The sequence below is a fragment of the Dokdonella sp. genome (assembly GCF_035511235.1).
In the GTDB taxonomy this organism is placed as follows: Bacteria; Pseudomonadota; Gammaproteobacteria; order Xanthomonadales; family Rhodanobacteraceae; genus Dokdonella.
In genome coordinates, this window is the sequence record NZ_DATKFQ010000044.1 from 1 (window position 1) to 57671 (window position 57671).

Below are 57671 nucleotides of genomic sequence, written 5' to 3' on the forward strand. Positions count from 1 at the left end.
GCGCATCGCGGCGCGGCGGCCTGCTCACGCCGTCACGCTCGAGGAAGCCGCCATGTCCCAGCCCCGCCTGCTGCTGTGTCCGCCGACCCATTTCGGGGTCGAGTACATCATCAATCCGTGGATGGCCGGCCAGGTCGGCCGGGCCGATGTCGCGCGCGCACACGCGCAATGGGCGGCGCTGCGCGAGCGTCTGGCATCGTGCGCGGTGGTCGAGACGGTCGCGCCCGGCGCGGGCCTGCCGGACATGCCGTTCACGGCCAATGCCGGCCTGGTCCACGGCGACCGCTTCGTGCCGAGCCGCTTCCGTCATGCCGAGCGCCGCGGCGAGGAAGCGCTGTTCTCGGCCTGGTTCGCCGCGCGCGGCTACGCGGTGCGGCCGCTGCCGGACGGACTCGCGTTCGAAGGCGCCGGCGATGCCTTGTTCGATCGCGCCGCCGAGCGGCTCTGGTTCGGCCACGGCCATCGCTCGGATCTCGCGGCCGCAGCGGCGCTGGAGGCGCTGACCGGCGTCGAGACGGTGCCGCTGCGGCTGACCGATCCGCGCTACTACCACCTCGACACCTGCCTGTGTCCGCTGCGCGACGGCTGGCTGCTCTACTACCCAGATGCGTTCGACGCGGCCGGGCGGGCGACGATCGAGGCGCGCGTCGATGCCGACCGCCGCATCGCGGTCAGCGCCGAACAGGCCGCCGCGTTCGCGTGCAACGCGGTCGATCTCGGCGATCGCCTCGTCGTCCATCGCGCCGACGCCGATCTCGCCGGCCGGCTCGCGGTGGCCGGCTACGCGGTGGTCGAGACGCCGCTCGATGAGTTCATCAAGGCCGGCGGCTCGGCCAAGTGCCTGACGCTGCGGCTCGACGAGCCACCTGCGGCGCAGCGCAGGGCCGCCGTCCCGAGCGAGCGCGCGGCCTGAGCCCACGCACATCGCCGAGGTGCCGCGCCGCCGCCCCGGTATCGAGGCCGATTCGGGCGCTCAGTCGCCGCCGCCCGGCGTCGCACTCGGCGGGCCGGCCGGCGCGGGGCAGACCACGGCCTTGCGCGCGCTGTCCTCGGCCGGCGGCCGGTAGGCCTCGCCGACCCGCGGCAGACGCGCGCTGAGCGGAATCACCCGTCCGTTGAGCCGCCAGTCGTAGATCACGGCGAACGCCATGACGCGCGCGACGTATTCGCGTGTCTCCTTGTACGGAATCGTCTCGATGAAGAAGTCCGGCTCCAGCGCGCCGCGCGCGCCGATCCAGCGCCCGACCGGTGCGCCGCCGGCGTTGTAGGCCGCGCTTGCGAGCCATGGACTGCCCGAGTACTGGCGCGCCATCTGCGCGAGGAAGCGCGTGCCGAGCTGGATGTTGAGGCCCGGATCGAACAGGTCGCCGGCACCGCCGTACGGCAGCTTGTGGGTCTGCGCGACCTGCTTGGCGACGCCCGGCAGCAGCTGCATCAGGCCGTAGGCGTCCGCGTGCGAGCGTGCATCGGGCATCCAGGCGCTCTCGGCGCGGATGATCGCGTAGGCCCAGGCCGGCTCGACTCCGGCGCCGCGCGCCTCGCGCAGCACGCGCGATTCCTGCGCCAGAGGAAAGCGCTGCTCGTAGTGCCGCAGCGTATCGGGCGACGCCGACAGCGCGAACACCGCACGGTCGTACCAGCCCTCGCGATACGCGCGCTCGGCGGCGATCGCACGGTCGGCCGGCTCGATCCGCGTCAGGGCATAGTCCCATTCGCGCCGCGCCTCGGTCAGCTTGCCGAGCGCGTGGAATTCGAACGCGCGCTCCAGGTCGGGCTGCTCGGCGATCGCCTGCCGCTGCGCCGGCGTCGCCGCCGTGCTCAGCGGGCAGATCGCGTACGGCGCACCGAGCCAGTCGGCGGCCAGGAAGCCGTGGAAATTGGCCTCGGTCGCGAGCTGCGCGAACAGCGGCTGCGCATCGCGCTCGCGGCCGAGCTTGATCAGGGTGCGCGCGCGCAGATAGCGCCAGCGTGCGTCGGCCTGCTGCGTGTCCGACAGCCGGTCGAGCGCGGCGAGCGTCTCGGCCCAGTCCTCGCCCGCGAGGGCGACGCGCACGTGCCATTCGCGCGAGGCATCGTCGCCGGCCTCGACCGGCAGCGCCTTCAGACGCGCCAGCGCGTCGGGCGAGTAGCTGGTCGAGCGAAACACCGCCAGTGCGTTGAGCACGCGGTTCTTCTGGTCGGCGTCCCAGCGGAAGCGGTCGGCGAGGCCGGCCCACAGCGTCTCGGCAGCGGCGCTGTTGCGGCGAGCGTGTCGCGCCAGGCCGTAGGCGATCGCATCGCGGTTGCGCGGCTGGTCGGGCCAGGTATTGGCCTTGGCCAGCACGGTGGCCGTATCGCGCACCGCCGAGGCGATGCGCTGGCCTTCGCTGCGCTGCGCCGGCGGCAGATACGCGGCGATCGCCGCGGCCGTCTCGGGATTACCGGCCTCGGCCGCGGCGAGCAGGCGCTGCCAGACCGCGGCGTCGTCGATCACGCCGTTGCGGCGCGCCCATTCGAACAGCGGATCGCAGGTGCCCGGCGTCGCGCGCGGCTGCATCCACAGCGGTTCGATCTCGCCGGCATAGACCGGCTTCTCGCCGGCCGCGATGCGCGCACGCTGCCAGGCGCAGCGCAGGTCGCGATCGGGCGTGTCCTGCCAGTGGCCGCGGAAGCCGGCCCAGTCGCCGTCCGCCGCGAGCTGGCGCAGATAGGCATTGCGCAGGTCGCGCGCCGGCAGCGTGTCCGGAAAACGCGCCAGATAGGCGTCGACCGCTTCACGCTGCAACGGGCCCTTGCCGCGCCGCAATGCGGTGTATTCCAGATACGGAAACAGCGGATAGTCCTCGAGCCCGGCAGCCAGACGCTTCCAGCTGTCGGCCGGTCCGCGTTCGGCCAGTGCCAGCACGGCAGGAAACTGCGCGCGCTGCGCGGCCAGGTCGGCCGGCGCGGCAGCGGCCGTCGCGGCCGGGAGACACAGGGCGAGAACGCCCAGACGGCGTAGAAAGAAGCGGAATCTGCGCATGATGGTCGGTGCGGACGAGGCAGCCAGTGTAGCGCGGCCTCCGCTGCCGGGACGGCGCACCGGCGCGCCGCGCGCCGGCGGGCGCGGTTCAGGCACCGCCTTCCGCCGCCAGCACGTCGAGGCGTGGCGGCGATCCGAGCGCGCTCAAGGGTTCGGGCAGGCGGATCGTCGCGGCGATCGGCAGATGGTCGGACACCGGATGGGGCACCGCCCAGAGGTCGTCGACGATCAGGCCGTGCGAGACCAGGATGTGGTCGATCGCGCGGTTCGGCCGCCAGCTCGGGAACGTCAGCGGCGGATCGCCGGGCAGGGCGAGCAGGGTCCGCTCGCAGAAGCGGCGCAGCTCGGGGCTCTGCGCGGTGGTGTTCAGATCGCCCATCAGCACCGCGTGCGGATGCGTGCTGATCAGCTCGGCGAGGAAATCGAGCTGGCGCATGCGCGCCTGCTGACCGAGCGACAGGTGGGCGATCACGACGACCAGTTCCTGGTCGCCATGGCCGAAGCGCACCCAGAGCGCGCCGCGGCCGGGGATGCGCCCCGGCAGCGGGTAGGACAGCACCTCGTCGGGCTGGCGGCGCGCGAGCAGACCGTTGCTCGAAGACGCGATGCGCGAGACGCGCCGGTTCGGCTGATGGCTCCAGAACGGAAAGCCGGCCGCCTCGGCCAGGTACTGGGTCTGGTTCAGGAAGCCCGAGCGCAGGCTGCCCGGATCGGCCTCCTGCAGCGCGACCACGTCGAACTCGGCGCATACGCGCGCCAGGCCGTCGAGGTTGGCGCGCTTGCCGGCGGCCGGCAGCACATGGTGCAGGCCGCGCGTCACGTAGTCGCGGTAGCGGCGCATGCTGCCGCCGGCGAGGATGTTGCAGCTCAGCAGGCGCAGCTGCGTCGGGGCGGGCGGTGCGGCGGCCGTGGGCGGATTCACGGACGTCAACGTAGGGTTCCGCGTCGCCGAGCGCAAGCCGGGCCGTTCACACGATCGCGTGTGCGCGGCCCGGTTGCGGCATGCCGTTCAGCGCTTGCTCTTGGCCGCGTGCTCGCGCTCGACCAGGTAGCGGGTCAGTTCGACCACCTGCGGGAAGCCGCCGGCCGACTGGCCGGTGATGCGGTACTTGCCGGCGACGATGATCGTCGGCGTGCCGTCGACGCCGTACTGCGGCACGGCCTGGCGCGAGCGCGCCAGCTTCGACTCGACCTCGAACGAGCTGGCCGCCGACAGGAACTTGTTGGCCTCCACGCCGTGACGCGCGTAGAACTGGGCCAGGTCGTTGATGTCGCGGATCGGCTCGTGGTCGCGGTGCAGCGCGTCGAACAGCGCCTGATGGGTCTTGTCGAGCACGCCGAGCGACTGCGCCGAGTAGTACGCGCGCGCGAACGGCTCCCAGGACGGGTTGAAGATCGCCGGCATCGCCGAGAATGCGGCGTAGCCCGGCAGCTCCTTCTTGAGCTGCTGCGCATACGGCTCGAAGTGCGCGCAGTGCACGCAGGCGTAGCTGAACACCTCGAGCACTTCGACCTTGTCGCCGCTGCTGGTCGGCTGCGGCGGGTCGATCGGGAAGTAGTGCGTGCCCTCGACCCACTGGGTCGCCGCGGCGGCGGTCTTGGCGGGTGCATTCTCGTCGGCGTGGCAGGCGGTCACGGCCAGCAGGCCGGTCAGCAGCAGGGTGATCGAACGCAGCATGCGGGGGTGTCCTCGTTGGCGGGAGATGGGAGGGTGCGCAGCGGCCGCTCAGCCGCCGGTCGTTTCCTTCTGCACCAGGTATTGCACGACCGGGATGATGTTCTCCCAGCTGCCGGCCGACAGGCCGGTGACGCGGTACTTGCCGTTGACGACGATGGTCGGCGTCGAGTCCACGCCGGTCGCCTTGATCCAGGCGTCGGCCCGCTTCATGCTGGTGTTGATCGCGAACGAGTTGGCGGTCGCGACGAAGTCCTCGGCGCTGACGCCGTACTGGGCGTAGAACTTGGCGGCGTCCTCGATCGTCGGCTTGATCATGCGGCCGGTCGCGGCGTCGCGGATCGACAGCGGACCGTTGCCCCAGACCGCGGGGAAGGTCGCGTTGTGCGACTTGTCGATGATGCCGAGCGCCTGCGCTGTGAAGAACGCGCGCTGGAACAGCGGCCAGGATTCGGCGGTGTTGAACGAGGCCGGCACGTAGCGCATCTGCGCATTCGGCGGCAGCGCGGCCTTCAGGCGGTCGGCGATCGGCGCGAAGCTGTTGCAGGCCGGGCAGCCGTACGAGAACACCTCGACGACGTCGATCTTGTCGCCGCCCGGCGTCGACTGCGGCGGTTCGATCACGAAATAGTGCTTGCCGGCCTGCCACTGGCCGGGCGCGGGCGTCTGCGCCGATGCGGATGCCGCGGCGACGCCGGCCAGCAGGAAAACGAGCGACTTCAGCATGGAGACTCCGTAAGAGGACTGCGCGTGGAACGGTGCGGGCCGGGCCGCCGCTCCGGGACGGGTCCGTAGAGAGCCCCGATCGCGGCGAAGGTTCCCGCCGGGATTACTTCGCGGCGGTCTCGGTCCGCGCCGCCGCGGTGTGCAGGCCCTCGACATACGAGGAGACCGCGGCGATGTCCTGCTCGGTCAGGCGCTCGGCGATCGTCTGCATGATCTGGGCGTGCGGGTCGTCGATCGCGCCGCTGCCGTCCTTCCAGCCCTTCAGGCGCGTGCTGACGTAGTCGGCCCACTGGCCGCCGAGCTGCGGATAGCCGGTGCCGGCCATGCCGCGGCCGCTCGGGCCGTGACAGGCCATGCAGGCCGGCACGCCGGTCTTGGCGTCGCCGGCGCGGTAGAGCGTGCTGCCGCGCGCCAGCAGCGCATCGTCGGCGACGCCCGGCAGCGAGGTCTTGGTCGCGAAGAACGCGCCGAGGTCGTGCATGTCCTGGGTCGACAGCGGTGCCGCGAACGGCATCATGATCGGGTTGTTGCGCTTGCCGCTCTTGAACAGCTCGAGCTGGTGCGCGATGTAGGCCTCGTTCTGGCCGGCCAGCTTCGGGTACATCTTGTCGGCGGCATTGCCGTCCATGCCGTGGCAGGCGCCGCAGACCGCGGCCTTGGCCTCGCCGGCCTTGGCGTCGCCAAGAATGGGCTTGGGCGCATCGCCGGCGGCGTGCGCGGCGCCGGCACCGACCAGCAGCGCGAGGGACAGGATTCGCCGAACACTCATACGGGCACTCCGAAAAACGGGTTGGATATCCACGACGGCTGCCGACAGGTGGCGTCTGGTGACCTAGGCTCTCGGCGAAACCGAAGGATTATCCCAGTGCGCCCAAAGACGGTCAAACCGCGCCGGCGGCGCGCAGTGTCGCAGCGGCCGGCGGTCAGACCGGTTCGAAGCCGCTGCGGAAGATCGCGTCCTCTCCGCCGCCGTAGTCGGGCGGCAGATCGGTGCCCTGGAAGATGCCGAGCGGCGCATAGCCGCCGTAGCCCGGAAAGATGCGGCCCAGGCGCGGATTGGCCAGGCGCCGGATCAGCGCCTCGGACAGCACGCGGCGGAAGTCGGTCGTGACCATGACGTCCTCGCCCTCGAACAGGGCCTGATCGGCCAGGCCCGCGAACACGTCCAGGCCGTAGACGCGGCCGCCGTTCACCGAGCCGCCGAGCGCCATCATCATGTTGCCGTAGCCGTGGTCGGTGCCGTCGCTGCCGTTCTGGCGCATGCGCCGGCCGAACTCGCTCATGACGATGATGCTGGTGCGGCTGGTGTAGTTGGCGGCGCCGGCGCCGTCCAGGTCGGTATAGAACGCGGCCAGTCCGCGCGACAGCGACTCCACCGTGTTGCCGAACGGGTCGTAGCCGGAGGTCGGCACGCCCTGGCCGTTGTGGGTGTCCCAGCCGCCGAGATCGATCGCCGCCACGCGCAGGCCGAGGTCGGCCTTGAGGATCTGCGCGATCATCTTGAGCTGGTTGCCGAAGCCGTCGGTCGGATAGCTGGCGCCGTTGCCGGGCGCGTACGCGCCGAAGTTCATCGGGCGGATGATCGACAGCGCGTCGAAGGTCTGGCGCGCGGCGGCCTCCAGCGCCGAATCGCCGGCCCACAGGTCCGGCAGCACCTCGACCAGGCCGCGGAAGCCGGCCGGCGCGTTGATGTTGCCGTCGTCGTCGCGGTAGCGGTCGCGCGCGTTCCACGGCCAGGCCGAGCTGTCGATGCGGAAATCGTTGCCGTTGCCCATCGTGATCGCCTCGGTGCTGGCGATCAGGCTCGAGGCGGTGATGCTGCCGGCCGACAGCGCCGGGATCGTGATGTTGGCCGGCAGGTTCGCGCTGGTCAGGTAGCGCGTCAGCCAGCCGGTCGCCGAGCCGGTGCTGCCGGGCGTGCCGTACTCCATCGTCTGCTGCGCGTCGAAATGGCTGCGCGTGACCGGTGCCGGCATGCCGGCGCCGAGCACCACGGCGAGCTTGTTGGCCTGATACAGGCCGTGCAGCGCCGAGGCGCGCGGATGCAGGCCCCAGCCGCTGCCGGAGTTGGCCAGGCCCAGCGCAGCGCCATTGCCGCTGATCGGCACGGTCAGGTCGGGCCGCGCGATCTCGTAGTAGGCGCGGTCGTTGCCGCCGGTCGGCGGCACCAGGCTGAGCCCGTCGCAGCCGCCGCGCAGGAACACGACGATCAGCGTGTCGTAGGCATTGGCCTCCGGCGCGGCGAACGCCAGGCGCGCGCCCGGCACCAGGCCGGCGGTCAGCGCGCCGGCGCCGCACAGTTTGAGGAAGTCGCGACGATCGAACGAACCCATGGCGGTCACCGGCGGAAGTAGTCGGGGCTCATCAGCAGCATGCCGACGGCGGTGCGCAGCCGCTGCTGCGTGTAGTGGCGCGCGAGATTGCCGGTGTTCCAGACGTCCTCGTCGATGTTGATCGGCGCGGTCGCCGCGGCGTTCTGCTGCAGGAACGCGGTGACCACCGAGACGGTCGGCTCGGGCTGGTAGCCGAGCAGGCGCGTCGCCCAGTAGCCGATGATCGCCGCGGCGGTGCGCGCGGCCGCGTCGGGAAGCGCCGCGCGCGTCTGCGCGAGGATGTCGGCGATGAACGCCGAGCTGCCGTCGTTGTCGACGCGCATCTCCGGCACCCAGGCCAGCAGCTTGAGCGTCATCGCCAGCGAGCCGGTGCTGGCCCATGCGGTCTGCCGGTCCGGATAGCCGTTCGGCGGACTCCACGCGAACGAGCGGTGGCCGGCCTGCTGCAGATGCGAGACCAGGCGCTCGGTCGTGGTCCAGGCGCTGCTGTTGTCGGGCCGCGGCGTGAAGTTGGCGCCGAGGCCGCGCAGCGCGCTCATCGTGACCTCGAACGGGCGGCGCATGCCGGTGCCCCAGCTGGTCTTGAACTCGGCGCTGAGCAGGATCGTGCGCAGCATCCGCGCGATCTGGTCCGGCGCGGCGATGTGCGTGTTGAACTGCACCGCGACCGCATCGACCAGCGCCTGCGACGGCGTGTCGCCGACGAAGCGCCGGCACAGCTTGCGCGCGACGAAGCGCGCCGTGCCCGGGTGCGCGACCAGGCGGTCGAACACCATGCGCCCGTCCTGCATCGCCGGCTGGTTGGCCGGCAGGTACTCGCCGAGGAAGATCTTGTTGCGGCGGTCGTGCCAGTCGGAGCGGTAGACGAAGGTGCCGTCGTTGTCGGCCGGGTACTGCCAGTGACCGTTCCTGATCGTCCAGCCGGTCAGCGCGCCGGCGGCCTCGTAGACGTCGTTGTCGACGTAGCCGGCCGGCATCGAGTCCGGGCAGTGGATCAGCGAGTCGAGGCACTCGACCGAGAACGGATCGCCCGGGCCGAAATAGTTGCCGACGCCGAGCGTGTGCAGCTCGATCAGCTCGCGCGCGTAGTTCTCGTTGAAGTCCGCGCCGCGGCTGGCGTAGTTGTCGAGGTAGAACTGCATCGCCGTGGACGTGGCGACCTGTTCGAGCAGGCTGCGGAAGTTGCCGAACGCGTTGGGCCGGATCACGTCGCGGTCGTAGTGCGTGAAGATCGGGCCGATGTCGTATTCCCAGCCGAACACGCTGAAGTGGTCGTGCCAGAAGTTGACGACGCGCTCGAACAGCTGGCGCTTGCTGTAGATCGCGCGGATCATCGTCGCGCACTCGGTCTCGGCGACCGGCAGCATGCGGTTGTAGTAGTTGGCGCCGTCGCCGTAGTGCTGCGCCCACAGCTGCTGCAGCGTCTTGCCGAGCGTCGCGAAGCCGGCCGCGCCGAGGCGGGCGTCGCAGTCGGCATCGGCGATCGAGGCCGGTGCCAGCTGGCGCTCGACCCAGGCCTCCCACTTCGCGTCGGCGGTCGCGCCGGGCAGCTGCAGCAGGTCGTAGTCCTCCGGCGTGCTGAAGCCGAACGTCGCCTTCTGCAGCCAGCCGACGCGGTCCGGTGCGATCGGGAACGCCGCCGGCGCGTCGGCGGCGGACGCGGCCTGGGTGGCTTCGGCGGCGGCGAGCGGCGCCTTGCCGGGCCGGCGCATCGAGACGGCGGGGGCGGCGCCGACCGCGCCGGCCAGTCCGGCGAACAGGCGGCGGCGGAGAGCGGCGGCGGACAGGCCAGCGCTGGCGGGTTCCATGAAGCGTGTCCTTGCGGCGGCGGGGCAGGGGCGTCGCAGCGGGCTGGGGCGACGACCGCGAGCATACCCAAGTGCTGAGCCGCGAACGTGACCGCGCCCGCGCTTTGGCCGACGCATGACGCGCCGCCGCATCGGGCCGGTGCCTGGGCCGCGTGCGATTTTGTGTACGATGCCGCCGTGCAGGGGGGCGTCATGCAGGGGCCGGTCGACGACAGCGAGCTGGAGACGGTGGGCCTGCCCGGCGCGCGCCCGGGTGAGGACGGCGCGGACTTCCTGCAGCCGGGCATGCGCGTGGGCCGCTACCGGATCGAGGCGCTGCTCGGCCACGGCGGCATGGGCGCGGTCTACCGCGCCGGACAGATCGAGCCGGTCCGCCGCACCGTCGCGCTGAAGCTGCTGCGCGGCACGCGCCTGGACACGCTGCAGCGCGCCTATTTCGAGGTCGAGCGGCAGATGCTGGCGCAGATGCAGCATCCGGCGATCGCGCAGATCTTCGACGCCGGCACCACCGACACCGGTGCGCCGTACTTCGCGATGGAATACATCGAGGGCCTGCCGATCGCGCGCTACTGCGAACGGCGCGGCCTGGCGCTGGACGCGCGCATCGCGCTGTTCGCGCAGGTCTGCGACGGCGTCCAGCACGCGCATTCGCGCGGCATCGTCCATCGCGACCTTAAGCCCGACAACATCCTGGTCACCGAGGTCGACGGCCGCGCGATGCCGAAGATCATCGACTTCGGCATCGCCACCGCGGCGACGCGGCTGTTCGCCGACGGCGCCGGCGGCGTCGAGATCGCCGGCACGCCGACCTACATGAGTCCGGAGCAGTCGGGGTTCTCGCAGTTCCTGGTCGACGCGCGCAGCGACGTCTACTCGCTCGGCGTGATCCTGTTCGAGCTGCTGACCGGCGCGCGCCCGGCTGCCGACAGCCGGTTGCGCAGCGTCGCCGCGGACGGCACCGAACGCACCACGCTGCGCGCGCCCTCGCAGGCGCTGGACGCGGCCGGCGGCCGGCGCCTGGCCGAGGTCGCGCGTGCCTGCGGTCTGCGGCCCGGCCGTCTGCGCGCCTTGCTGCGTGCCGAGCTCGACTTCGTCGTCGCCAAGGCGGTGCGCCACGACCCGGCCGAGCGCTACGCCTCGGCCGGCGAGCTGGCCGAGGAGCTGCGCCGCTACCTCGCGCAGCGTCCGTTGATCGCGGTCGGCGACCGGCCCGGGTATGCGGCCGGCAAGTTCCTGCGCCGCCATCGCGTGGCGTTCGCCGCGGCCAGTGCGGTACTGGCCGCAATCGTGCTCGGCCTGGTGTTCTCGCTGTACGGCCTGATGCAGGCGCGCACCCAGCGCATGGTCGCCGAGGCGCGCCAGCGCGAGCTCGAGCAGGTGGCCGCGTTCCAGCAGTCGATGCTGGCCGGCATCGACGTCGAGGCGATGGGCAAGGCGATGCTCGATCGCCAGCGCGCCCAGGTCGCCCAGTCCGGCGACGCCGCGCTGGCCGGCGCATTCGAGCGCGTATCGGGCGTGCTCAACGGTGCCGACGTGGCGCGCGACGTGCTCGACCGTCAGCTGCTGGCGCGTGCCCGCGCCGCGGTCGCGCGCGATTTCGCCGACCAGCCGGCGCTGGCGGCCGATCTGGACAGCGCGGTGGCCGATGTCTACGAGGCGATCGGCCTGTTCGCGCAGTCCGAAGACGCGGCGCGCAGCGCATGGACGCTGCGCCGCGCGCAGTTCGGCGAGGCCGACCGGCGCACCTGGGCCGCCGCGGCGGAGCTCGGCCGCGCGCTCAATCGCCAGGGCAAGCAGGACGAGGCCCTGTCGTTGCTGCAGGCGGTCTGGGACGTCGCCGCAGCGACGCCGCCCGGACCGAACGAACGGCTCGGAGTCGGCATCGAGCTGGCGCAGGTCCATTCCGATCGCGGCGAGCTCGCGGCGGCGCGCGCGCTGCAGCAGAAACTGCTCGACGAGAGCGCGCACATGGACGGCGTCGATCCCGACCGCGTACTGACGTTGCGCAACAATCTCGGCATCACGCTGGCACGGCTCGGCGACGGTGCCGCAGCGCTGGCCGAGTTCGAGCAGGTCTACGAGGCGCGCCGGCGCGTGAATCCGGAAAGCGAGGGCACGCTCTCGACGATGACCAATCTGTCGGCCGCGCGCGCGATGAACGGCGATTTCGAGGGCGCCCTGGCGCTGCAGCGCGCGTCCTACGCGATCCGCCTGCGCACTGCCGGCGCCGAGCATCCGGCCACGCTGAACGACATCGGCAACATCGCGTCCTCGCTGGTCGATCTGGGACGCTTCGACGAGGCGCGGCCGCTGCTCGAGCAGGTCATCGACGCGCGCCGCCGCGTGCTCGGGCCGGAACACTTCCAGACGCTGCGCTCGATGCAGAACCTCGCCGCGCTGCTCGACCGCAGCGGCCACGGCGCCGACGCGGTCGATCTGCAGCGTCAGGTGCTCGAAGCGCGGCGCCGCACGCTCGGCGCCGAGCATCCGGACACGCTCAAGTCCGAGGACGTGTACTGCTCGATCCTCAAGAACATCGGGCGGCTCGACGAGGCGCGCACCTGCGCCGCCGGCGTCTACGCGGCGCGGCAGCGCCTGCTCGGCACCGGTCATCCCGATACGCTGCGCAGCGCGGCACTGCTCGCCGACATCGAGCGGCTGGACGGCGATGCCGCGGCGGCGATCGGCGTGCTCGATCCGCTGCTGACCGAGCTGCGCGCTGCGCGTGGCGATGCCGACCCGGAGGTCGTGTTTCTCGCCGCGCGGCTGTACGGCCTGCGCCGGTCCGAAGGCGACCTCGCCGCCGCCGGCCCGCTGCGCCAGGCTGTGCTCGATCCGCTGCTGGCGCGCGATGCGGCCGGCCTGCCGACGTCGTTGCGGCGCGCGCGCAGGGCGGCCGAGGAGGCGGTTCAGGACGCGCCGACGATCCGCGGCTCGGGCTCGAGCACGACGCCGAAGCGCTGAGCGACGCCCTCGACGATGCGCCGCGCCAGTGCCAGCAGTTCGGCGCCGCCGGCGCGGCCGTGGTTGACCAGGACCAGCGCATGCTCGGCCGAGACGCCGGCATCGCCTTCGCGCAGTCCCTTGAAGCCGCAGCGCTCGATCAGCCAGGCCGCCGCCAGCTTCATCGTGCCGTCGCCGGCCGGCCAGGCCGGCAGATCCGGGTGCTCGCGACGCAGGGTCTCGGCGGCGGCCGTCGTGACGATCGGATTCTTGAAGAAGCTGCCGGCATTGCCGACCAGGGCCGGATTCGGCAGCTTGCGCGTGCGGATCCGCGCGATCGCCTCGGCCAGGTGCGCCGGCGTCGGCGTGTCGACACCGAGCGCGGCCAGTTCCTCGGCGATGCCGGCATAGCCGGTACGCAATGGGCGCTCGTGCGGCAGGGCCAGCTCGATCGCGGTGATCACGTAGCGATCCGGCGCGCGCTTGAACGCCGAGTCGCGGTAGCCGAACGCGCACTGCGCCTTGTCCAGCCGCACGATCCGGCCTGCGAGCCGGTCGTAGGCCTCGACGGTCTCGACGAACTCGCCGATCTCGGTGCCGTAGGCGCCGATGTTCTGGATCGGCGAGGCGCCGGCCAGACCGGGAATCAGCACCAGGTTCTCGAGGCCGGCCAGCCCTTTGGCCAGCGACCAGGACACCACGTCGTTCCAGGCTTCGCCGGCCTCGGCGCGGACCAGGGCGCCGTCGCCGCGCTCCTCGAGGATCGTGATGCCGCGCGTCGCCATCGACAGCACGATGCCGGGCCAGTCGCCGGCGAACAGGATGTTGCTGCCGGCGCCGAGCACCAGCAGCGGCAGGCGGCCGAGCGCCGGCAGCGCGAACAGCTCGGCGAGCGCGCCGGGCTTGCGCACGTCGATCAGCAGCTCGGCGCGCGCGGCGACCTGCAGCGTGTTGCGACCGAGCAGCGAGGCGTGCTCGACGATCGTGTAGCCGGGATGCTCGACGATCGCGACCGGGCGATCGCTCACGGCGAGCCGCCCGCCGCCGCGGAGGCCGCCGCGGCCGGAGCGCGCCGCGCCGCGCGCAGCGCGTCGACGCATTCGCCGATCAGGCCCGGGCCGCGATAGACCAGGCCGGTGTAGCACTGCACCAGCGTCGCGCCGGCCGCGCGCTTGGCGGCCGCGTCGGCGCCGCTCAGGATGCCGCCGACGCCGACCAGCGGCATGCGGCCGCCGAGGCGCTCGGCCATGCCGGCCAGGACCGCGGTCGAGCGTGCGAACACCGGCCGCCCGGACAGGCCGCCGGCTTCGCCGGCCAGCGGATGGCCGGCGATCGCGCTGCGGTCGATCGTCGTATTGGTGCAGATCAGGCCGTCGATCGCGCTGGCCGACAGCACTTCGGCGATCGCGTCGAGCTCGGTCTCGGACAGGTCCGGCGCGATCTTCAGCAGCATCGGCGTGCGCCGGCCGTGGCGGCCGGCCAGGCGTTCGCGTGCCTCGCACAGCGTGCCGATGAAGCGTTTGAGCGTGTCTTCTTCCTGCAGGTCGCGCAGACCCTGCGTATTCGGCGAGGAGATGTTGACGGTCACGTAGCTCGCCCGGGTGTAGACGCGTTCGAGGCAGTACAGATAGTCCTCGACCGCACGCTCGTTCGGCGTGTCCTTGTTCTTGCCGATGTTGATGCCGAGCACGCCGTCGAAGCGCGCGCGCTCGACGTTGGCGAGCAGCGCGTCGACGCCGGCATTGTTGAAGCCGAGCCGGTTGATCACCGCCGCATGCTCGGGCAGCCGGAACATGCGCGGCTTGGGATTGCCGGCCTGCGGGCGCGGCGTGGTCGTGCCGACCTCGACGAAGCCGAAGCCGAGCGCGGCCAGCGCGTCGAGGTGGGCGGCATCCTTGTCGAGGCCGGCCGCCAGGCCGACCGGATTCGGGAACGTGATGCCGAACGCCTTGACCGGCAGCGGCGCCGGCCGCACCGCGAGCAGCGGCTCGAAGCCGCAGCGGTAGGCGGTCTCGACCGCCTTCAGCGACAGCTGATGCGCGCGTTCGGCGTCGAGGCGGAACAGCAGCGGGCGGGCCAGCGCGTACATGTCAGCGCGCGGTGCCGTGGCGGCGCGGGCGGGCGGCCGGCGGTGGTGCCGCCTGGGCGGCCGAGATGGCGGGGTCTGGGGTCATCGCGCTCTCCCGAAGGGCGCGCAGTGTACCCGCAGACCCGGGTACGCGCAGGCCGGGCGGCCGTCACGGCGCCGCGGCGGCCGGCAGCACCAGGCGGAACACCGGCAGCGGCGCCTCGGCGCCCGGCGGCAGCGCGGCCGGTGCCGGCTCGCCGGCCGGGCCGAGCGCGCGCGTGTAGTGCCACAGCGCCTCCAGGTCGGCGTCGGTCATCGCATTGAGCGCCCAGTACGGCATCGGCGGCCGCAGCACCGCCGCGCGCGCATAGGCCTTCCAGCCCGGCAGCGTCTTCAGGCCGATCGCGCGGCGCAGATTGCTCGGATAGGTCGTGCCCCAGGGGCCGGAGAAGCCGAGCCGGTCGCCGGTGAACCATTGCTCGGGCGGCGTCTTGCCGCCGCTGGCGGCGAAGCCCGGCGAGTGGCAGTCGTGACAGCCGGCGATGCGCGCCAGGTAGCGGCCGCGCTCGACCAGGTCGGCATCGGGCGGCGCGGCGAGCGCCGGCAGGGCGGTCAGGGCCAGCAGGGTGAAGAGGAATCGGATCATCGGCGGCGGCGAGCATGGCCCGCACCGTGCGGGCCTTCGCCGGACCAGGACGCGAGCGGGCGCCGCTTGCTATCACCGGCCTATCACGGCGGCGCCGGCAGCGTGCCCACGTAGATGCGCGTTTCGTAGTCGAAGCCGACCAGACCCTCGCGCGCGGTCGCGTCGAACAGCGTGCGCAGCGCGGCCAGCATCGGCGCGTGACGCGGATCGCCCTGGCGCGGCGCATACGAGGACGACAGCAGCCGGCCGCGCAAGGCCTCGAAGTCGAGCAGCTGGCGGTGCGGAAAGGTCGCCGCGCCGCGGTAGCCCGCGCCGAACCAGCGACGCATCGCCGCCTCGTCGGCGTAGCGTTCGGCGACGCTGACGTAGTCGGTGCCGTAGTCGAGCAGCAGCCGCTCGTAGCCTTCCAGGAACGCGCTGCCGGCGAGCAGGCGCGAGTTCCAGAACACCGCGGCGAGGCCGCGCGGGCGCAGGATGCGCGCCCATTCCAGCCGCACCGCGTCGGCGTCGAACCAGTGAAACGCCTGCGCCGCGGCCACCAGATCGACGCTGCCGGCCGCCAGCGTCGTCGCCTCGGCACTGCCGTCGACGGCGTGGAAGCGCGGGTTCCCGCCGAGCCAGCGCTCGGCCGCCGCGCGCATCGGCGCGTTCGGCTCGACCGCGAACACGGTATTGCCGGCGTCGAGGAACATCCGCGAGGAGATGCCGGTGCCGGCGCCGACGTCGGCGACGGTCCACGACGGCACCAGGCCGTGCGCGTCGCTGAGCCAGTCGATCACGGCGGCCGGGTAGTCGGGCCGATAGCGGACGTAGTCGGCGACGCGGTCGCTGAAGCGCTGGGTGGAGTCGAACGAGGCAGGGGACATGGCGGCGCTGGGTCGGGCAGTCGGGCGCGGGATTTCCCGCCGGCACGAATTGTGCCGATACTACACCCGCCCCGGCGTCCGCCGCGGCCGGACACAAGGGACGCCGCCACACTCCGCGCGGAGCGCCGTACCGGTAGGTCAACGCATGCGCCCAGCGTTCCCCGCAGGCTCCGATCCGGGCGAGATCACCGTCTTGCTGGGCCGCTGGCAGGCCGGCGACCGGCTCGCGCTCGATGCGCTGCTGCCGCGTGTCTACGCCGAACTCCGGGCGATGGCGGCGGGCAGCTTGGCCGGACAGGCGCAGGTCACGCTGCAGCCGACCGCGCTCGTGAACGATGTGCTGATGCGCCTGCTGGAGGCACAGGATCTGCAGTTCCAGTCGCATCGCGACCTGTTCAAGGTCGCCGGGCGCATCATGCGCAATCTGCTGATCGATCACGTGCGGCAGACCCGCGCGGAGAAGCGCGGCGGCGGCCTGGAGCGGGTGGATCTGATCGAGGCGATGCAGCTGCCGATCCCCCGCGATACCGACGTGGAGAAACTCGACGCCGCGCTCGGCGAGCTCGAGGCGGTCGATCCGCGGCTGGCGCGCACCGTGGAGCTGCGCTATTTCGTCGGCCTGTCCGTGCGCGAGTTGGCCGGGGTGATGGGCGTCGACGAGCGTACCGTGTACCGCGATTTCGCGCTCGCGCGGCTGTGGCTGCGCGACCAGCTCGACGACTGAGGTGGAGCTGCCGGAACGCCGCCGCCGGCTGCACGAGCGGGAGCTGACCCGGCAGCTGTTCGACTGCGCGGCAGACGCGCGCGAACCTCTGCTGGCCGAGATCGCCGCCGCCGACGCGACGCTTGCCGAGCGATTGCGCTGGGTGCTGCGCGAGGCCGAGGCCCTGGCCGAGGAGGAGGCCGAACGCGCTGCCGCCGCGACCAGGCCGGCGGCCGGTGCATTGGCCGGCAGCGTGATCGGCGAGCGCTTCCGATTGCTGCACCTGCTCGGCCTGGGCGGCATGGGCGAGGTCTATCTGGCCGAGCGCACCGACGACATCCGGCGCCGGGTCGCGCTGAAGATGGTGCGCGGCGACCTGGGCGTACCGGCCGAGCGGACCCGGCGCGAATGCCACATCCTGGCCCGCCTCGACCATCCGAACATCGCCGGCCTGGTCGATGCCGGATTCGCGCGGGCCGGCCGGTCCTGGTTCGCGATGGACTACGTCGACGGAGAGCCGATCACGGCCTGGTGCGATCATCGCGGCCTGGACGTGCGGGCGCGCGTGCGGCTGTTCGTGCAGGTCTGCAACGCCGTGCAGTTCGCGCATCGCAATCTGGTCCTGCATCGCGACATCAAGCCGTCGAACATCCTGGTCGACCGCGAGGGTACGCCCAAGCTGCTCGATTTCGGCATCGCCAAGCTGCTCGACGTCACCGAGCCGCAGCAGACGCAGACGCTGGCCCTGGCGCTGACGCCAGCCTATGCCGCACCCGAGCGCATGCGCGGCGAGGCGGCGACCACCGTCAGCGACGTCTACCAGCTCGGGCTGGTGTTGTACGAACTGCTGGCAGGGGTGGCGGCCTTCCGGGCGCGGCGCGCCGATGCCGTCCTGCCGCGGATGGAACGGGCGCTGGCCGCGTTGGCCGCCGAGGATCCGGCCGCCCAGCTGCGCGTGGCGCGCGCGCGCAGCAGCGGTCCGGAGCGTCTGCGGCGCCAGCTGCGCGGCGATCTGGAGCGGATCGTCGCCAAGGCCGCCGCGGCGGATCCGCGCGAGCGCTACGCGACCGCGCAATCGTTCGCCGAGGACCTCGAGCGCTGGGATCGGGGCTTGCCGGTCGCCGCGCAGCGCGGCTCGTTCCTCTACCGGGCGCGCAAGCTGGTGGTCCGCCATGCCGCCGCCGCGGCGCTGATCGCCGCGTTGGGCGCCGGCGTGCTGGCCAGCAGCGTGCTGGCCGTGCAGCGTGCCCAGAACGAACGCGAGCAGCGCGAGGTGGCCGAGCGTCAACGTCAGGTCGCCGAGGATCAGCGCCGGCGCGCCGAGGTGCTGCTCGGCTTCATGAACGACGTCTTCCGCCAGGCCGATCCGCAGAACGCCGGCACCGCGGCCTCGGCGCAGATGCTGCAACGGGCCGCCGCCGCATTGTCCGCACGCGACGATCTCGATCCGCCGACGCGCGCCCTGCTCAACACGCAGATCGCCGACACGTTCAATGCCTTGTTCATGCCCGAAGCGGCGCTGCCGGTGGCGCGTCAGGCGGTCGATGCACTGGAACCCTTGCGCGCGCGACGGCCGGAGGACTACCTGACCGGTTCGCGCGTGCTGTTCGATGCGCTGCAGATGCTCGACCGTTCCGCCGCGCTGCGCGAGGGCGCCGAGCACGCGCTGTCGTTCGCGCGCACGGTCGATCCAGGCGGGCGCTGGGAAGGCGTGATGCTGAAGTTCCGTGGCGCCGCCCGCTGCGCCGAAGAGCAGTTCGGCGGCTGTGCCGAGGATCTGCAGGCCTCGATCGCCATGCTCGAGTCCGCCGGCGAGGTGGCGGCGGGCGATCTGGCCGAGCCGCTCAATCAGCTCGCCCTGCTCCTCAGCGACGAAGGCGATGCCAGCGCTGCGGTACGCCTGCTCGAGCGCGCACGGGCGCGCCTGGACGACCGGCCGGACGCCCGGCAGGCCGATCGCGGCATCATCGAGCTCAACCTGGCATCGGACCTGCTCGCCCAGGGTCGATTCGACGCGGCCCACGCCCTGCTGGTGCCGCTGCAGGCCAAGGCGGAGATGTTCTACGCGGTCGACGGGCCGGTCATTCTGAGGGCCGTGCGACGCCGACTGGCGCTGCGGCACGCCGTTCGCGGAGAGACCGCCGCCGCCATCGCGCTGATGGACGATGCGGGCATCGCCGACGCGCGGGCGCTTTCGCTGGATCAGCGCCATGCGCTCCTGGCCGAGCTGCTGTCCGCGCGGCTCGCGCTCGACCAGGGCCGGACCGACGCGGCGCTCGACCGGGTGCGGCGGGCCGAGGCGATCGTCGATGCGCATCCTTACGGGTTGCGCCTGCTGGTGCCGCGGGTGGCCGCGATGCGTGGCGAGGTGCTGCTGGCGGACCGCCGGAGCGGCGCGGCGGCAGCCGCGTTCGCGCATGGATTGCAGGAACTGCGCGCACTGATCGGCAGCACGCCGAGCTGGGTCGCGGCCGAGATGCTCGACGGACTGGGACGGTGCGCGCTGGCGGACGGCGATCCGATGCTCGCGCTCGATCGTTTCGCCGAGGCGGCGGCCGGGTTCGCCGCTGCGACCGGTCCGCAGTCGCCGTCGACGCTGCGCAGCCAGCTGCATCGGTTGTGGGCTCAGGCGCTGATCGCTCCGCAGCCGGACTGGGCCGAGCAGTTCGCGGCGCGTCGCGACGCGCTGGCGCAGGCGCTCGGGACCGACGCGGCGCCGGCGGTGCGCCGGGCCGACCGGCTCGCCGCGGCGATGCGGGCGCCCGAGGGCGTCGATGCCGCCGCGTTCGTCGCATTGCCGGGTTTTCACTGATTGCAGGTGCAATGTCAGATTCGGCCGCCGGACTCCGTTGGATTGGACGTGCACCGTTCACAAGCCATCGAGGAAAGCCATGCGTCGACCCAACCATTCACCGCACCGCACGCCGCCGCGCCGGGCGCTCTTCACGGCACTTGCCTGCGTGCTGGCGGCCGCGCCGGCCGCCGCACAGGCCCCCCGGACCGCTCGGCCGCCGGCACCGGCCGGTGCGCCGCCGGCGGTCACGCATTGCGGTGACGACGGTGCCGGCAGCCTGCGGGCGGCGCTCGCCGCGGCCGGCAACGCCGACACCCTCGACCTGAGCGCGCTGGACTGCGACACCATCCTGCTGAGCGGCGGCGCGTTGGCGGTCGGCGTGGACGATCTGACCCTGATCGGCCCGGGCGCCGATCGGCTGACGCTCGACGCCGGCGGACTGGATCGCGTTCTCGCCCATGAGGGGAAGGGGACGCTGGCGATCCGCGGCCTGACGATCCGCGGCGGCACGGTCGTCGGCAAGAGCGCCGGGGATCCGCTGCGCGGCGGCTGCGTCTTCAGCACGGGCCGCCTCGAACTGCTCGAGAGCAGCGTCAGCGGCTGCCTGGTCGATGCCGTGGACCGCGCCTACGGCGGCTGCATCAGCGCCCACCAGGCAGTCATCGCCGACACGGTGGTCGAGCAGTGCACGGCCCGGGCGTCCGACGCCGAGCAGAGCTGGGTGCACGGCGGCGCGCTGGCCGTGGACGACGGGCTGCAAATGGAGCGCTCGCGCGTTAGCCACAGCACGGCGCGGGCGGTGCAGGGCGAAGCCCTGGGCGGCGGCATCTTCGTCGGTACCGCGCCGTCGACGATCGACGACAGCTTCATCCACGACAACGTGGCCCTCGGCGCGCCGTATCTGGCCGGACCGGGCTTCACGACCGTGCAGGGCATGGGCGGCGGCATCCACACGTCGGGCCCGCTCACGCTGAGCGGCTGCACGGTCGCCGGCAACCAGGCCTCCAGCGGCGGCGGGATCTCGCTCAACGAGGCCGGCTTCAGCGAAGACGCCCTCAGCCTCGTCAACAGCACCGTTTCCGGCAATACCGCCAGCAGCCAGGGCGGCGGCATCTGGGTGCTGTTCAGCGGCATCCGCATCGACAACAGCACGGTGGTCTTCAACGAGGCGGTGCTGGGGGCGGGCGGCATCATGCCGCGTCTGGGGCTGTTCGCGCTCTATGACCAGTCCTACCCGCCGAAGATCAGCAGCTCGATCATCGCGGCGAACACGACCGAGAAGGGCGCCGCGGATCTGTTCGTCGACACCTTCGGCAGCCCCCCGCCGAAGGCATTCGCCGTGGTCGGCGCGCAGAACCTGATCGGCGACTCGAACCTGCCGGTGCCGGCCGGCACGCTCGCCGGCGATCCGCTGCTGGCACCGCTCGCGGACAACGGCGGGCTGTCGCCGACGCATGCGCTGCTGGCCGGCAGTCCGGCACGCGACGCCGGCAGCAATGCGCTGAACCTGGCGTTCGACCAGCGCGGCGCCGGTCATCCGCGGGCCGCCGGACCGGCGCCGGACATCGGGGCGTTCGAGTCGCCGTCGGACGGCGAGACGATCTTCGCCGACGGGTTCGAATGAGGCCGCGCTACGCCATGAACATCGCAGATGAGGTCAAGCGGATGAACACGATCAGATACCCGGACCGGAACGAGCGGTCTTCACCCAGCAATCCGAGCGGGCGCATCGTGCGCGCACTCGCGCTGGCGCTGTCGATGTGCGCCAGCGCCGCCGTGCACGCGGCGATACCGGCTTCGCAGCGGCAGTTCCTGCTGAATTTCCACGTCCAGATGTACGGACAGTACTGGGACAGCGATGCCGGCTGGAACGGCCCGGCCGGCACCGAGTGCAGCTGGTACGGCGTGGTCTGCTCGCCGGACCAGTCCACCATCGTCGGCCTCGAGCTGTACGACAACTGGATGTACGGCACGCTGCCGCCGCTGTCGGCGCTGCCGGACCTGCGCGTGCTGAACCTGGGCGCGAACTTCTTCAGCGGCACGTTTCCGTCGCTGGCGGGCATGGCGCAACTGGAGCTGCTCGATCTGAGCCAGCATCCGATGTACGTCGTCAACCACAGTCCCGGCATGACCGGTTCGCTGCCGGCGCTGGGCGGGTTCGTCCATCTGCACACGTTCCGGGTCCGCAACAATGCCCTCACCGGCACCCTTCCGGCGTTCGGCGTGCTGCCGGCACTGCGCAACTACGACGTGTCGGGCAATGCGCTGACCGGTACGATTCCGGCGCTGACCGGGCTCGGCAGCCTGGAGCTGTTCAACGTGGCGCGCAACCAGCTCGAGGGCAGCGCGCCGGTGATCGCGGGCCTTGCGTCATTGCTCGAGGTCGACTTCAGCCAGAATCGACTGACCGCCCTTGGCGGTTCGTTCGACGGGCTCGCGGCGCTGACCGGTTTCAGCGCTGCCGACAACCTGATCGAGGGGACGCTGCCCTCGCTGGCTGGCGCGCCGAACCTGCAGGCCCTCAATCTCGCCCGCAATCGTCTTACGGGCGGCGTCGCCGGGTTGACTGCCTGTCCGCGCCTGCGCGGCATCGATGTGGCCGGCAACCATTTCGAGGGACCGCTGCCCGATTTCTCCGCGCTGCCGGCCGTCGAGTACTTCCACGGCAACGACAATGCCTTCGAAGGCCGCATTCCGCCGATCGCCGGGCTGACCGCGCTGATCTACTTCAATGTCTCGAACAATCGTCTGACCGGCACGATTCCCTCGTTCACCGGCATGGCGCAGCTGGGCGAGCTGCGGCTGGACCGCAATCGCCTGACCGGTCCGCTGCCGAGCTTCGACGGACTGCATGCCCTGTCGTTCTTCAGTGCCAGCCACAATTACCTGACCGGGGAAATACCCGTGATCGCGCGGATAGGCCTGGTCGAGTTCGACGTCGCCTACAACCGCCTGAGCGGCGCACCGCCGGTGCCGCCGAGCTTCCTGGATCCGGGCCTGAGCGGCCTGTGCCCGAATGCACTCGAGCCGCAGCCCTCGCTGCTCTGGGATACGGTCACCGGGACGACGCCGTGGTATCGCGACTGCGCCGGCGCTCCCGATACGCTGCTGGCGGACGGGTTCGACGCCGACCCGTGATCGCGCGGACTCCGGATGCACCGCGGCCCTGCCGGCTGCGGCGCGGTCTGCGCGCACCGCGCCCGGAGCCGTTCCGGCGCGGCGGCGACCCCTGCGCGAGGCGCATCGATCGGGTCGCCGCGCGTGCGCCGCTGCGCTCAGCGGGCGTCCCGCAGGTCGGGCGGAGCGGTGCGGGCCGGCCCGGCCTTGCCGCATCGGCCGCGGACGATCGGCGCGGCGATGCCTTGCCGGCCGCCCGCGTGCCAGCGCCATCGCCTACAGGTCGAACTTGATGCCCTGCGCCAGCGGCAATGCGTCGGAGTAGTTGATCGTGTTGGTCTGGCGGCGCATGTAGACCTTCCACGCGTCCGAGCCGGACTCGCGGCCGCCGCCGGTGTCCTTCTCGCCGCCGAACGCGCCGCCGATCTCGGCGCCGGAGGTGCCGATGTTGACGTTGGCGATGCCGCAGTCGGAGCCCGCCGCCGACAGGAACTGCTCGGCGACCTTGAGGTTCTGCGTGAAGATCGACGAGGACAGGCCCTGCGGCACGCCGTTCTGCATCTCGATCGCTTCGTCGATCGTCTCGTACTTCATGACGTAGAGGATCGGCGCGAAGGTCTCGTGCTGGACCACCTCGTCGCTGTTCTTCAGGCCGGTCACGATCGCCGGCAGCACGAAGTGGCCGGGACGGTCGATCGCGGTGCCGCCGGTCACGACGGTGCCGCCGGCCGCCTTGGCCTTCTCGATCGAGGCCAGGAACGCCTCGACCGCGCCGCGGCTGTTCAGCGGGCCCATCAGATTGGCCGGATCGGTCGGATCGCCGATCTTGCCCTCGACCTGCCGGTACGCCTTGACCAGCGAGGCGAGCACGGTGTCGTAGATCGAGGCGTGCACGAGCAGGCGCCGCGTCGTCGTGCAGCGCTGGCCGGCGGTGCCGACCGCGCCGAACACGATGCCGGGGATCGCCAGCTTCAGGTCCGCGCTCTCGTCGAGGATGATCGCGTTGTTGCCGCCGAGCTCGAGCAGGCTGCGGCCCATGCGGCGCGCGACGCGCTCGCCGACGCGGCGGCCGACCTGGGTCGATCCGGTGAAGCTGATCAGCGGGATGCGGGTGTCGTCGACGAAGCGCTCGGCCAGTTCGGTGCCGGCGTCGTTGATCAGGAAGAACAGGTCCGGGAAGCCGCCGGCCCGGAGCGCCTCGTTGCAGATGCGCATCGAGGCGATCGCGGTCAGCGGCGTCTTGTTCGACGGCTTCCAGATGCAGGTGTCGCCGCAGACCGCGGCGAGGAACGCGTTCCAGGCCCAGACCGCGACCGGGAAGTTGAACGCGCTGATGATGCCGACCAGGCCGAGCGGATGGTACTGCTCGTACATGCGGTGGCCGGGGCGCTCGGAGTGCATCGTATAGCCGTACAGCATGCGGCTCTGGCCGACCGCGAAATCGGCGATGTCGATCATCTCCTGCACTTCGCCGTCGCCCTCGGGCTTGCTCTTGCCCATCTCCAGCGCGACCAGCGAGCCGAGCGCGTCCTTGTGCGCGCGCAGCGCCTCGCCGCACAGCCGCACCGCCTCGCCGCGGCGCGGCGCCGGCGTGGTGCGCCAGACCTTGAATGCGGCCTGCGCACGCGCGATGACGGTCTCGTAGTCGGCGGCGCTGCTCGCATGGACCTTGGCGATCACGGTGTCGGTGGTCGGATTGACCGAGCTCAGCGTGCCGGCGTCGGTGCTCTCGGACCACTCGCCCTGGCCCAGGTAGGTACCGGAATTGAGGGCGCCGAGGCCGAGCGCCTCGAGAATGTCAGCGGACATGGAAACTCCTGCGAATAGGGGCGGATCGCGCCGAGGAGCGGCGCGCAAAGATCGGCGATTCTAGCAAATGGGTCCGGCCGCCCCGGCACGCAACCGCGGCGGCGGCGTCTCAGCCGGCCTCGGGCAGCGGCTGGCCGGGCTGCCAGGCCAGGTCAGCCAGGCGGTCGAGCAGGTCGACCGCAGCCGCGCGCGCGCTCGCATCGTGCACCGGCAGCACCAGGCTGTCGCCGGCATGCGCCCAGCGCAGCACCGTGCGCACCGCCTCGACCTCGTCCAGGCAGGTCTGCAGCGCCGCTGCCGGCACGCCGCGGCGCTGCAGTTCGTCGCCGAGGATCGCCGCGATCTCGCCGCTGGCGCGGCCGCGCAGATGGCTCTCGATGTCCTTGAGCACGACCAGGTCCGGCGCGAATCGCGCCGCGGTCGCCGCCAGCGCGCGGATGTCGGCGTCCTCGCGGTTGCCGGCCTGGCCGAGCACCAGCGCGAGCCGGCCGCGCGGGCCGTCCACGCCGCGCGCGATGCCGATCAGGCCTTCCAGGCCGGCCGGATTGTGCGCGTAGTCGAGCCAGACCGAGGCGCCGCCGAGCGACCAGCGCATCAGCCGGCCGAGGTTGTCGGCGTTGCGGCGGCCGAAGCGGCCCAGCACCGCGCCGATCGTCGCCGGTGCGACGCCGAGCACCGCGGCCAGCACCGCCGCGCCGGCCAGGTTGGCGATGTTGTAGCGGGCGCGGCCGCCGACGCTGAGCGGCATCGCGGCGATCTCGCCCAGGTCGTGCTCGGCGCCGTCGAGGCCGAGCATCAGCCGTCCGTCGCGCGCGCCGCAGACCGGCCGTCCGGCCGCGCGCGCCTGCGCCAGCAGCGGCTGGTCGGCGTCGAGCGCGAACCAGCCCAGGCGCCGCGCCGGCGGCTGGGCGTGCGCACGCAGGCGCGTGTCGTCGGCGTTCAGCACGAGCACGCCGTCATCGGCCAGCGCCTGGCCGACGACCAGCTTGACCCCGGTCAGATCGTCCAGATCGTGGATGCCGTACTCGCCGAAATGATCGGCGCTGACGTTGGTGACCAGGGCCGCCTGCACGCCGGTCACGGCCAGGCCGCGGCGCAGGATGCCGCCGCGCGCGGTCTCGAGCACGGCCGCCTGTACGCGGCCGTCGCGCAGCACCGCGCGGGCGCCGCCGGGGCCCGAATAGTCGCCGTCCTCGAGCGTCCGGCCGGCCACGACGACGCCATCGGTCGAGCTGTAGCCGCAGACCAGGCCGTGCGCGTCCAGCATCGCGGCGGTCAGCCGCGTGGTCGTGGTCTTGCCGTTGGAGCCGGTGACCAGGGCCACCGGAATCGCATGCAGCCGCGCCCACGGCACCTCGGCCGGCGCCGGCAGCGCCTCGCGCGGCCAGCTGCGCGCGCCGCTGCCCTCGCCGAGCGTCAGCACCTGATCGTCGAGCAGCGCCGGCAGCGCACGGGCGGCCGCCGCGTCGAGCAGGGCGGTCAGCGCCGGCTGCGCCTCGGCCGCGGCCAGCGCGCGCAGCGTCGCCAGCGCGCCGTCGCGGTCCCATGCCGCGGCATGGCCGGGCGCCAGGCGCTGCGCGAATGCCGCCGTGGCCTCGCCGAGCGCGGCCTCCCAGGCCCATTCGTTGACCTCGGTCGCCGCGTAGAGCTGGTCCGGCGGCGCCGCGAACGCGAGCGTCGCGCCGCTTGCATGCGCGCGCGCGAACGTCGGTCCCGCCGGCCAGCCGAGCGCGTTGCGCGCGGCAGCGACGCCCGATTCCCAGCGCGCGATCCGGTCGGCGTCGACGGCCAGCCCCGGCGCGGCCTCGAGGACCGCCCCGGGCCGCGCGAAGTACGGATTGATGCCGGTCAGCCGGCGCGAGTCCTCGAACGCTTCGCGCATGCGTCAGTCGTCGCTCTCGCGCGCGAAGCGGATGCCGCGCTCGTCGCGGACCAGGCCCTCCATGTCGACCGTGATCGCCTCCTCGGCCGGCGTCGCCAGCAGCACCGGTTCGCCGCGCTCGGCCGCCGGCGGGGCGCCCTCGGGGCGGAACTTGGTGATCTGCTTCCAGGTGCGCGTCAGCGCGTCGGCGAAGATCAGCACCAGGTCGCCGGGGCGGCCGCCGCGCAGCGCGTGGTCGACCGCCTGCTGCTCGTCGGGGATCACGTCGATCGCCTCGCTCGGCACGCCGCGCTCGCGCAGGGCCGCGGCGATGATCCGCGGTACCTCGTCGCCGTCGCGTCCGCGCAGGCCGTCGTCGCGACGCACGACATAGCGGTCGAAGCGGCCGGCGACGGCGTCGGCGATCGCACGCAGGTCGTCGTCGCGGCGGTCGCCGGGACCGGCCAGCACGACGATGCGCCGGCCGGTCACGTCCAGGCGCTGGGCGAGGTCGGCCATCACGCCGACCGCGTGCGCGTTGTGGCCGTAGTCCATCAGCACCTTGAACGGATGCTCGTTGAACACGTTCATGCGGCCGGGCGCCTGGAAGAACGTGGTGTCGAACGTGCGCAGGCCCTGCCGGATCGCGTCGAGCTTGATGCCGAGCGAGAACGCCAGCGCCGCGGCGAACATCGCGTTCTGCACGTTGTGCAGCGCGCGGCCTTCCAGCGTCGCCGGGATCAGATGCGTCCACATCAGCGGGATGTGGCTGCTCTTGTCGTAGAGCGTGATCATGTGGCCGTTGACGCCGGCCTCCAGCGCGCAGGCGCGGCCGCCGGCGCGCACGTGCTCGCGCACCAGCGGATGGGAGGGGTTCATCGTCACGTAGCAGATGACCTTGGCGTCGGTGTAGCCGGACATCTTGAGCACGTTCGGATCGTCGGCGTTGAGCACGGCGCAGTCGCGCGCGACCTCGACCACGATGCGCTTGACCTCGGCCAGCTGCTCGAGCGTGTCGATCCCCTTCAGGCCCAGATGGTCCGACTGCACGTTGAGCACGGCGGCCACGTCGACCTCGGGCACGCCCATGCCGGCGCGCAGCAGGCCGCCGCGCGCGGTCTCGAGCACGGCCAGGTCGATCTGCGGATCGGCCAGCACCATGCGCGCCGAGACCGGTCCGGTCATGTCGCCCTCGACCGTGCGCTGGCCGTCGATGTAGACGCCGTCGGTCGTGGTCAGGCCCGGCGTGTAGCCGGCCATCTTGGCGATGTGCGCGAGCATGCGCGCGGTCGTGGTCTTGCCGTTGGTGCCGGTGACCGCGGCGATCGGCACGCGCGAGGGCGTGCCGGGCGGGAACAGCAGATCGACGACCGGGCCGGCGACGTCGCGTGGCGTGCCGTCGCTGGGGCTGACGTGCATGCGGAAGCCCGGCGCGGCGTTGACCTCGCAGATCGCGCCGCCGACCGACTTGTAGCTCTCGGCGATGTTCGGCGAGATGAAGTCGACGCCGCCGACGTCCAGGCCGATCGCGCGCACCGCACGCTCGGCCATCGCGCGGTTGTCCGGATGGATGATGTCGGTAACGTCGGTCGCGGTGCCGCCGGTCGACAGGTTCGCGGTCGAGCGCAGGTACACCACCTCGCCGTCGGCCGGCACGCTGGAGGCGACGTGGCCGGCGCGCGCGAGCATCTGCTCGGCCTGTGCGTCGAGGCTGAGCTTGGTCAGCACCTTCTCGTGGCCGACGCCGCGGCGCGGATCCTGGTTGACGATCTCGACCAGCTCGGCGACGGTGTGGCGGCCGTCGCCGACGACGTGGCCGGGCGTGCGCCGGGTCGCCGCGACCAGCTCGCCGTTGACGACCAGCAGGCGGTGGTCGTCGCCGTGCACGTAGGTCTCGACGATGACCGAGCGCGAATGCTCGCGCGCCGCCGCGAAACCGGCGGCGATCTCCTCGTCGCCGGCGATGTCGATCGTGATGCCGCGGCCGTGGTTGCCGTTGTACGGCTTGGTCACGACCGCGCCGCCGAGCTTGCGCGCCGCGCGCAGCGCGCCGGCCTCGGTCTGCACCAGCTCCTGGCGCGGCACCGGCAGGCCCAGCGAGGACAGGATCTTGTTGGTTTCCTCCTTGTCGCTGGCCAGCTCCACCGCGATGTGCGGCGTGCGGCCGGTGACGGTGGCCTGGATGCGCTGCTGGTAGCGGCCGTGGCCGAGCTGGATCAGCGACTGGTCGTTCATGCGCAGCCACGGGATGCCGCGCTCCTCGGCCGCGCGCACGATCGAGGCGGTCGACGGGCCGAGCGCGCGGCGCTGCGCGTAGCGGATGAACTCGTCGCGCGCCTCGTCGAAGGTCCAGTCCGCCGGCACGCTGCCGGACGGGCGCAGCTCGGCCGGCAGCAGCGAGGCGATCAGCTTCATCGCCAGCTCGCCGGCGGCGATGCCTTCCTCGCGCTGCGCGTACTCGTAGACGACCGTGTAGACGCCGGGCCGGTCGTCACCGACGCTGCGCGTCTTGCCGAACGTGACCTGTTCGCCGGCCACGTTCTGCAGTTCGATCGCCACATGCTCGAGCACGTGGCCGAGCCAGGTGCCTTCGCCCTCGCGCATGCGCCGCAGGAAGCCGCCCGGTTCGCGGTACGAGCAGCCGTGCTCGGCCAGCGTCGGCAGCGCCGCGACCAGTCCGTCGACGAAGGCCGGCCCCAGGCGGCCGGTCGGCCAGGCCTCCAGCGGGCCCAGGTCCAGCTCCAGGCGGATCACCGGGAAGTGTGCGTACAGCGAGGGACCGACGTAGACGGAGCGATCGAGAATGCGCATGGGGACCTCTGGCGGTGGGGTCGGAGCCGGCTTCGACGAGTCCGGTCCGACGAGTCTTGTGCGACGGGTCTTCTTCGATGGATCGGTTCGGTTGGTTCGGGTTGACGGATCGGGTCGAGGCAGCGCGAGGCGCAAGCCTGGCGCTCAGCTCTTGGCCAGCGTGCCGGCCGAGGCCTTGCGCGTATGCAGGTTGAAGGTGGCGCCGGCGGTCAGGATGTGGACGGTCAGGCCGAGCAGGCAGACCGGCTGGCCCTCCTCGACCTGGGCCATCGACGAGAACTGCACGCCGTCGGCATCGACGACCGTGACCGCGCCGGTGCCCTCGACCTCCAGCGTGTTGTCCGGCCCGATGAACGCGGCCGTGTCCTCGTCCAGGCCGATGCCGACCGCGAACGGGTTGAACGCCAGCGCCGTGACCAGGCGGCCGAGCCGGTCGCGCTGGCGGAAGTGCTGGTCGATCACGAAGCGATTGGTCAGCCCGAGCCCGGGTGCCAGCCGCACGCTGCCGGCCTTCGGCGAGGAGCCCTCGTCGCCGAACGCGATCATGTGCTCGCTGAGGATGCTGGCCCCGGCACTGGTGCCGCCGACGGTGATGCCGCTGGCATTGCGGGAGCGGATCAGCTTGGCGGCCGGCGTGCCGCCGAGGATCGTCGAGATGCGCAGCTGGTTGCCGCCGGTGAAGAAGATGCCGCTGGCGCGTTCGATGCGGCGCAGCCGGTCGTCGCGCTTGCCGTCGTCGCGGTGCCCGAAGTCCAGCGCGTCGACGCGCTCGGCGCCGAGCTCGCGGAAGATCTTCTCGTAGCGTGCGCCGGTGTCGGCCTGGCGGCTGGCGGTCGGGATCACGACGATGTCCGCATCGCTGCCGCCGCATACACGCACGAAGCGCTCGAGGATGCGCGGACTGCTCTCCTTCTCCTCGGCCCCGCCGATCGGCACGATCCAGCCTCGTTCTTCGCCGGCCATCACCTTGCTCGGACTCATCGATTGCTCCCGCTATGGAGGTCATGCGCCGCGCACGGCGCGTGCCGGGCGCCATGCGCGCCGGCGCGCCGATGCGCACCTGTCCAGCCCCCACCGAGCCCCCGTGCCGGCGGCGTCCGTCGCGACGGATCGCCGCCGGCCGCCGATCGGCACGCGTGCCGACCGGCGACATGGCGACCCCGACAGGAGTCGAACCTGTGACCTCGCCCTTAGGAGGGGCGCGCTCTATCCAACTGAGCTACGGGGCCGTCGGGCCGGATCATACGGCAATCGCCGCGATCGATGCCCGCCGCCGGCCGCGGCCCGGACCGGGACGTCCGAGGGACGTGAGGCGATGCGGGTCGGCGGTCGCGCCGGCCGCGCTGCGTGATCGCGCCGTCGGCGTTTTTCCTGTCCGAATCGGGACGCATCCGGCTGGACGATGTGCAGCCCGCGTCCAGCGCGTGCATCGAGGCGTCTGCAACCGCTTCGCGCCTCGGCCTCGCGCAAATGCGCCACCGTCCGCTGTTTGATGCGGTGCAACGGCTGCGCGAACGCGATTGCGGAGCGCGCAACGGCGCGGCCGCGTGCCGGCGGACACTTGACAAGCGTTCATTACGATGAGATTCGTATATCGTTCGGGCGAGGTTAATCCCCCGCATCGGACGCATCCGGCGAGACGTGCGACGCACGTCGGCCGATCCCCGTCAGGGGTGATCGCACGGATCAAGTACGAAGGTCTTCGTCTTAACAGCGAAGAGCCGAGCGCCGGAAGGCGGGTGTGGCCTTGGTGGGGCCTCGTTCAACACCTGCCGGAAAGGAATCCGCCGGACGACGGGTCCGAGCCGTGCAACGGCGGCTCGGCCCGTCCGCTCGGCTGTTCGCGACGACGAAAGACCCGATCGGTTCGCAGGGCGGTCGGCATGCGGACTCCCATGTCACGAGAGGAAAGAACATGCAACGCAAAATGCTGGTCGCAGCCATCACCGCCACGCTGGCCCTGCCGCTGTTCGCCGTTCCGGCGCTGGCGCAGGATCAGGAGGGCGCCGCCGACGAAAGCGCCGAACAGCTGGAGGCGGTGACCGTCACCGGCTCGCTGATCAAGCGCTCGCAGGTCGAGACCGCCTCGCCGGTCATTACGATCACCAACGAGGAGATCACCAAGAAGGGCTTCGGCAGCGTGTCGGACGTGCTGCGCGCACTGCCGCAGGCCAATGGCGGCGTGCAGGGCGCGCAGACCTCGGCCAGCTTCACGCAGGGCGCCGAGACGCTGAGTCTGTTCGGTCTGGATCCGGGCTTCACGCTGTATCTGATCGACGGCCGTCCGATGGCCGACTACCCGCTGCTGTACAACGGCTCGGGCAACTTCGTCGACATCTCCTCGATTCCGATGGCGATGGTCGAGCGCATCGATATCCTGCCGGGCAACCAGTCGGCGATCTACGGCTCCGACGCGATCGCCGGCGTCGTCAACATCGTGCTGAAGCAGAAGATGGACGGCTACGCGCTTAACCTGCGCGTGGGCGGCTATTCCGAGGGCGGCGGCGACAGCCAGCGCCTGCAGTTCACCGGCGGCAACAGCTGGGACCGCTTCAACCTGATCTACAGCCTCGAGCTGCGCAACCAGGAGCCGATCTACCGCTTCCAGCGCAGCTGGATGGATTCCACGCTCGACAATCCGAGCGGCCGCGGCCAGGGCTCGTTCAACTATCTGGTGCGCGACCTGATCGGCGAGGTCGCCGAGGACTTCGTCGATCCGGGCGCGTGGTGCGATCGCGTGTCGAGCGCCTACGGCGGCACGGTGCGCCGCTTCGAGGACAACCTCGGCCGCGGCTACGCCTGCGGTTCGCCGCTGACCAACGGCTACTCGTCGATCATGAACGACCGCCGCTCGGCCAACGGCTACGTCAAGGGCGTCTTCGACGTCAACGACAACACCCAGCTCTACGGCAGCCTGATGTACAACGTCAACACGGTCGAGTACTTCGCCGGCTCCAGCTACAGCTGGTGGGGCAGCGGTGCCGGCGCGGGGCCGTTCTACGATCCGACGGTCGGCTCGATCATCTCGCTGCAGCACGTGTTCGATTCGTCCCACGGCGGCATCTTCGGTCTCAACAACAGCTTCGACCGCAACAAGACCTACGTCGGCCAGGTCGGCCTGCGCGGCACGTTCGGCGACTCGAACTGGGACTACGACGTCTACTACCATCGCTCGGACAACGTCGTGCGCTCCAAGCAACTGCGTCCGCTCGGCGCCCTGGTCGACCGCTACTTCCTCGGCGACCCGGTCGCCGGCGCGACCGATCCGTTCTTCAACGAGTACCCGGTCTACAACGTCAACTGGGACCGCTTCTACTCGGTCATCACGCCGGACCAGTACCGCTCGTTCAGCGACTACATCCGCGGCGAGTCGCACACCTACACGCAGAAGGTCAACGCGACCGTCACCAACCTCAGCCTCTTCGAGCTGCCGGCCGGTCCGGTCGGCTTCGCCGCGCTGGTCGAGGCCGGCAACCAGCTGTGGGACGATTCCCCGGATCCGCGCATGATCGCCGGCGAAGTGTGGGGCGCCTCGGCGACCCAGGGCTACGGCAAGCGTGACCGCTACGCGATCGCGGCCGAAATGAACGCACCGCTGACCAGCATGCTGACCGCCACCGGTTCGGCGCGCTACGACCAGTACAAGGCTTCCGGCCGCAGCGACGAGAAGTTCACCTACAAGCTGGGCCTGGAATTCCGCCCGGTCGACTCGTTGCTGCTGCGCGGTACCTATGCGACGGCGTTCCGCGCACCGGACATGGCCGGCCTCTACCAGGGCGAGAGCGGCTTCTTCGCGCAGGGCCAGACCGACTACTACCGCTGTCGCGAGGAGTTCGGCGACAACGTCGACATGGACACCTGCCGCTACAACAACGAGCAGGTCTCGGGCATCCAGTCGGGCAACCTCGACCTCAAGAACGTCAACGCCAAGTCGGCCACGATCGGCGTGGTCTGGGCACCGACGACGAATCTGGCGTTCAAGGCCGACCTGTACGAGATCAAGATCGACGATCAGGTGCAGGCGCGCTCGCTCGACGAGATCCTGCAGCTGGAGGCCGACTGCCGCCGCGGCGCGACGGTCGGCGGCTCGCCGGTCGACATCAACTCGCCCAACTGCGTGGCGGTGCTCGGTCTGGTCGATCGCAACCTCAACCCGACCGGTCCCAGCGAGAGCGGCATCAACTCGATCCGCACCTACCCGATCAACGTCTCGAAGGAGAAGGTCCGCGGCATCACCGCGAACATGCAGTACCGCCTGCAGACCGACTCGATCGGCGACTTCGTGTTCGGCGCGGACTACAACACGCTGCTCAAGCACGAGTACATCACCTACCCGGGTGATCCGACGATCGACGAGCTGACGTTCCTGAGCTATCCGCGCGATCCGAAGTGGCGGGCCAGCGCCAGCGTGACCTGGAACATCGGCGGCTTCAGCACGACGTTGTACGGCCAGCGCCGCGGCAAGACCCTGGCGTTCAACGAGGTCGACACGATCGGTCCGTGGACGACCTACAACGCCAGCGTCAGCTATACGGTCGACGACCTGACGCTCTCGCTGATCTCCAACAACGTGACCAACAAGCGTCCGCCGCGGGATCGGTCGAACACGACCTATCCGTACTACGACTCGGCCAACTACGACGCCTACGGCCGTTCGATCTTCGCCGAGATCAACTACCGCTTCGGCGGCAGCGGCGGCTGATCCAAAGCGATCGCGATGTGGAGAGGGGCCGGCGCAAGCCGGCCCTTCTTTTTGGTTCTGGTCTGCGGAATCGCTCCGCTCTCGCTCTCGCTCCCGCTGTGGCTGTCGCCTTCGCTTTCGCTTTCGCTCTCCGCCGTGGGTGCGCCTAAAGCGAGCCGAGCATCGCAGGTCGGCCAGGCCGAAGAGCTGCCCCGTGTCTGAGCGAAGCGAGTGGGGCACCTCTGCGGCCGCCTCGTCCTGCGATGCTCGGCTTGCTTTAGGGCTACGACAGCCAAAGGCAGAAGCCACAGCCACAGCGAGAGCCACAGCCACAGCCACAGCCAAAGCCAAAGCGAAAGCGAAAGCGAAAGCTAGAGCGGTTCATGCCTAGGCGCGGGCGGCCGCGGACGGTAGGCTTCGGTGTCGCCGTCGCCCGGGGGAACGCCATGTCGCTGCATCTACGCCTGCTGCTGGGCTTCGTCGTCGGCCTCGTCGCCGGCCTGGCCGCGCACGTCTTCGCGGGCGCCGACGCGCCGTGGCTGCAGGCGCTGACGAGCTACGTGACGCAGCCGGTCGGGCAGATCTTCCTGCGCCTGCTGTTCATGCTGGTCATCCCGCTGATCTTCTCGGCGCTGGTGCTCGGCGTCGCCGAGATGGGCGACATCCGCTCGCTCGGCCGGGTCGGCGGGCGGACGCTGATCTACACGGTCGTGGTGTCCTCGATCGCGGTCGTGATCGGCCTGACCCTGGTCAACCTGTTTCGCCCCGGTGACGGCATCGATCCGGCGGTCGCGCAGTCGCTGATCAGCGACGCGGCCGAGCGAGCCGACACCATCGTCGCCAGCAGCCGGCAGGGCGGCGGCGTGTCGCTGCTGGTGCAGATCGTGCCGGACAACGTGGTCCGCGCGGCGGCCTCCAACGACATTCTCGCGGTGATGTTCTTTGCGCTGATCTTCGGTATCGGCATGGTCGCGACGCGCACGCCGGCCACCGAGCGCGTCAAGGAGTTCTTCCAGGGCGTCTTCGAGGTCTCGATGACGCTGATCCACGGCGTGATCCGACTGGCGCCGTATGCGGTGGCGTGCCTGGTGTTCAACCTGGCCGCGCTGTTCGGCTGGGATCTGCTGGTCAAGCTGGCCGGCTACGTCGGTGTCGCGCTGCTGGCGATGTCGATCCACTTCTTCGTGGTCTATCCGCTGGCGGTGCGCTGGTTCGGCGGCATGTCGCCGCTGGCGTTCTTCCGCGGCGCGCAGGAAGCGATCGTGATGGCGTTCACGTCCTCGTCGAGCAATGCGACGCTGCCGACCGCGCTCAAGGTGGCCGAGGAGGAGCTGAGGCTGCCGCCGCGGATCTCGCGCTTCGTGCTGACGATCGGCGCGACCGCGAACCAGAACGGCACGGCGCTGTTCGAGGGCGTGACCGTGCTGTTCCTCGCGCAGTTCTTCGGCGTCGATCTGACGCTGTGGCAGCAGCTGACGGTGATGTTCGTCTGTATCCTCGGCGGCATCGGCACCGCCGGCGTGCCGTCCGGCTCGCTGCCGGTGATCGCGATGATCTGCGCGATGGTCGGCGTGCCGCCCGAGGGCATCGGCCTGATCCTCGGCGTCGACCGCCTGCTCGACATGAGCCGCACCGTGCTCAACGTCACCGGCGATCTCGCCGCCGCGGTCGTCGTTTCGCGCGGCAGCGAGGCGGACCCGCCCGCCGATACGGCCTGAGGCCGGTCCGGGCGCGCGGCCTATACTCGCGCACCCGGGCAGGCGTCCCGGACCCCAGTCCACAGCGAACGCGCGATCCGCACATGGCCGGCGCCCTTCCTCCCCCCGACGCACCCGCCGATGCCGCGGCAGACGGCCCGACGCTGCCGTTCGGCCCGGACCAGGCCGGCTTCGCGCCCGATGCGCCGACGCTCGCGATGGGGCAGGCGCACGCGTCCGCGCCGCCGGCCGCCGCGCCGGCGGCCGGTGAGCGCATCGGTGCCTGGCGGCTGCAGCGCGAGCTCGGCCGCGGCGGCATGGGCACGGTGTACCTGGCCGAGCGTGCCGACGGCCATTTCCGCCAGCAGGCCGCGCTCAAGATCGTGCGCGGTCCGCAGGGCGCCGAGGGCGTCGCCCGCTTCGCGCGCGAGCGCCAGATCCTGGCCAGCCTGCAGCATCCGGGCATCGCGCGCCTGCTCGACGGCGGCGCGACCATGCGCGGCCAGCCGTATCTGGTCATGGAATACGTCCAGGGCGTGCCGATCGACCGCTGGTGCAGCGATCGCGGCCTGGATCTGACGGCGCGGCTCGGGCTGTTCGTGCAGGTGTGCCGCAGCGTGCAGTTCGCGCATCAGCGCCTGATCGTCCACTGCGATCTCAAGCCGTCCAACGTGCTGGTGCGCGAGGACGGTACGCCGGTGCTGCTCGATTTCGGCATCGCCCGGGCGCTCGACCACGAGCCGCCGGCGGCCGACACCGACTGGTTCTCGCCGCGCTACGCCAGCCCCGAGCAGCTGCGCGGCGAGGGCGTCACGGTCGCCAGCGACGTCTACGCGCTCGGCCTGATCCTGTTCGAGCTGCTGACCGGCCGCCGTGCGCGCCTGGATCAGGCCGACCACACGATCACCCGGCTCGGCGCGGCCGAGGTCTGCCCGAGCGCGCTGGCGGCCGCGGTGCCGTGGGGCGGCCGCCTGCGCGGCGATCTCGACGCGATCGTGCTGCGTGCGACCGCCACCGATCCGGCCCTGCGCTACGCCTCGGTCGACCTGCTCGCGGCCGACGTCGGCCGCCATCTGGCGCGCCGTCCGGTCCGTGCGCGGGCACCGACGCCGGGCTACGTCGCGCTGCGCCTGCTGCAGCGGCGCTGGCCGCTGTTCGCCGCCGGTGCCGCGCTCGCCGCCGTGGTCGCGGCGTTCACTGCCGGCCTGGCCGCGGAGCGCGACCGCGCGATCCGCGCCGAGCGCGATGCGAAACTGCAGGCGGCCACGGCCGAGGAGGTCAGCGACTATCTCGTGTCGGTGTTCGACGTGTCCAATCCGCGCTCGGGCCATGCGCGCGACGTCAGCGCGCGCGACGTGCTCGACCAGGGCGCCGCGCGGATCGGCGGCGATCTGCAGGCGGCGCCGGCGCTGCGCGCGCGCATGCTCGACGTGCTCGGCACGGCCTACCGCCACATCGGCGAGAGCGGCCGCGCCGCCGAGCTGCTCGGCCAGGCGGTCGAAGGCTATCTCGCGCCCGGTGTCGATCAGCCCCTGGCCGCGGCCGCCGCGCTCAGCCAGCTTGCGGTCGTACAGGCCAACAACCACCAGTCGCTGCCCGAGGCCGAACGCACCGCACGCCGCGCGCTGGCGCTGCGCGAGCGCTACGCCGCGCCCGATTCGCTGGCGCTGGCCGACTCGCTGAACACGCTCGGCGTCGTCCTCGAGGCCGACGACCGGCTCGACGAAGCCGAATCGCTGCTGCAGCGCGCCCTGTCGATCCGCCGCGAGCTGGCCGGAGCGGACTCGATGGCGGTCGCCAGCACGCTGCACAACCTCGGCCTCGTCGCCAACTCGCGCGGCGACCATGCCGGCGCGATCGGGCGCTTCGAGGCCGCGCTGGCGATCAAGCGCCGCATCGACGGCGACCGCAGCGCACAGGTCGCGACCACGCTGCAGGCGCTGATCGGTGCCTACAGCGGCGCCGGCCAGTATCAGCGTGCCGCCGACCTCGCCGCGACCAATCTCGACCTGTCGCGCGAGCGCTACGGCGAGGACAGCGACCACGTCGGCGTCGCCGAGAACGAGCTCGGCTCGGCGCTGCACGACCTCGGCCGCTACCGCGAAGCGGCCGGGCACTACCGCAAGGCGATCGCGATCCTCGAGCGGGTCGGCAGCAGCACGCAGCGGCCGGTCAACAATCTGGCCTCGGCCTACGAGGACATGGGCGACTACGCCGCCGCCGAACCCTTGTTCCGGCAGTCGCTCGACGAGCGCCGGCGCACGCTGGCCGCCGACGCCGCGCCGGTGCTGCGCGCCGAATACAACCTCGCGCGGCTGCTGGTCCGCCGCGGGCAGCGGCTCGACGAGGCGCGCATGCTGCTCGATGCGGTACTGACCGGCTACGTCGCGCGTTACGGCGCCGACCACGTCAATACCGCCAAGGCGCGCTGGCTCGATGTCGAGTGGCAGATCCGCCGCGGCGACTTGGCCGCCGCCCGCGAGCGCTACGCGGTCGCCACCGCGCTCGCCGCGGCCCGCGCCGATCCGTACCTGCGCGCGCGCGCGGCCAGTGCGGCCGCCGACCTGGCCCGGCACGACGGCGACCGGGCCACCGAGATCGCCGAGCGGCGCCGCGCGCTCGAGGCGCTCCGCGAGCGCTTCGGCGACGACCATCCGCAGGTCGCCGAACGCGCGATCCACCTGGCCGCCGCGCTGGCCGACGACGGTCAGGCCGCGGCCGCCGGCGCCCTGGTCGAGGCGCACGCCGCCCGCGTGCGCGCCAGCTTCGCGCCGGAGGCGCCGGTGCTCGGCCTGCTGGCGCGCTGGCCGGACCACAAGGCCGGGCTCGGGGCGCTGCGGGCGCCGCCGGCGCCGCGCCATGCGGCCGGCGGAGCGGACGCGTAGAATACGCGCCCCGCCCGTGCGCCGACCGCCGGACGCCGTCCGCCCGCGCACCGCTCCACGGAACCTGATGAGCAGCAACCTGAACTTCCAGATCAACTACGGCAACGTCGGCCTGACCGCGCCGGCGCCGGCGATGGCCCGGCCGGATCCGAAGGCGCCGCTGTTCGCGTCGGAAGACGGCATGGTCGCCTCGCTGTCGAACAACGAGTGCATCTTCCAGGTGCGCTCGACCGGCGAAACGCACGTGATGACCTACCAGGTGCTGCAGGCGCTGGACCAGTGCCGCGAATTCCGCAGCCTCGACGAGCACGTCAACCGGATCCTGTCGACCGTGTCGGGTCTGAACGTCCCGCGCGAAGGCGTCGGCCAGGTGCTGCAGAGCCTGGTCGGCCGCGGTCTGGTCGTCGAGGACCGCGCGTTCCTGGCGCGCCTGGCCGAGACGCCGGCGGTCGAGCAGGCGCCGCTGCGCGCGGTGTTCATCCGCGCCTGCGACCGGCCGCTGCAGCTCGAGCGGCTGCTGGCCTCGCTGACCGATTACGAGCGGCGCTTCCGGGCCGGACACCGTTACGTGGTCATCGACGATTCGATCCAGCCCGAGTCGATCGACCGTCACCGCGATCTGCTGCGCGAGTTCGCGCGCTCCACCGGCGCCAAGCTGACCTACCTCGGCGTGGCCGAACAGGCGCGTCTGGTCGAGCGCCTGATCAAGGCGGTGCCGGCCGCGCGCGCGGCGGCGCCGCAGCTGCTGCTGCGCGATCCGGCGCAGCCGCGCTTCGGCGGTGGCCGCGGCTGGAATCTGGCGCTGCTGCTGTCGGCCGGCGCGCGCCTGGCGATGTTCGACGACGATCAGCGCCTGCCGCTGCGCCGCAGCGAGGACGCGCGCGAAGGCCTCGATCCGAACCCGGCCACCTCGGCCCACGTGCGCTTCTTCCGCAACATCGAGGAATCGCTCGGTGCCGGCGAGGAAGTCGTTGACGATCCGTTCGAGCTGCACCTGGAGGCGTCGGGCCAGGCGCTCGGCGCGCTCAGCCGCGGCGCGCGCTATGCGATCGACCGCAGCGCGCTGCGCGGCCTCAGCCTCGGCCGCCTCGAGCATCTGCGCGGCGGCGCGCGCGTGCTGGCGACGATGCACGGCACCACCGGCAGCTCGCGCACCGAGTCGGGCACCTGGCTCTACCAGATCGCCGCCGACGGCCGCGAGGACTTCGCGCGCGACCGCGACAGCTATCTGCGCAACATCGAGGCCGGCAGCCTCTGGTACGGCTTCCAGCAGGCGCGCGTGGCGACGATCGGCTATTTCACGCCGTTCACGCTCGACAACAGCGTGCTGCTGCCGTGTACCAATCCGGTCGGCCGCGGCGAGGACGCATTGTTCTCGACGGTTACGCGGCTGATCCATCCGCAGGCCCTGGTCATGGAACTGCCGGTCGTGATCGGCCACGTGCAGGAAGCGGCGCGCAAGCGCTCGGCGCGCACCCAGTCCGCGCACACGCCGCGCTTCAACCATTTCGTCAGCGACTACGTGCAGCGCCAGCTGCCCGATTTCCTCGCCGCCGATCCGGCGCAGCGGCTGGCCCTGCTGGCCGGCCATCTGCGCGACATCGCCGGTGCCGGCGAGAGCGCCCGCGTGCGCCACCTGCAGGAATACCTGAGTTTCGCCCGCGCCGATCTGATCGAGCGCCTGCAGCAGCAGTTCGAGTCGGCGTCCGATGCGCCGGTGTACTGGCAGGCCGATGTACGCACGATCATCGAGGCCAACGGCCGCGCCTTGCTGGCCGGCGCGGCGCCGCGCCTCGGCGACTGGCCGGACACCGCGACCGACGCCGACGTCTCCGCCGCGCTGCGCGGCGAGCTCGGCCAGCTGGCCGCCGGCTACGAGGCCTGGCCGGCCCTGTGGAGCCACGCCCGCGACGAAGGCGAGCGGCTCCTGTCCGGCCTGTAGCGCGCAGCCGCGCACCGGCGATGGCCGAGCGCAGGGCGGACCTGACCAGCGTCGTCGTCGTCGCCGCCGACAGCGGCCCGCTGCTGGCCGACTGCGTCACGCGCGTACTGGCCTCGACCGCGGCGGTCGAGCTGATCCTGGTCGACAACGCATCCGCCGACGGCCAGCCGCAGGCGGTCGCGGCGCGTCATGCTGGCGATCCGCGGCTGCGCCTGATCGAGAACGGCGCCAATCTCGGTTTCGGGCCGGCCTGCAACCGCGGCGCGCGCGTCGCCGCCGGCGATGCGCTGCTGTTTCTCAATCCCGATGCGCTGATCGCGCCCGACACGATCGCGCGGCTGCGCGCCGTGCTCGCCGCCGATCCGCGCCGCGGCCTGGTCGGCGCCTGCGTGCGCGAGGCCGACGGCCGCGTCGCGCGCGCGGTGCGCCGCCGCGATCCGATGCTGCGCCGCGCGCTCGCGACCGCGACCGGCCTGTCGCGCTGGGAGCGGCGCTGGCCGGCGCTGGCCGGCGTCGAGCAGCCGCTGCCGGCCGTCGCCGCCGACGTCGAGGCGGTCGAGGCGGTCTCCGGCGCCTGCCTGCTGCTGCCGCGCGAGCTGTTCGAGCAAATCGGCGGCTTCGACGAGGGCTACTTCCTGCACTGCGAAGATCTCGACCTGTGCCGCCGCGTGCACGACGCCGGCTTCCGCGTCGTGCTGGCGGCCACGGTCGACATCGCGCATGCGCAGGGCAGTTCCAGTCGCCACCGCCCGCTGTTCGTCGCGCGCCACAAGCATCGCGGCATGTGGCGCTATTTCGTCAAATTCGATCCGGCCGCGCGCAATCCGCTGCTGCGCATGCTGGTGTGGCTCGGCATCTGGGGGCATTTCGCGCTGCGCGCGCCGCTGCTGTGGTGGCGCACGCGGCGTGCCTGAGTCGCGGTCAGGCGGGCCGGGCAGCGCTGGCAGGACGATGCGCGTCAGTCCCGTACGCCTGCCGTGCGTCGCATCGACGGCGCATGGGTCTGACGCGCGCGATCATCCGCGATCGATCGGCGGCCCACTCGCAGGCCGGCCATCAGACGAGGCTCAGGCGGCCGGCCGATAGCGGTTGATCGACGTACGCAGCGCCTCGGTCGCCGCGCGCGCGGCCTCGGCGAAATCCTCGCCGTTCGATGCGTAGAGGATCGCCCGTGATGAGCTGATCAGCAGGCCGGTGCCGTTCGCGCTCGCGCCATTGCGGACCACCGCCTCGACGTCGCCGCCCTGGGCGCCGACGCCCGGCACCAGCAGCGGCAGGTCGCCGACCAGGGCGCGCACCGCGGCGATCTCCTCGGGCCAGGTCGCGCCGGTCACCAGCGCGCAGTTGCCGTGGCCGTTCCACTGCGTCGCGATCGTCTCGGCGACGTGCTGGTACAGCGGTCGGCCGTCGACGAGCAGGTCCTGGAAGTCGCGCGCGCCGGGGTTGGACGTACGGCACAGCAGGATCACGCCCTTGTCGGCGCGGTCGAGGAACGGCTGCGCCGAGTCGCGGCCCAGATACGGATTCAAGGTCACCGCGTCGGCGCCATAGCGGTCGAACGCCTCGGCCGCGTAATGCTGCGCGGTCGAGCCGATGTCGCCGCGCTTGGCATCGAGGATCACCGGGATGCCGGGATGGCGCTCGTGGATGTAGGCGATCAGCGCCTCGAGCTGGTCCTCGGCGCGCTGCGCGGCGAAATGCGCGATCTGCGGCTTGTACGCGCAGACGCGATCGGCGGTCGCGTCGACGATCGCGCGACAGAACGCGCCGATCGCGGCCGGGCCGCCGCCGAGCGAGACGGGCAGCCGGCCGGGCTCCGGATCCAGGCCGACGCAGACCAGCGAATCGTGGCGGCGCCAGGCGTCGGCGAGCAGGGTCATGAAGGACATCGCAGTCTCCGCTCCGGCAGGGATGTCGCGGCCGGGCTCCGTCCGTCCCGGTCCGATCGTGTCGGCGCGGCCCGCAGGCCGTGCCCGTTGCCGACGCCTCCGGCGGGGCCGGGCGGCGTCCGGACGGCGCATCCGTGCGCCCGTCGCAGCGGCCGCCGTCGGCGGCCTCCAGGTGCCGGTGCGGCGCGATCGCGCCGCGCCGGCGTTGCCGGTCAGGCCAGCTTCTTGAAGCGCACGCGATGCGGCTTGGCGGCTTCCTCGCCGAGACGGCGCTTCTTGTCGGCTTCGTACTCGCGGTAGTTGCCCTGGAAGAACTCCACGTGCGAGTCGCCCTCGAAGCTGAGGATGTGCGTGGCGATGCGGTCGAGGAACCAGCGGTCGTGGCTGATCACGAACGCATTGCCGGGGAACTCGAGCAGGGCGTCTTCGAGCGCGCGCAGCGTCTCGATGTCCAGGTCGTTGGACGGCTCGTCGAGCAGCAGCACGTTGCCGCCCTGCAGCAGCGTCTTGGCCAGATGCAGGCGGCCGCGTTCGCCGCCCGACAGCGTGCCGACCAGCTTCTGCTGGTCCGGACCCTTGAAGTTGAAGCGGCCGATGTAGGCGCGCGACTGGATCTCGATGCCGTTGATGTTGAGGATGTCCGAGCCGCCGGAGACTTCCTGGAACACGTTGTGGTTGCCTTCGAGCTTGTCGCGGCTCTGATCGACGTAGGCGATCTGCACGGTCGGACCCTTGACGATCTCGCCCTTGTCGGGCTTTTCCTGGCCGGTGATCATCTTGAACAGCGTCGACTTGCCGGCGCCGTTGGGGCCGATGATGCCGACGATCGCGCCGGCCGGCACGACGAACGACAGGTCCTCGATCAGCAGGCGGTCGCCGAACGACTTGGACACGCCCTTGAACTCGATCACCGCGCTGCCGAGGCGCTCGCCCGGCGGAATGAAGATCTCGTTGGTCTCGTTGCGCTTCTGGTAGTCGACCGACTGCAGTTCTTCCATGCGCGCCAGACGCGCCTTGCCCTTGCTGCGGCCGCCCTTGGCGTTGCTGCGCGCCCATTCCAGCTCGCGCGCGATCGCCTTCTGGCGTGCCTTCTCCTGGTTCTCTTCCTGCTTGAGGCGCTCTTCCTTCTGCTCGAGCCACGAGGAGTAGTTGCCCTTCCACGGGATGCCGCGGCCGCGGTCGAGCTCGAGGATCCACTCGGCGGCATTGTCGAGGAAGTAGCGGTCGTGGGTGACCGCGACGACGGTGCCCGGGAAGCGCGCCAGGAACTGCTCGAGCCACTCGACCGACTCGGCGTCGAGGTGGTTGGTCGGCTCGTCGAGCAGCAGCATGTCCGGCTTTTGCAGCAGCAGGCGGCACAGCGCGACGCGGCGCTTCTCGCCGCCCGAGAGCTGGCCGATCTTCGCGTCCCACGGCGGCAGGCGCAGCGCGTCGGCGGCCACCTCGAGCTGGCGCTCGAGCGCGTGCGCGTCGTTGGCGGCCAGGATGTTCTCCAGGCGCTGCTGCTCGGCGGCGAGTTTGTCGAAGTCCGCGCCTTCCTCGCCGTAGGCCGCGTAGACCTCATCGAGGCGCTTCTGCGCGTCCATGACCTCCGAGACGCCTTCCTCGACGGCCTCGCGTACGGTCTTGTCGGGGTCCAGCTGCGGCTCCTGCGCGAGGTAGCCGATCTTGATGTCCGGCTGCGGGCGGGCCTCGCCCTGGTAGTCGGTGTCGACGCCGGCCATGATGCGCAGCACGGTCGACTTGCCTGCGCCGTTCAGGCCGAGCAGGCCGATCTTCGCGCCCGGGAAGAACGACAGCGAAATGTCCTTGATGATCTGGCGCTTGGGCGGGACGACCTTGCTGACGCCGATCATCGTGTAGATGTACTGCATGCGCGCTCCGGATGAGGCAGGCCGCGCCCGGGGCGGCCGCGAGGCCGGCACCGCCGGGGAGCCCGGAAGAAGGGAAGGGCCGCGATTATCGCCGATCGGCGCCCGGCGCGTCATGCGCGCGGCGCCTTGCCGCGGCGGCCGGCCCCGCCGGCGCGGCGGCCTGCGCCGCGCCCGGGGCGCCGATCGGCTAACATCCGCCGTTTCCCCGCTGCCAGCAGGTTGTCCATGTTCTCCAAGGATCTCGCGATCGCCGGTTTCGACCCCGAACTGGCCGGTGCCATCTCGGCCGAGGCCTCCCGCCAGGAGACCCACGTCGAGCTGATCGCATCGGAGAACTACGCCAGCCCGCGCGTGCTCGAGGCGCAGGGCAGCGTGCTGACCAACAAGTACGCCGAGGGCTATCCCGGCAAGCGCTACTACGGCGGCTGCGAGTTCGTCGACATCGCCGAGACGCTGGCGATCGGGCGCGTCAAGGCGCTGTTCGACGCCGACTACGCCAACGTCCAGCCGCATTCGGGCTCGCAGGCCAACCAGGCGGTGTACCTGGCCCTGCTCGAGCCCGGCGACACGATCCTCGGCATGAGCCTCGCCCACGGCGGCCATCTGACCCACGGCGCCAAGGTCAACATCTCCGGCAAGCTGTTCAACGCGGTCCAGTATGGCGTCGATGCCGAGGGCCGCATCGACTACGACGAGGTCGAGCGCCTGGCCGTCGAGCACCGCCCGAAGATGGTCGTCGGCGGCTTCAGCGCGTATTCGCAGATCGTCGACTGGGCCCGCCTGCGCGCGATCGCCGATGGCATCGGCGCGATCCTGTTCGTCGACATGGCGCATGTCGCCGGCCTGATCGCCGCCGGCGTCTATCCGAGCCCGCTGCCGCATGCGCACGTCGTGACCTCGACCACGCACAAGACGCTGCGCGGTCCGCGCGGCGGCATCATCCTTGCCAGGGGGCTCGGCGAGGCGCTGGAGAAGAAGCTGCAGTCGATCGTGTTTCCGGGCATCCAGGGCGGTCCGCTGATGCACGTGATCGCGGCCAAGGCGGTCGCGTTCCTCGAGGCGCTGCAGCCGGAGTTCAAGGTCTACCAGCAGCAGGTGGTCGCCAATGCCAAGGCGATGGCGCGCACGCTGATCGAGCGCGGCTACAAGATCGTCTCCGGCGGCACCGAGAACCATCTGATGCTGATCGACCTGATCGGCCGCGAGGTCACCGGCAAGGACGCCGAGGCCGCGCTCGGCCGCGCCCACATCACGGTCAACAAGAACGCCGTGCCGAACGATCCGCGTTCGCCGTTCGTGACCTCGGGCCTGCGCATCGGCACGCCGGCGATCACCACGCGCGGCTACGGCGAGGCCGAGAGCATCGCGCTGGCCGGCTGGATCGCCGACGTGCTCGACGCGCCGGCCGACGAGGCCGTCATCGCCGCCGTGCGCGAGCGCGTCACCGCGCAGTGCAAGGCGTTTCCGGTCTACGGCTGAGCGCCGTGCACTGCCCGTTCTGCCAGCACGAAGACACCCGCGTGATCGATTCGCGGGTTTCCGAGGACGGATCGACAATCCGCCGCCGGCGCGAGTGCGAGCAGTGCGGCGAACGCTTCAACACGTTCGAGACCGCCGAGCTGAAGCTGCCGGCGGTCGCCAAGAGCGACGGCCGCCGCGAGGCCTTCGACGAACACAAGCTGCGCACCAGCTTCGAGCGCGCGCTGCAGAAGCGTCCGGTCGCCAGCGAGGCGGTCGACGCCGCCGTGCGCGCGGTGCTCGACGATCTGCGCCGCAGCGGCGAGCGCGAGGTGCCGTCGCTGCGCGTCGGCGAGCTGGTCATGCGCGAGCTCAAGAAGCTCGACCAGGTCGCCTACGTCCGCTTCGCGTCGGTCTACCGCAGTTTCGCCGACGTGCAGGCGTTCCGCGAGGAGATCGAGATGCTCGAGCGCGACCTGCCCTCGCTGGAGGGCCTGCAGCTGCCGCTGCTCGGCGAAGCGGTCGCGCGCAAGCGCAAGCTCTGAGCCGGTCCCGCGGGCCGTGCGACGCGCCAGCCGAATGAGCCGCCGATGAGCGAATCCGCTCCCCGCGCTGCCGCGCCTGCGTTCGGCGCGATCGACCACGCGCACATGGCCGAAGCCCTGCGCCTGGCCGAGCGCGGGCTCCATACGACCCAGCCCAATCCGCGCGTCGGCTGCGTGCTCGCGCACGGTGCGGACGTGGTCGGCCGAGGCTGGCACGCCCGCGCCGGCGGCGCGCACGCCGAGGTCGCGGCGCTGGCCGAAGCCGGCGCGCAGGCGCGCGGCGCGACCGCCTACGTGACGCTGGAGCCGTGCGGCCTGCACGGGCGCACGCCGCCGTGCGCCGATGCGCTGATCGCAGCCGGCGTCGCGCGCGTCGTCGTCGCCGCCGAGGACGCCGCGCAGCGCGGCGGCGGCGGCATCGAGCGTCTGCGCGCGGCCGGCGTCTCCGTCGACTGCGGCCTGCTGCGCGAGGCCGCGCGCGAGCTCAATCGCGGCTTCTTCAGCCGCGTCGAGCGCGGCCGGCCGTGGCTGCGGCTGAAGCTCGCGATGAGCCTGGACGGCCGCACCGCACTGGCCGACGGCGCATCGAAATGGATCACCGGCGCCGCCGCGCGCGCCGACGTGCAGCGCTGGCGCGCGCGCAGCTCGGCGCTGCTGACCGGCAGCGGCACCGTGCGCGCCGACGATCCGCGGCTGACCCTGCGGCCGGCCGAGGCCGGTCTCGAACCGGCCGCTGCCGATGCGCCGCCGCTGCTGCGCGTCGTGCTCGACCGCAGGCTTGCGACGCCGGCCGGCGCCGCCGTGCTCGACGGCGCCGCGCCGACCCTGATCGTCCACGCGCCGGACGCGATGCCGGCCGATGCGCGCTTTGCCGCGGTCGAGTGCGTCGCGGTGCCGCTGGCCGCGGTTGAAAGCGGGCCGCCGCGGCTCGATCTAGGCGCGGTGCTGGCGCTGCTCGCGGCACGCGGCGTCAACGAGCTGCAGGTCGAGGCCGGACCGACGCTCGGCGGCGCGCTGTTCGCGGCCGGCCTGGTCGACGAGCTGCTGCTGTATGTCGCGCCGGTGCTGCTCGGCGACCGCGCGCAGCCGCTGCTCGCGCTGCCGCCGTTGGCCGACATGGCCGCACGCTGGCGGTTGCGCACGGTCGAGCGGCGCGCGGTCGGCGCGGACCTGCGGCTGCTGCTGCGGCCCGCCTGAGGCCGGCGGCCTTTCCCATTTCCTCCTTGACGGATTCGCGCATGTTCACAGGCATCATCCAGGCGGTCGGACGGGTCGCCGCGCTCGAGCCGCGCGGCGGCGACGTGCGGCTGCGCATCGCCGCGCCGGGCTGGCCGCTCGACGACGTCGCCGAGGGCGACAGCATCGCGGTCGCCGGCGTCTGCCTGACTGCGCTCGATATCGGCACGGACGGCTTCGCCGCCGACGTCTCGACCGAGACCTTGAACCTGACCACGCTGGGCCGGCTCGCACCTGGCGACGGCGTCAATCTCGAGAAGGCGCTGCGGCTGTCCGACCGCCTCGGCGGCCATCTGGTCTCCGGCCACGTCGACGGCGTCGGCCGTGTCGTGGCGGTCAGCGCCGACGCGCGTTCGCAGCGCTGGACGTTCGAGGCGCCGGCGGCGCTGGCGCGCTACATCGCCGCCAAGGGCTCGATCTGCATCGACGGCGTCAGCCTGACCGTCAACACGGTCGACGGCGTGCGCTTCGGCGTCAACCTGATCCCGCACACGCAGGCGGTGACGACGTTCGGCGCGCGCCGCGCCGGCGACGCGGTCAATCTCGAAGTCGACCTGCTCGCACGCTACATCGAACGCCTGCAGCAGGCGCCGGCCGGAGACGCCGCATGAGCTTCAACACGATTCCGGAGATCCTCGAGGACATCCGCGCCGGCCGCATGGTCGTGATCCTCGACGACGAGGACCGCGAGAACGAGGGCGACCTGGTCATGGCCGCGGCCAAGGTCCGGCCAGAGGACATCAATTTCATGGTGCGCGAGGGGCGCGGCCTGGTCTGCCTGCCGCTGACGCAGGCGCGCTGCCGCCAGCTCGGCCTGAAACCGATGGTGGTCGACAACACCTCGCCGTATCACACCAACTTCACGGTCTCGATCGAAGCGGCCGAAGGCGTCACCACCGGCATTTCCGCGCACGATCGCGCCCGCACGATCCAGGCCGCGGTACGGCCCGGCGCCGGTCCCGGCGACATCGTGCAGCCCGGCCACATCTTCCCGCTGGCCGCGCAGCCCGGCGGCGTGCTCGCGCGCGCCGGCCACACCGAGGCCGCCTGCGATCTGGCCGAGCTGGCCGGCCTGGAGCCGGCCGGCGTGCTGGTCGAGATCCTCGCCGACGACGGCTCGATGGCGCGGCGCCCGGAGCTGGAGCGCTTCGCGGCGCGCCACGGCCTCAAGATCGGCACGATCGCCGACCTGATCCGCCACCGCCTGGCGACCGAGAAGACCGTCGAGCGGCTGCGCGATGCGCCGGTCGAGACCGAGTTCGGCGCGTTCCGTCTGGTCGTCTATCGCGATCGCCTGCAGGGGGCGCTGCACTACGCGCTGGTGCGCGGCGAGGTCGACGACGGTGCGTCGGTGCTGACGCGCGTGCACGTGCGCAACACGCTCTCGGACGTGCTGCATCTGAAGCGCGACGACCTCGGCCTCACGGTCACCGCGGCGCTGCGGCGGATCGCCGACGAGGGGCGCGGCGTGGTCGTCGTGCTCAGCGAGGTCGACGAGGACGCCGTGCTGCTCGACAAGCTCGCGCAGGCGCCGGCACGGCCGCCGGCCGCCGATGCGCAGTGGCGCCAGCACGGCCTCGGCGCGCAGATCCTGTGCGATCTGGGCGCGCGCCATCTGCGCGTGCTCGGCACGCCGCGCAAGCTGGTCGGCCTGGCCGGTTTCGGCCTGGACGTGGTCAGCTGGGACGAGCACTGACGGTCCGCTGGGCTGCGTCTTCGCGGAGGGTTCACCACGGGCGGCGCTGAAGGCGTGCCGTCGGGCCCGTCATCGGCCGCGGTCCGGCCGCGCGCGGTCGACCTGCGCCGGCACGTAACGCTTCGCCCCGAGCGCTGCACGATGTGCGATGCGCCGTTCGACGCGCGGCGCCCCCGGAAGCGGCACCCGGGCCGTTTTCGGCACCCGGCGGGCGCGCCGCCCGCCTCATCCGTGGATAATGCACCCCCCTCGACGCGTCCGACCGACCCCATGCCGATGCTCGCCGGCGATCTTCGCCCCGTTCCCGATGCCCGCTACGCGATCGTCGCCAGCCGCTGGAATCCCGGCATCGTCGACGCGCTGGTCGCCGGCGCCGAGGCCGCGTTCGCGCAGAACGGCGTCGCGGAGGACGCGGTCGACGTCGTGCGCGTACCGGGCGCCTGGGAGATCCCGGTGGTCGCCGCGCGCCTGGCCGCGGCCGGCGGCCATGCGGCGATCGTCGCGCTCGGCTGCGTCGTGCGCGGCGACACGCGCCACTACGAGCAGGTCGCCGACGGCTGCGCCGACGGCCTGATGCGCGTCGCGCTCGACTACCGGCTGCCGGTATTGAACGGCGTGCTCGCGGTGGAGCGACACGCCGACGCGCAGGCGCGCGCCGGCGGCGTGCACGGCAACAAGGGCGAGGAGGCCGCCTTGGCGGCGATCGAAATGGCTGATCTGTGGAGGCAACTGTGAATCCCTCGCACCGCATTCCGGGCGTCGATCCGGCCGCACGCGCCCGCGCGCGGCGCCGCGCGCTGCAGGCGCTCTATGCCTGGCAGCTGTCGGGCAGCCGCATGAGCCTGGTGATCGAGCAGTTCCGCCACGAGCAGGACATGGAGATCGCCGATCTGGAATATTTCGAGGAGCTGCTCGGCGGCGTCGAGGCGCACTGCGCCGAGCTCGACGCCGGCCTCAAGCCGCATCTGGACCGCGACATCGCCCAGGTCGACCCGATCGAGCGCGCCGCGCTGCGGCTGTCGGCGTGGGAGCTCAAGTACCGCCCGGACGTGCCGTACCGCGTCGTCATCAACGAGGCGATCGAGGTCGTCAAGCGCTTCGGCTCCGAATACGGCCACACCTACGTCAACGGCGTGCTCGACAAGCTCGCGGCCGACTGGCGCGCGGTCGAGTACCGCGGCGGCGGCCGCTGAGCGCGGCACGGGCGCACCGGAACGGAGCGTGCCGATGGCCGAGTTCGACCTGATCGAGCGCATCCGCAGCCGCTGCGACGTTGCGCGCAACGACGTGCGCCTGGGCATCGGCGACGATGCCGCGATCCTCGCGCCGCCGCCCGGGCACGAACTCGTCGTGTGCACCGATACGCTGGTCGCCGGCGTGCATTTCCCGCTCGAGACCCCGGCCGAGGCGATCGGCTGGAAGGCGCTGGCGGTCAACCTCAGCGACCTCGCCGCGATGGGCGCGACGCCGGCCTGGGCGCTGCTGGCGCTGACGCTGCCCGAGGCCGACGCTAATTTCGTCGACCGTTTCGCGGCCGGCTTCGCCGCGCTCGCCGCGCAGCACCACGTCGCCCTGGTCGGCGGCGACACCACGTCCGGACCGCTGACGATCACGGTGACCGTGCATGGCTTCGTGCCGCCGGGCCAGGCGCTGCGCCGCGACGGCGCGCGCGTCGGCGACCAGGTCTTCGTGACCGGCACGCTCGGCGATGCCGCCGCCGCGCTGGCCGCGCGCCGCCGCCAGCTGCCGCCGTCGCAGCGCGAGGCGCTCGACGCGCGGCTCGATCGGCCCGAGCCGCGCCTGGCCGCCGGTGCCGCGCTGCGCGGCCTCGCATCGGCCTGCATCGACGTCTCCGACGGCCTGCTCGCCGATCTGCGCCACGTCGCCGCGCGCAGCGGCGTCGGCATCGAAATCGACGCGGCCGCGCTGCCGGCCAGTCCCGCCCTGCTCGGCGCGTTCGACGGCGACGAGCGCATCGCGCTGCAGCTCGGCGGCGGCGACGACTACGAACTCGCGTTCACGGCCGCACCGGCGCTGGCCGGCGACCTGCTGCGCGACCTGGCCCGCATCGGCTGCGGCGCGACGCGGATCGGCCGCGTCGTCGACGGCGAGGGCGTGCGGGCCTTCGACGCCGCCGGCGCCGCGATCACGCTCACGCATGCCGGCTGGGAGCATTTCGCATGAAATACGACGCCGCGCAGCGCCGTGCCGTGCTCGGCCATCCGGCCGGCTGGATCGCGTCCGGCTTCGGCTCGGGCTTCAGCCCGTTCGCCTCGGGCACGGCCGGCTCGGCGGTCGCGGTGCTGCTGTGGCTGCCGCTGCGCGGCTGTCCCTGGCCGCTGTATCTGGCCGGCCTGCTGGCCACGTTCGCGCTCGGCGTCTGGGCCTCGCACGTCGTCGTGAAGCGGCTCGGCCTGGAGGATCCCGGCGTGATCGTCTGGGATGAGTTCGTCGGCCAGTGGATCGCGCTGGCGCCGCTGCTGGCGCTGCCGCTGCACTGGGGCTGGATCGCCGCGGCGTTCTTCGCGTTCCGCCTGTTCGACGTCTGGAAGCCGTGGCCGGTGTCGTGGGCCGATCGCAGCGTAGCGGGCGGCCTCGGCGTCATGCTCGACGACGTGCTGGCCGGCGTCTACGCGGCGCTGGCGCTGGCGGCTGCGCGGTACGCGTTCGGCTGAGCCGCCTTCGTATTGGTGCGGCAGCTCCACCGAGTCGCCAACTACGTGTTCGCGGGTCGATCGCCTCGACGTGCGTCCGGTTCGCGATCGCGGCTACCGCTCACATTCGGGCGCGATCCACGCATCGGGACGACCTGCAGCCGCGCTGCCATCGCGCCCCGGCTGAGCAGCACGTCGCCGAGCGGTTCGCGCACGACATCGCGACCGGCGCGCCCGGGTGCGCGTGACCCGAACGGGCACCTGCTTGCGCGGCCTTGCGCGCGCCGGCCGCGTGTGCCGCAACCTTGGGTTCACTTCGTCGGCGGCGCTGCGCAAACGGTGTAGAGTGGTCCGGTCCCGAATCCGACCTCGGTCGACCGGCTCGATCAGGATCGGATGCAGGCCCGGCGCTGCCGGCGAACGCCGCGATACGCCGTCGTGGCGCGGGCATCGGATCGGCGCTCCGGTCTGCGGCGCGCAGCGGTCGGTCTTCGTTTCGATGAGCCCAACAGGTGGATCCGATATGAAAGCAGTACTCCTGGCCGTTCTGCTCTGTGCGAGCGCGCTGCTGGGCGGCGCGGCAGCCGCCGGACCGTCCACGTCCTCGCCGGAGCAACAGCTGCGGCCGCTGATGGACGAGATGCTCGCAGCCGCCAATGCGCACGATACCGACCGTTTCATGGCGGTCTACGAACGCAGTCCGACGCTGATGCTGACGTTCGACGACCAGACCCTGGTCGGCTGGCAGGCGGTACGCGACCAGCAGCTGCAGTGGTGGAACGACGGTGCGACCGACGCCGTGTACCGGCTGCGCGCCGAGCCGAAGATCACGGTCATCAGTCCGGACGTCGTCGCGACCCTGCAGTCGCTGGAGGTCGAGGCGACCGGGCCGGACGGAAAGAAGGGCACCGTGAAGGTGATGGCGACCTCGATCTGGAAGAAGCGGCCCGAGGGCTGGCGCATCGTGCTCGCGCACGAATCGCTGTTGAACTAGCCGCCGCGCCGACATCCGTACGTCTCGCGGCGGCGCGCCCGGGCGCCCGCCAGGACCGCCAGCTGCCGATCGGCGGCGCGAGTGACCGGCCGGCCGCGCGCGCCGCAGCCGTCGTCGCGCCGGTGCGCGCTTGCGTGCTCGGCGCTCGGACGGCGGACGACAATCGGCTGCGCGCGAACGGCGCGCTCAGCGCGCCGCCGCCTTCGCGCCGCGCAGCTGCTCGCCGAGCTGGCGTGCGCGCGCATCGGCCTGGTCGCGCAGCTCCGCCAGCGGCGCGATGCCGGCTGCGGCGCGTGCTGCATCGTCGACCGCGCCTTCGGCGACATCGAGCCGGCAGACCGGCGGATCGGCGCGCGCGTCGCAGACCGGCTGGGTGCCGTACCACTGCGGCTGGCGATGCGCGAGCAGCCAGCGGTCGGTCGCGGCGGCGGCCAGCCAGCGCAGGTCGCGATCGTCCGGCGCCAGCGCGCCGCCCATCGTCGCCAGGGCGTGCGCCAGCGCGTAGTCGCCGGCGGCCTGGCCGTGTTGCATCACCGTCGCGGCGTGGCGATAGTCGGCCGCGGTGCGCAGGCGTCCGTCGCGCAGCGCGTCCATCACCACGCGCCGGCGTGCCGCGTCGGCCGCGGCCAGGCGTTCGGCGAAGCTGCGCAGCGCGTCCTTCGAGGTCTGCTGGGCGAGGTCGGCGCGTTCGCGCTGGTCGGCCGCGTAGGCGGCGGCGACTTGCGGATCGTCGGTGGGCACGGCAGGCGGGACGGCGCGCGACGGCATGGGGAACAGGGCCGGCAGCGCCAGGCACAGCGAGAGCAGCAGCGATCGCGACATCGGGGGATTCCATCGTAGGGGGAGCGCCGCGCATCGCGCGGCCAACGTTGGATGCGCGAGCGGGTCCGATGGTCGCGCCGGCGCGACGCCGCGATCGAACCGGCGCTCCGGGCCGGCCTCGTCGGCCGCGCCCGCGAGCGATCCGTATGCGCAGCCCGGCGCTGCCGATCGCGGATGCTCGGAGCACCTCGGTCCGATCTCGCACCGCCGCTGCAGCCGCCGGCGGAGGCGTCGAGCCATGAATCGTGCTGCGCACCGCGGCCACGACATGACCGGCTTCGCGGCGTCCGGGCGGATTCGCACCGAATCGCCCGATGCCTGTCCCGCTTCCGGGCGAACGGCTCCGCGCCGCACCTGCCGGCGGTCCGCCGGCAGGTCGCTCAGTCCGGCAGCAGCTTGCCGGGGTTGAGCAGGCCGTCCGGATCGAACTGCTGCTTGATCCGCTGCATCAGCGCGATCGCGACCGGATCGAGCGCGCGCCGCATGAACGGGCGCTTGGCCAGGCCGATGCCATGCTCGCCCGACAGCGTGCCCTCGAGCCCGAGCACCAGATCGAACACGGCCGACAGGGCCGTCGGCGCGTTCGCGGCCTGGGCCGGATCGTCCGGGTGGTAGAGCAGGTTGACGTGGACGTTGCCGTTGCCGGCATGGCCGAAGTTGACGATCGGGATGCCGAAGCGTGCGGCGATCGTCTTGAGGCCGGCGACCAGCTCGGGCAGGCGGCTGACCGGCACGACGACGTCCTCGTTGATCTTCTTCGGCGCGATCGAGCGCAGGCTCGGGCTGAGCGCCTTGCGCGCGGCCCAGATCGCCGCAACCTCGCGCGGATCGGTCGCGGCGGCCAGCTCGATCAGGCCCTCGCCGCGCGCGGCGGCCGACAGCGCAGCGGCGGCCGCCGGCAAGGCATCGGGCTGGCCGTCGACCTCGACGATCAGCATCGCGCCGGCCAATGGAATCGTCTCGCCGCCGTGCAGGCGCGCCAGCCGCAACGCCTCGTCGTCCATGAACTCCAGCGCGCACGGCGTGACCGGCTGCGCCATGATCCGCGCGACCGCTGCGGCGGCCGACTCGATATCGCGATAGGTCGCACGCAGCGTCGCCTTGGCCGTCGCCAGCGGCACCAGCTTCAGCGTCGCCTCGGTGACCAGGGCCAGCGTGCCCTCCGAGCCGACCATCAGCCGCGCCAGGTCGTAGCCGGTCGCGGCCTTGCTGGTGGCCTTGCCGAAGCGGAAGTCCTCGCCGGCACCGGTCACCGCGCGCACCGCCAGCACGTTGTCGCGCGTCGCGCCGTACTTGACCGCGCGCGGCCCGCCGGCATTGCAGGCGATGTTGCCGCCGACCGTGCAGGTCGTCGCCGACGCCGGATCGGGCGGCCAGAAGAAGCCGTGTGCGGCGACCGCGGCCTGCAGGTCCGCATTGATCACGCCCGGCTCGACGATCGCGACGCGATTGTCGGCGTCGATCGCGAGGATGCGGTTCATGCGCTCGAAGCCGACCACGATGCCGCCGCCCAGCGGCACCGCCGCGCCGGTGGTGCCGGTGCCGCGGCCGCGCGCGTAGATCGGCAGCCGGTGTGTGCGGCAGAGCCGGACCAGGGCCAGCACCTGCTCGTGACGGTCCGGGAACACGACCGCGTCGGGCAGCGCCTCGCGTTTGGAATCGTCGCGGCCGTACGGCGCGCAGTCGGCCGGATCGGTCAGCACGGCATCGGCCGCGAAGATCGCGCGGAGCGCGTCGAGTACGGTGGTGTCGAGCGGCATGGCGGTCGGCTTGGGCTGGGGAGGCGCGAGGTGCTTCAATCGCGGTATTCGAAGACCTTGACGACGCGCTCGACGCCGGCGACGTTGCGTGTGATGCCGGAGACCGCCTCGTCCTCCTCGTCGTCGACCAGGCCCATCAGATAGACCGTGCGATGCGCGGTCGTCACGTTGATGCGGCTCGGATCGAAGCCGGGCAGGCTGGTCAGGTCGAGCAGGGCGGTCTTGACGTGCGCGGTGATCGTGTTGTCGCGGCGCCGCGACCAGAAGCCTTCCGGCTCGCGCACCTCGATCTCGTTGACGAGCCGGCGCACGCCGTCGAAGCCGGCGACGATGCGCTCGGCGCGCTGCCTGAGTTCCTCGCTGCGCACTTCGCCGACCAGCAGCATCACGCCGTTGTAGACGACGATCGAGACGTTGTTGCGCAGCGCCAGCTCCTTGTCCTTGTTGAGGTCGTCGTAGGCCGACAACTGGATGTTGCGGTCGACGAACACGGTGCGCGTGCTGCGCCGGTCGTGTGCGGCGCCGGCGCCGGCCGCCGCGCCGCCGACCAGCACCGCCGCGCAGCCGGACAGAGCCGGTGCGGCGAGCACGAGCGCGGCGAGCAGGAAGGCGGATGCGGTTTTCATGCGGAACCTCTCAGAAGCTGTCGAAGGCGTCGCGGCGCCAGTCGATGTCGCTGGCGTCGCCGCCGAGCGAGACCACGTCGAAACGGCACGGCTGGCGGGCCAGCGCCGGATGCGCGGCCAGGAACAGGCCGGCGGCGCGCACCAGTTTCGCACGCTTGGCCGGTCCGACCGACTCGGCGCCGCTGCCGGCGTCGGCGCGCTTGCGGTAGCGCACCTCGACGAAGACCACGGCCGCGCCGTCGCGCATGACCAGATCGAGCTCGCCCTGCCGGTAGGTCACGTTGCGTGCGATCAGCTGCAGTCCGGCGCGTTGCAGGTGAGCCAGCGCCAGCGCCTCGTAGCGCGCGCCGGCCGCGCGCGTGTTCATTGCACCGCGGGTGCGGCCGGCACGCTGCTCAGCACGCCCTGCGCCGGCCGCACGATGCCGTTCTCGAAGCGCATCCAGCCGAGCCGGCGGTGGATCCGGCCGAAGCTGTCGGCGGTCAGCTGGCCGGTCGCGCCGTCGATGTACTGGTCCGAGTGCTGCAGCATCCAGCTCAGGTACGGCAGCAGCGCGTAGGCGTCCATGCCGAACGCGAACAGCCGTGCGCCGACGCCGTTCGCACTGGCGATCTGGTTGGAGATGTTGCCGCGGTCGGGACGGCCCGGCACCGGCGAGGACAGCCACGGCGCATCGCAGAACTCGACCTGGTTGAGGTCGCGGTCGAAGCCGGAGTTCGGATCGCCCGAGTAGATGTGCGAGGTGCCGAACACCGGCGCGGTCACGCCGGCGATCTGCAGCTGCGGCACCAGCAGGCGCGCCTGCTGCGGACGCATGCTGATGAAGACGCCGCCCTCCGGCGCCGGCGCGAGCTGGGCGGTGGCCTGGGTGATCGCGTTGCGGTAGTTGACCTCGTTGTCGAGCAGGCGCGACTCGCCGACGATGCGTCCGCCGGAGGCCTCGAACTGCGTGCGGAACGCCAGTGCCGCGCGCTCGGCCCAGTCGGTCTTGGCGGCGATCACCGCGGCGCTGACGATGCCGCGCTCGATCATGCGCTGCGCGGCCTGCGCGCCCTCGGCATCGGGCAGCAGGCCGAACTCGGCATTGCCCGGCGGCGGCACCTCGCCGCTGTCGGGATGGTTCAGCGCCAGCATGCGCGCCGGCAGCGGCTGGCGGAACAGCTCGCCGACCGACTCTCGCTGCAGCGGTCCGACCACGTGGTCGGCGCCGTCGGCGACCGCCTGCTGGTACGCCGCGACCGCCGCCGCCGGCGTGTCGCCGGAGTCGTAGACGCGGATCGACGGCCGCTGCTCGGACGCATCGGCGAAATAGGCCGTGAAGAAGCCGTCGCGGATCGACTGCGCGACGCCGCCGAGCGGGCCGGACACCGGCAGCAGCAGCGCCACCTGGCGCAGCGGCCGATAGCCTTCGGCGTGCAGCGCGCCGCTGTCGTCGGGCTGCAGCGTGCCGACCGGCCGGTTCGCCTGCGGCAGCTGGCGCGGCAGCATCGAGCCGCGGCGGCGCAGCGCCTGCTCGATCCACGGCAGCAACGCATCGTCCGGCTGCAGCGTCTCGGCGCGCGCGATCAGCGTGTCCGGCTCCAGCGCCGACAGCGTCTCGATGATCTCGGCGCGGTTGTGGTCGCGGTCGGCGCCGGACAGGCGCGGGTCGATCGCCGCGCGCGTGCGCGCCGCCGCGAAGCGGTCGCCGGCCACGGTCTGCGCGCGTGCGCGCAGCTCCTGGACGCGCAGCTGCAGCGGCTCGGACGCTT

At 72.0% G+C, this 57671-nt stretch carries 44 protein-coding genes and 1 tRNA gene (1 of these 45 running past the window's edge); 22 read left to right on the plus strand and 23 right to left on the minus strand.

What is annotated here, in order from left to right; genetic code table 11:
• Nucleotides 1-52 precede the first annotated feature (52 nt).
• A complete protein-coding gene (locus VMR06_RS17360; protein ID WP_325378721.1) occupies nucleotides 53-913 on the plus strand; it encodes a dimethylarginine dimethylaminohydrolase family protein in 861 nt (286 codons plus the stop codon).
• A gap of 60 nt (nucleotides 914-973) precedes the next feature.
• Here VMR06_RS17360 and VMR06_RS17365 read toward each other — a convergent pair whose 3' ends face one another.
• The 7 genes from VMR06_RS17365 to VMR06_RS17395 all read right to left on the minus strand — a co-directional run bounded on the left by VMR06_RS17365 (nucleotide 974) and on the right by VMR06_RS17395 (nucleotide 9543).
• Nucleotides 974-3001 (minus strand): transglycosylase SLT domain-containing protein, encoded by a 2028-nt coding sequence (locus tag VMR06_RS17365; protein WP_325378723.1) that lies wholly within the window; start codon nucleotides 2999-3001, stop codon nucleotides 974-976.
• 88 nt (nucleotides 3002-3089) lie between these two features.
• Complete coding sequence (locus VMR06_RS17370) at nucleotides 3090-3923, minus strand: endonuclease/exonuclease/phosphatase family protein (protein WP_325378725.1); 834 nt, start codon at nucleotides 3921-3923, stop codon at nucleotides 3090-3092.
• 87 nt (nucleotides 3924-4010) lie between these two features.
• Nucleotides 4011-4679 carry a thiol:disulfide interchange protein DsbA/DsbL gene (locus tag VMR06_RS17375; RefSeq protein WP_325378727.1) on the minus strand — a complete coding sequence of 223 codons (669 nt, stop codon included), beginning with the start codon at nucleotides 4677-4679 and terminating at the stop codon, nucleotides 4011-4013.
• Nucleotides 4680-4727: 48 nt separating this feature from the next.
• Nucleotides 4728-5402, minus strand: coding sequence for a thiol:disulfide interchange protein DsbA/DsbL (locus tag VMR06_RS17380; protein WP_325378729.1), 675 nt, complete (start codon nucleotides 5400-5402; stop codon nucleotides 4728-4730).
• Nucleotides 5403-5505: 103 nt separating this feature from the next.
• Nucleotides 5506-6171 carry a cytochrome c4 gene (locus VMR06_RS17385; protein WP_325378731.1) on the minus strand — a complete coding sequence of 222 codons (666 nt, stop codon included), beginning with the start codon at nucleotides 6169-6171 and terminating at the stop codon, nucleotides 5506-5508.
• A gap of 154 nt (nucleotides 6172-6325) precedes the next feature.
• Nucleotides 6326-7735, minus strand: coding sequence for a DUF1501 domain-containing protein (locus tag VMR06_RS17390; RefSeq protein ID WP_325378734.1), 1410 nt, complete (start codon nucleotides 7733-7735; stop codon nucleotides 6326-6328).
• A gap of 5 nt (nucleotides 7736-7740) precedes the next feature.
• Nucleotides 7741-9543, minus strand: coding sequence for a DUF1800 domain-containing protein (locus tag VMR06_RS17395; protein WP_325378736.1), 1803 nt, complete (start codon nucleotides 9541-9543; stop codon nucleotides 7741-7743).
• A gap of 177 nt (nucleotides 9544-9720) precedes the next feature.
• On the opposite strand from VMR06_RS17395, the gene VMR06_RS17400 reads away from it, so the two are divergent.
• Entirely contained in the window at nucleotides 9721-12507 is a 2787-nt protein-coding gene (locus tag VMR06_RS17400) for a serine/threonine-protein kinase (RefSeq protein WP_325378738.1), read from the plus strand.
• Here the strand turns inward: VMR06_RS17400 and murB are convergent.
• The 4 genes from murB to VMR06_RS17420 all read right to left on the minus strand — a co-directional run bounded on the left by murB (nucleotide 12453) and on the right by VMR06_RS17420 (nucleotide 16066).
• Nucleotides 12453-13514, minus strand: a complete 1062-nt coding sequence (murB, locus tag VMR06_RS17405; protein ID WP_325378740.1) for a UDP-N-acetylmuramate dehydrogenase — start codon at nucleotides 13512-13514, stop codon at nucleotides 12453-12455. The two genes, VMR06_RS17400 and murB, sit on opposite strands and share 55 nt — an antisense overlap.
• Nucleotides 13511-14575 (minus strand): quinone-dependent dihydroorotate dehydrogenase, encoded by a 1065-nt coding sequence (locus VMR06_RS17410; RefSeq protein ID WP_325378742.1) that lies wholly within the window; start codon nucleotides 14573-14575, stop codon nucleotides 13511-13513. The genes murB and VMR06_RS17410 overlap by 4 nt, the downstream gene beginning before the upstream one ends.
• A 148-nt stretch (nucleotides 14576-14723) precedes the next feature.
• Complete coding sequence (locus VMR06_RS17415) at nucleotides 14724-15200, minus strand: cytochrome C (RefSeq protein ID WP_325378744.1); 477 nt, start codon at nucleotides 15198-15200, stop codon at nucleotides 14724-14726.
• An 83-nt stretch (nucleotides 15201-15283) separates the two neighbouring features.
• Nucleotides 15284-16066 carry a class I SAM-dependent methyltransferase gene (locus VMR06_RS17420; protein ID WP_325378746.1) on the minus strand — a complete coding sequence of 261 codons (783 nt, stop codon included), beginning with the start codon at nucleotides 16064-16066 and terminating at the stop codon, nucleotides 15284-15286.
• Here VMR06_RS17420 and VMR06_RS17425 point away from each other — a divergent pair.
• The 4 genes from VMR06_RS17425 to VMR06_RS17440 all read left to right on the plus strand — a co-directional run bounded on the left by VMR06_RS17425 (nucleotide 16065) and on the right by VMR06_RS17440 (nucleotide 22701).
• Nucleotides 16065-16790, plus strand: coding sequence for an ECF-type sigma factor (locus VMR06_RS17425; protein WP_325378748.1), 726 nt, complete (start codon nucleotides 16065-16067; stop codon nucleotides 16788-16790). The genes VMR06_RS17420 and VMR06_RS17425 overlap by 2 nt on opposite strands.
• A 1-nt stretch (nucleotide 16791) precedes the next feature.
• Nucleotides 16792-19581 carry a serine/threonine-protein kinase gene (locus tag VMR06_RS17430; RefSeq protein WP_325378750.1) on the plus strand — a complete coding sequence of 930 codons (2790 nt, stop codon included), beginning with the start codon at nucleotides 16792-16794 and terminating at the stop codon, nucleotides 19579-19581.
• Nucleotides 19582-19660: 79 nt separating this feature from the next.
• Nucleotides 19661-21187 (plus strand): right-handed parallel beta-helix repeat-containing protein, encoded by a 1527-nt coding sequence (locus VMR06_RS17435; protein WP_325378752.1) that lies wholly within the window; start codon nucleotides 19661-19663, stop codon nucleotides 21185-21187.
• A gap of 41 nt (nucleotides 21188-21228) precedes the next feature.
• A complete protein-coding gene (locus VMR06_RS17440; protein ID WP_325378754.1) occupies nucleotides 21229-22701 on the plus strand; it encodes a hypothetical protein in 1473 nt (490 codons plus the stop codon).
• Nucleotides 22702-22956: 255 nt separating this feature from the next.
• On the opposite strand, the gene VMR06_RS17445 is transcribed toward VMR06_RS17440, so the two are convergent.
• The 5 genes from VMR06_RS17445 to VMR06_RS17465 form a co-directional block, all read right to left on the minus strand.
• On the minus strand, nucleotides 22957-24489 hold the full coding sequence (locus tag VMR06_RS17445) for an aldehyde dehydrogenase family protein (protein WP_325378756.1): 1533 nt from the start codon (nucleotides 24487-24489) through the stop codon (nucleotides 22957-22959).
• 109 nt (nucleotides 24490-24598) lie between these two features.
• Nucleotides 24599-26371, minus strand: a complete 1773-nt coding sequence (locus VMR06_RS17450) for a Mur ligase family protein (protein WP_325378758.1) — start codon at nucleotides 26369-26371, stop codon at nucleotides 24599-24601.
• A gap of 3 nt (nucleotides 26372-26374) precedes the next feature.
• Complete coding sequence (cphA, locus tag VMR06_RS17455; RefSeq protein WP_325378760.1) at nucleotides 26375-29161, minus strand: cyanophycin synthetase; 2787 nt, start codon at nucleotides 29159-29161, stop codon at nucleotides 26375-26377.
• Between the two features lie 144 nt (nucleotides 29162-29305).
• Nucleotides 29306-30142, minus strand: a complete 837-nt coding sequence (locus tag VMR06_RS17460; RefSeq protein WP_325378762.1) for a cyanophycinase — start codon at nucleotides 30140-30142, stop codon at nucleotides 29306-29308.
• A 171-nt stretch (nucleotides 30143-30313) separates the two neighbouring features.
• Nucleotides 30314-30390 (minus strand) — tRNA-Arg (locus VMR06_RS17465).
• Nucleotides 30391-30508: 118 nt separating this feature from the next.
• Between VMR06_RS17465 and VMR06_RS17470 the strand changes: the two genes are divergently transcribed.
• The 6 genes from VMR06_RS17470 (at nucleotide 30509) to VMR06_RS17495 (ending at nucleotide 41280) form a co-directional block, all read left to right on the plus strand.
• Entirely contained in the window at nucleotides 30509-30745 is a 237-nt protein-coding gene (locus VMR06_RS17470) for a hypothetical protein (protein WP_325378764.1), read from the plus strand.
• Between the two features lie 331 nt (nucleotides 30746-31076).
• Nucleotides 31077-33863, plus strand: coding sequence for a TonB-dependent receptor domain-containing protein (locus VMR06_RS17475; protein WP_325378766.1), 2787 nt, complete (start codon nucleotides 31077-31079; stop codon nucleotides 33861-33863).
• Between the two features lie 362 nt (nucleotides 33864-34225).
• The gene (locus tag VMR06_RS17480) at nucleotides 34226-35560 is read left to right on the plus strand and encodes a dicarboxylate/amino acid:cation symporter (RefSeq protein WP_414648169.1); all 1335 of its coding nucleotides are present in this window, start codon (nucleotides 34226-34228) and stop codon (nucleotides 35558-35560) included.
• Between the two features lie 83 nt (nucleotides 35561-35643).
• Nucleotides 35644-38424: a serine/threonine-protein kinase gene (locus VMR06_RS17485; protein WP_325378770.1), complete on the plus strand. Its 2781-nt coding sequence runs from the start codon at nucleotides 35644-35646 to the stop codon at nucleotides 38422-38424.
• Between the two features lie 67 nt (nucleotides 38425-38491).
• A complete protein-coding gene (locus tag VMR06_RS17490) occupies nucleotides 38492-40366 on the plus strand; it encodes a hypothetical protein (protein ID WP_325378772.1) in 1875 nt (624 codons plus the stop codon).
• A gap of 20 nt (nucleotides 40367-40386) precedes the next feature.
• Nucleotides 40387-41280: a glycosyltransferase family 2 protein gene (locus tag VMR06_RS17495; RefSeq protein ID WP_325378774.1), complete on the plus strand. Its 894-nt coding sequence runs from the start codon at nucleotides 40387-40389 to the stop codon at nucleotides 41278-41280.
• Between the two features lie 153 nt (nucleotides 41281-41433).
• Here VMR06_RS17495 and pyrF read toward each other — a convergent pair whose 3' ends face one another.
• Together pyrF and ettA are read right to left on the minus strand one after the other, a co-directional pair.
• Nucleotides 41434-42255, minus strand: a complete 822-nt coding sequence (gene pyrF, locus VMR06_RS17500; protein WP_325378776.1) for an orotidine-5'-phosphate decarboxylase — start codon at nucleotides 42253-42255, stop codon at nucleotides 41434-41436.
• A gap of 212 nt (nucleotides 42256-42467) precedes the next feature.
• Complete coding sequence (gene ettA / locus VMR06_RS17505; RefSeq protein WP_325378778.1) at nucleotides 42468-44129, minus strand: energy-dependent translational throttle protein EttA; 1662 nt, start codon at nucleotides 44127-44129, stop codon at nucleotides 42468-42470.
• Nucleotides 44130-44354: 225 nt separating this feature from the next.
• Between ettA and glyA the strand changes: the two genes are divergently transcribed.
• The 10 genes from glyA (at nucleotide 44355) to VMR06_RS17555 (ending at nucleotide 52712) form a co-directional block, all read left to right on the plus strand.
• Nucleotides 44355-45608 carry a serine hydroxymethyltransferase gene (glyA, locus tag VMR06_RS17510; RefSeq protein ID WP_325378780.1) on the plus strand — a complete coding sequence of 418 codons (1254 nt, stop codon included), beginning with the start codon at nucleotides 44355-44357 and terminating at the stop codon, nucleotides 45606-45608.
• A 5-nt stretch (nucleotides 45609-45613) separates the two neighbouring features.
• Nucleotides 45614-46132: a transcriptional regulator NrdR gene (nrdR, locus tag VMR06_RS17515; RefSeq protein WP_325378782.1), complete on the plus strand. Its 519-nt coding sequence runs from the start codon at nucleotides 45614-45616 to the stop codon at nucleotides 46130-46132.
• Nucleotides 46133-46177: 45 nt separating this feature from the next.
• The gene (ribD, locus tag VMR06_RS17520) at nucleotides 46178-47329 is read left to right on the plus strand and encodes a bifunctional diaminohydroxyphosphoribosylaminopyrimidine deaminase/5-amino-6-(5-phosphoribosylamino)uracil reductase RibD (protein ID WP_325378784.1); all 1152 of its coding nucleotides are present in this window, start codon (nucleotides 46178-46180) and stop codon (nucleotides 47327-47329) included.
• Between the two features lie 41 nt (nucleotides 47330-47370).
• Entirely contained in the window at nucleotides 47371-47979 is a 609-nt protein-coding gene (locus VMR06_RS17525; protein WP_325378786.1) for a riboflavin synthase, read from the plus strand.
• Entirely contained in the window at nucleotides 47976-49064 is a 1089-nt protein-coding gene (gene ribB / locus VMR06_RS17530) for a 3,4-dihydroxy-2-butanone-4-phosphate synthase (protein ID WP_325378788.1), read from the plus strand. The genes VMR06_RS17525 and ribB overlap by 4 nt, the downstream gene beginning before the upstream one ends.
• Before the next feature lie 270 nt (nucleotides 49065-49334).
• The gene (gene ribH / locus VMR06_RS17535; protein ID WP_325378790.1) at nucleotides 49335-49799 is read left to right on the plus strand and encodes a 6,7-dimethyl-8-ribityllumazine synthase; all 465 of its coding nucleotides are present in this window, start codon (nucleotides 49335-49337) and stop codon (nucleotides 49797-49799) included.
• The gene (gene nusB / locus VMR06_RS17540) at nucleotides 49796-50257 is read left to right on the plus strand and encodes a transcription antitermination factor NusB (RefSeq protein WP_325378792.1); all 462 of its coding nucleotides are present in this window, start codon (nucleotides 49796-49798) and stop codon (nucleotides 50255-50257) included. The genes ribH and nusB overlap by 4 nt, the downstream gene beginning before the upstream one ends.
• A gap of 34 nt (nucleotides 50258-50291) precedes the next feature.
• On the plus strand, nucleotides 50292-51248 hold the full coding sequence (thiL, locus tag VMR06_RS17545) for a thiamine-phosphate kinase (protein ID WP_325378794.1): 957 nt from the start codon (nucleotides 50292-50294) through the stop codon (nucleotides 51246-51248).
• A complete protein-coding gene (locus VMR06_RS17550) occupies nucleotides 51245-51739 on the plus strand; it encodes a phosphatidylglycerophosphatase A (protein ID WP_325378796.1) in 495 nt (164 codons plus the stop codon). The genes thiL and VMR06_RS17550 overlap by 4 nt, the downstream gene beginning before the upstream one ends.
• A gap of 502 nt (nucleotides 51740-52241) precedes the next feature.
• Nucleotides 52242-52712: a YybH family protein gene (locus VMR06_RS17555; RefSeq protein ID WP_325378798.1), complete on the plus strand. Its 471-nt coding sequence runs from the start codon at nucleotides 52242-52244 to the stop codon at nucleotides 52710-52712.
• A gap of 186 nt (nucleotides 52713-52898) precedes the next feature.
• Here VMR06_RS17555 and VMR06_RS17560 read toward each other — a convergent pair whose 3' ends face one another.
• From VMR06_RS17560 to VMR06_RS17580, 5 genes are all read right to left on the minus strand, one after another.
• Nucleotides 52899-53534, minus strand: a complete 636-nt coding sequence (locus tag VMR06_RS17560) for a hypothetical protein (protein WP_325378800.1) — start codon at nucleotides 53532-53534, stop codon at nucleotides 52899-52901.
• A 380-nt stretch (nucleotides 53535-53914) separates the two neighbouring features.
• Nucleotides 53915-55294 carry an FAD-binding oxidoreductase gene (locus VMR06_RS17565; RefSeq protein ID WP_325378802.1) on the minus strand — a complete coding sequence of 460 codons (1380 nt, stop codon included), beginning with the start codon at nucleotides 55292-55294 and terminating at the stop codon, nucleotides 53915-53917.
• 35 nt (nucleotides 55295-55329) lie between these two features.
• Nucleotides 55330-55920, minus strand: coding sequence for a BON domain-containing protein (locus VMR06_RS17570; RefSeq protein WP_325378804.1), 591 nt, complete (start codon nucleotides 55918-55920; stop codon nucleotides 55330-55332).
• A gap of 10 nt (nucleotides 55921-55930) precedes the next feature.
• On the minus strand, nucleotides 55931-56287 hold the full coding sequence (locus VMR06_RS17575; RefSeq protein ID WP_325378806.1) for a YraN family protein: 357 nt from the start codon (nucleotides 56285-56287) through the stop codon (nucleotides 55931-55933).
• On the minus strand, nucleotides 56284-57671 hold the 3' portion of the coding sequence (locus VMR06_RS17580; protein ID WP_325378808.1) for a penicillin-binding protein activator. It continues 406 nt past the right edge of the window; the window shows 1388 of its 1794 coding nt (coding positions 407-1794); its start codon lies off the right edge, out of view; the stop codon is at nucleotides 56284-56286. Before VMR06_RS17580 ends, VMR06_RS17575 begins: the two co-directional genes overlap by 4 nt.

Excerpts from the sequence above, each read along its gene's own strand:
- VMR06_RS17390 (WP_325378734.1), bottom strand. The coding sequence starts at position 7,735 with ATGGGTTCGTTCGATCGTCGCGACTTCCTCAAACTGTGCGGCGCCGGC.
- VMR06_RS17385 (WP_325378731.1), bottom strand. The coding sequence starts at position 6,171 with ATGAGTGTTCGGCGAATCCTGTCCCTCGCGCTGCTGGTCGGTGCCGGC.
- ribB (WP_325378788.1), top strand. The coding sequence starts at position 47,976 with ATGAGCTTCAACACGATTCCGGAGATCCTCGAGGACATCCGCGCCGGC.
- VMR06_RS17450 (WP_325378758.1), bottom strand. The coding sequence starts at position 26,371 with ATGCGCGAAGCGTTCGAGGACTCGCGCCGGCTGACCGGCATCAATCCG.
- VMR06_RS17495 (WP_325378774.1), top strand. The coding sequence starts at position 40,387 with ATGGCCGAGCGCAGGGCGGACCTGACCAGCGTCGTCGTCGTCGCCGCC.
- VMR06_RS17460 (WP_325378762.1), bottom strand. The coding sequence starts at position 30,142 with ATGAGTCCGAGCAAGGTGATGGCCGGCGAAGAACGAGGCTGGATCGTG.
- pyrF (WP_325378776.1), bottom strand. The coding sequence starts at position 42,255 with ATGTCCTTCATGACCCTGCTCGCCGACGCCTGGCGCCGCCACGATTCG.
- VMR06_RS17475 (WP_325378766.1), top strand. The coding sequence starts at position 31,077 with ATGCAACGCAAAATGCTGGTCGCAGCCATCACCGCCACGCTGGCCCTG.
- VMR06_RS17375 (WP_325378727.1), bottom strand. The coding sequence starts at position 4,679 with ATGCTGCGTTCGATCACCCTGCTGCTGACCGGCCTGCTGGCCGTGACC.
- VMR06_RS17425 (WP_325378748.1), top strand. The coding sequence starts at position 16,065 with ATGGCGGCGCTGGGTCGGGCAGTCGGGCGCGGGATTTCCCGCCGGCAC.
- cphA (WP_325378760.1), bottom strand. The coding sequence starts at position 29,161 with ATGCGCATTCTCGATCGCTCCGTCTACGTCGGTCCCTCGCTGTACGCA.
- VMR06_RS17365 (WP_325378723.1), bottom strand. The coding sequence starts at position 3,001 with ATGCGCAGATTCCGCTTCTTTCTACGCCGTCTGGGCGTTCTCGCCCTG.
- VMR06_RS17360 (WP_325378721.1), top strand. The coding sequence starts at position 53 with ATGTCCCAGCCCCGCCTGCTGCTGTGTCCGCCGACCCATTTCGGGGTC.
- ribH (WP_325378790.1), top strand. The coding sequence starts at position 49,335 with ATGCCGATGCTCGCCGGCGATCTTCGCCCCGTTCCCGATGCCCGCTAC.
- VMR06_RS17440 (WP_325378754.1), top strand. The coding sequence starts at position 21,229 with ATGAACACGATCAGATACCCGGACCGGAACGAGCGGTCTTCACCCAGC.
- VMR06_RS17485 (WP_325378770.1), top strand. The coding sequence starts at position 35,644 with ATGGCCGGCGCCCTTCCTCCCCCCGACGCACCCGCCGATGCCGCGGCA.
- VMR06_RS17560 (WP_325378800.1), bottom strand. The coding sequence starts at position 53,534 with ATGTCGCGATCGCTGCTGCTCTCGCTGTGCCTGGCGCTGCCGGCCCTG.
- VMR06_RS17380 (WP_325378729.1), bottom strand. The coding sequence starts at position 5,402 with ATGCTGAAGTCGCTCGTTTTCCTGCTGGCCGGCGTCGCCGCGGCATCC.
- VMR06_RS17420 (WP_325378746.1), bottom strand. The coding sequence starts at position 16,066 with ATGTCCCCTGCCTCGTTCGACTCCACCCAGCGCTTCAGCGACCGCGTC.
- VMR06_RS17410 (WP_325378742.1), bottom strand. The coding sequence starts at position 14,575 with ATGTACGCGCTGGCCCGCCCGCTGCTGTTCCGCCTCGACGCCGAACGC.
- VMR06_RS17480 (WP_414648169.1), top strand. The coding sequence starts at position 34,226 with ATGCCTAGGCGCGGGCGGCCGCGGACGGTAGGCTTCGGTGTCGCCGTC.
- VMR06_RS17555 (WP_325378798.1), top strand. The coding sequence starts at position 52,242 with ATGAAAGCAGTACTCCTGGCCGTTCTGCTCTGTGCGAGCGCGCTGCTG.
- VMR06_RS17395 (WP_325378736.1), bottom strand. The coding sequence starts at position 9,543 with ATGGAACCCGCCAGCGCTGGCCTGTCCGCCGCCGCTCTCCGCCGCCGC.
- VMR06_RS17575 (WP_325378806.1), bottom strand. The coding sequence starts at position 56,287 with ATGAACACGCGCGCGGCCGGCGCGCGCTACGAGGCGCTGGCGCTGGCT.
- VMR06_RS17525 (WP_325378786.1), top strand. The coding sequence starts at position 47,371 with ATGTTCACAGGCATCATCCAGGCGGTCGGACGGGTCGCCGCGCTCGAG.
- VMR06_RS17570 (WP_325378804.1), bottom strand. The coding sequence starts at position 55,920 with ATGAAAACCGCATCCGCCTTCCTGCTCGCCGCGCTCGTGCTCGCCGCA.
- VMR06_RS17490 (WP_325378772.1), top strand. The coding sequence starts at position 38,492 with ATGAGCAGCAACCTGAACTTCCAGATCAACTACGGCAACGTCGGCCTG.
- ribD (WP_325378784.1), top strand. The coding sequence starts at position 46,178 with ATGAGCGAATCCGCTCCCCGCGCTGCCGCGCCTGCGTTCGGCGCGATC.
- VMR06_RS17415 (WP_325378744.1), bottom strand. The coding sequence starts at position 15,200 with ATGATCCGATTCCTCTTCACCCTGCTGGCCCTGACCGCCCTGCCGGCG.
- VMR06_RS17550 (WP_325378796.1), top strand. The coding sequence starts at position 51,245 with ATGAAATACGACGCCGCGCAGCGCCGTGCCGTGCTCGGCCATCCGGCC.
- VMR06_RS17435 (WP_325378752.1), top strand. The coding sequence starts at position 19,661 with ATGCGTCGACCCAACCATTCACCGCACCGCACGCCGCCGCGCCGGGCG.
- ettA (WP_325378778.1), bottom strand. The coding sequence starts at position 44,129 with ATGCAGTACATCTACACGATGATCGGCGTCAGCAAGGTCGTCCCGCCC.
- thiL (WP_325378794.1), top strand. The coding sequence starts at position 50,292 with ATGGCCGAGTTCGACCTGATCGAGCGCATCCGCAGCCGCTGCGACGTT.
- VMR06_RS17565 (WP_325378802.1), bottom strand. The coding sequence starts at position 55,294 with ATGCCGCTCGACACCACCGTACTCGACGCGCTCCGCGCGATCTTCGCG.
- glyA (WP_325378780.1), top strand. The coding sequence starts at position 44,355 with ATGTTCTCCAAGGATCTCGCGATCGCCGGTTTCGACCCCGAACTGGCC.
- VMR06_RS17445 (WP_325378756.1), bottom strand. The coding sequence starts at position 24,489 with ATGTCCGCTGACATTCTCGAGGCGCTCGGCCTCGGCGCCCTCAATTCC.